Origin of the sequence: Chitinophaga silvatica (assembly GCF_003419895.1) — a bacterium.
In the GTDB taxonomy this organism is placed as follows: domain Bacteria; phylum Bacteroidota; class Bacteroidia; order Chitinophagales; family Chitinophagaceae; genus Chitinophaga; species Chitinophaga silvatica.
Window position 1 is genome coordinate 56,850 of the sequence record NZ_QPMM01000009.1, and the last position, 57,671, is coordinate 114,520.

Sequence of the window (57,671 nt, forward strand, 5' to 3'; positions counted from 1 at the left end):
ACAACAGGTGTTGGGTCCTTAATGCAACTGACGAAGAAGAGCAGTGACAGGAGAATAAAGGTTGGAGAAATGAATGATTTAGACATCGTATAGATGTTTAAGTTGTGAATAATTGGGGTTCAAAAAAATAATGAAAGATACAAGGACATTGTCCTTGCATCTTTCATGTGAGTTTATTGGTAAGATAATTTCATGTATTCAAAGGGTAACCTGAAGAGGCCTTCGCCCGATAATGTTGGAGCAGGGTAGGAGAAATTAATCTCTGTAGGCAATCCCAGATTATTATAATTGGTTGCAGTAAATGGATTGTTCTTGCTGTAATCCCAGTCGATCAGCTGCCAGACAGGATGTAACCGGTGAAAATTGACTTTGTTATCATAAACCGGAAATTCATCTTTTGAGGAATTGCCTTGCAGATTGGAAGTGATAGTAGTGCTTATCTTGTTTGCGTTACCAGCATTGTTATAACTAATCGTTTTAATCATGCTACCATCGTTAGTATAAAGATAAGGAGTTTGAACTATTTTGACAATTCTTTGCTGGTTGTCGAAAGTTAATCTGTTTTCCAGTTGGTCGCCACCGAGGGTTGACAGAATTTCAAGAGTGCTGGTATTAAAAGCACCGAAGTGAAATATGCTGTCAATGACTACATTGCTGTTTGGCTGATAGATATACTTGTTGGCTGTTTCGTAAAAGCCGTTATCATAAGCATGGAGTATTGCTTTAACTCTTCCCTGATTATCGTAGCTGATTAAAATTTGAGGATAACCGGTAGAGATGAATTTACCTCTTACCTTTATGGGATCTCCTTTAGAGTTGTAGGTAACATTGAATGAATCAGCATACATTGGTTTGCCATCATACCAATGCTCAGCATAAAATTTACTGAGCTTTACATTGTGAAGTCCGGGGCCGGCATCGGGATGTTTAATACAGCTACTTACGAATAAAAGGGAGAATAAAGCGCAGGTTAAGATGCATTGCGTAAATTTTGGGTGTTTTAACATTGAATACTTGTTTAAAAAGATAAATGAATAAGGGTTAATTGATTAGCAGGGGGTTCGGGTAATGGGCGGCTAAAGTTATGTTGGTATATATGAAGAATAACGGCAGTGAGGGATGAGCGGAGAAGTAGTATAACTGCAAAAAAAAAGCCCCGGATAAAAATCCGGGGCTAATCATACACCAAAACAATCTTACGGTTTTATCGCAAGAAAAGCAGCTCTCTGTATTTAGGCAATGCCCATTTTTTGTCATCCACGAGGAACTCTAATTTATCAGAGTGGTAGCGGATAACATCAAAGTACGGCTTGATCTTTTCACAGTAATCGATCGCTTTCTGACGGCTATCGCTAAGTTTATTAGCGATTTTGCGAGCTTCGATCATTGCCTGTACATTTTCACTTATTACATTAATATGTTCAGCTATTTTACTAGCAATTTGTTTTTGAGCTTTGATGGATTCTTCACCCAGTCCAATTTCTTTCAGGCCTTTGATGTTTTCTACCAGGTCGTTCAGGTAGCTGATAGCAGAAGGCAGGATGTTGTTGGTAGCGAGATCACCGATTACACGAGCTTCGATTTGCACTTTCTTTACATAGTCTTCCAGTAAAATTTCATGACGGGCGTGTAATTCTTTGGCATTGTAGATACCTGTTTCAGTAAACAGTTTAGTACTTTTTTCAGTTACATAGGCATCTAAAGCTTTTGGAGTGGTTTTGATGTTAGGTAAACCTCTTCTTTCTGCTTCTTTTTCCCACTCTTCACTGTATCCATCACCTTCGAACAATACTTTTTCCGAATCTACAATATATTTCCGAAGAGTTTGCATAATTGCAATCTCTTTTTTCTCACCTTTTTCGATCAGACCATCAACTTCGGTTTTAAAGTTAGTCAAAGTTTTTGCAACTATTGTATTTAATACAGTCATTGCAGAAGCGCAGTTAGCGGTAGAACCAACGGCACGGAACTCGAACTTGTTACCAGTGAAAGCAAAAGGAGAAGTACGGTTACGGTCAGTGTTATCCAGCATTAATTCTGGAATATGACGGTGAAGGTCGAGTTTCAGGATAGCTTCGTCCTGTTCGTCGAATTTATTGTTAACACGGGTTTTAACTTCCTGCAATACTTCGTAAAGGTATTTACCGGTGAAAACAGAAATGATAGCAGGAGGAGCTTCGTTAGCACCCAGACGGAAGTCATTGCTCGGAGAAGCAATAGAAGCTCTCATCAGGTCTGCATAATCATGAACTGCTTTAATAGTGTTCACGAAGAAAGTGAGGAACATCAGGTTGGTCTTAGGTGTTTTACCAGGAGCCAGGAGGTTAACACCAGTATCTGTAGCCATGCTCCAGTTATTGTGTTTACCAGAACCGTTGATGCCGGCGAATGGTTTCTCGTGTAATAACACTTTCAGTTTGTGACGTTTGGCCACTTTATTCATAACATCCATCAGCAGGGAGTTATGATCTACTGCGATGTTTACTTCTTCGAAGATAGGAGCGCACTCAAATTGAGAAGGAGCAACCTCGTTGTGACGGGTTCTTAAAGGAATACCCAGTTTATAGGATTCGATTTCGAAATCGCGCATGTAAGCATACACGCGGTCAGGAATAGCACCGAAGTAGTGATCTTCCAATTGCTGACCTTTAGAAGGAGAGTGACCAACAACAGTACGGCCGGTCATGATCAGATCCGGACGTGCATTAGCCAGTGCTTCGTCTACCAGGAAGTATTCCTGTTCCCAACCGAGGGTAGCAGTTACTTTGGTAACATTTTTATCAAAATAATTACAAACATCAACTGCGGCTTTATCAAGAGCAGCCAATGCTTTTAATAATGGAGCTTTATAATCCAGAGATTCGCCGGTATAAGCAACGAAAATTGTAGGGATGCAAAGGGTTTTACCAGTTGCATTTTCAAGAATAAATGCAGGAGAGGATGGATCCCAGGCAGTATAACCACGAGCTTCAAAAGTTGCTCTTAAACCTCCGTTAGGGAAGCTGGAAGCATCTGGCTCTTGTTGAACCAGTGCATCGCCATCAAAAGTTTCGAGGGCAGAACCATCACTTTTCAGCGTAAAGAATGAGTCGTGTTTTTCGGCAGTAGTGCCAGTCAATGGCTGGAACCAGTGGGTATAGTGGGTAACACCTTTCTTCATAGCCCATGCTTTCATCCCAGATGCGATTTGCTCGGACATCTTACGTTCCAGCTTAGTGCCATTTTTAATGGAGTTCATCAGGCTTTTGTAAGCCTCGTCGCTTAAATATTCGCGAACTACTTTACCTGTAAAAACATTGCTGCCAAATATATCGGTAATCTTACCGGTATATTCGTTTAGAGTATTGTCTACGCCAGCTAATCCTTCCAGCGCTTTGAAACGTAACGATTGCATGCTGTAATATTTTACACAAAAGAACGCATCAGTCGTTTAAAATGCAAATATTTTGTTCACTTTAACTGAAAAATTACATTTTGGGTTCTTAAAAGTCTGTTTTTTTGTTTTTTGGTCAATTATTTGACCTGAGCATGTCTGAAAACTGATAAATTAAAAAAATAATAATATGAATTAAAACGAAAGGATATGTCTTTCAGTTCGTAATCCTCTACCTCTTGGCATTTGCAGGAAAAACACCTAATTTTGCAACTTCTTTTAAATCACTCGATTTTTATACTTAAATACATGCAGACCACCGTAGAAATTGCAGAACAGTTAGGACTTACCGCTGACGAGTTTGAACGGATCAAAACCATTTTAGGCCGTGTGCCCAACTTTACAGAACTCAGTATGTATTCTGTAATGTGGAGCGAACACTGCTCTTATAAGAATTCAATCGTTTGGCTCAAGTCCCTGCCTCGGGAAGGCGACAGACTGCTTGTAAAAGCAGGAGAAGAAAACGCAGGCCTGGTAGACATCGGCGATGGCTACGCGGTGGTGTTCAAAATAGAATCACATAACCACCCTTCCGCAATCGAACCTTTCCAGGGTGCTGCTACCGGAGTGGGAGGTATACATCGCGATATCTTTACTATGGGAGCCCGCCCAATCGCTGCTTTAAACTCTCTTCGCTTTGGTAATATCAACGATCCTAAAACCCAGCATCTGGTAAAAGGTATTGTTCATGGTATCGGCCATTACGGTAACTGCTTCGGCGTTCCTACCGTTGGCGGTGAAGCATATTTTGAAGACTGCTATGGTACCAATCCGCTGGTAAATGCAATGAGCGTTGGTATCGTTAAGGTTGGTCAAACAGTTTCCGCTACTTCTTATGGTGAAGGAAACCCTGTTTTCATTGTAGGTTCTGCTACCGGCAAAGATGGTATTGGTGGTGCTTCCTTTGCTTCTGCCAATATCACTGAAGAAAGTGCTGAAGATTTACCTGCTGTTCAGGTAGGTGATCCATTCCAGGAAAAGAAATTGCTGGAAGCCTGCCTCGAAATCATTAAAACCGGTTCTATCATCGGTATGCAGGATATGGGTGCTGCCGGTATTACCTGCTCTACGGCTGAAATGAGTGCAAAAGGCGAGCATGGTATGAAAATCTGGCTCGATAAAGTACCTACCCGTCAGAAAGATATGAAAGGCTGGGAAATGTTGCTGAGCGAAAGCCAGGAACGTATGCTGATCGTAGTGAAAAAAGGTCAGGAACAACCAATCCTCGATATTTTTGAAAAATGGGATCTCCATTGTGTACAAATCGGAGAGGTAACTAAAGATACTAACCTGAAGTTCTACATGAACGATGAGCTGGAAGCAGATGTTCCTGCTGAAAGCCTCGTACTTGGCGGAGGTGCTCCTCAATATCACCGCGCTTACACAGAACCGGCTTATTTCTCTAAAATCAAAGCATTCGACATCCAGAATATCCCGGATGTTGATCACCCTCGCTTTGTAGCTGAAAGAATGGTTGCCTTGCCAAACATCGCTTCCAAACGCTGGATCTATAATCAATATGATAGCATGGTTGGTACTGCCAATGCAAGCACCAATGCTCCTAGTGATGCTTCTATCGTATTAGTTAAACCAACTAAAAAAGCATTAGCTGTAACTACCGATTGTAATGGTCGTTATGTTTTTGCTGATCCTCATAAAGGTGGACAGATCGCTGTTGCTGAAGCTGCACGTAACATTGTATGCTCTGGTGGCGAACCTGTTGCAATTACCAACTGTCTGAACTTTGGTAACCCTTACGATCCTGAAGTATATTATCAGTTCGTACACGCAGTTCAGGGTATGGGTGAAGCCTGCCGTAAATTTAATACCCCTGTAACCGGTGGTAACGTGAGCTTCTATAACCAATCTCCTGATGGTCCGGTTTATCCAACTCCAACTATCGGTATGGTGGGTATCCTGGATAGCCTGGATCAACGCATTACGCTCGATTTTAAGGCAGAAGGTGACCTTGTATACCTGATTGGTCGTAACCGTAACGATATCAACAGCTCCGAATACCTGCACAAAATCATCGGTGTTGAATTTAGCCCTGCGCCTCACTTCAACCTCGACGAAGAACTGCACGTACATCAGGCAATCGCTAAACTGAATAAAGCCGGATTACTCCAATCTGCACACGATATCAGTGAAGGCGGTCTGTTTGTTTCTATGCTGGAAAGTGCAATGACAAGAGAATTAGGCTTCGAACTGCAACTGAATAACAAATTCCGTAAGGATGCATTCCTCTTCGGTGAAAGCCAAAGCCGCGTAGTTGTAACTATCAACCCTGCTGATAAAGAGAAATTTGAAGCATTGTTACACGGACTGGTAGACGCTTCTGATAACTCTGTGAGATATGAGAAACTGGGAGTTGTTACCGGTGAAAACGTAAAAGTTAATGGTGAAGACTGGGGTAAAGTAAGCACCTGGAAGAAAACTTATGATACTTCTATAGAAGAACACCTGAAATAGTGCTTCCTCTAAGTAATAATTTCGAAGGCGTCTCAGTATCTGAGGCGCCTTTTTATTTGCCTGCTATCATGAAGGTTGTATATGATTATCACCTGTAGTAACGTCGCACTCTACACGCCTTCCTCGACAAATTAATTGTTTATCCCCACCAAACCCACTAAAACTGCAGGTTTTGGGTGTTATAGTGATTTATTATTGCAGTGTTAACCTTTAACAAGCTATTAACAAAATAGCACATTAGTGTTATAAAAATTGAAGAAATCTATGATATTTTTGATAAACAACGATGAATAAAAAAATAGTATTTAAAAGAAATACTTTTTATAAAATATTTGGAATCACTTGGTTATTCCAATTTCTATGAAAACCATTTGTTCTACACCATGTCCTGATGAAATCTAAATGAAAATTTACACCTAGTGAAAGAACGATTTGAGTAAGGGCTGAGAAATCAGCCCTTTTTGTTTACCTACCACGAAGATGAATACACGTTAATTAATCCTTATCAGAAATACATCTCTTTTAGAATACAGTATCTTAGACACATAATTTTCAGAAGAATGAATCGATTATTGTTACCAGCTTTAGCATGCCTTCTTTTTGCAGGAAAAGCAGATGCTCAACAAAAATTAGATGTTCAGGCTCATAGAGGTGGTATGGGGCTCATGCCTGAAAACACTATTCCGGCTATGATTAACGCAGTAAAGTTGGGTGCACGCACTCTGGAGCTGGATTGCATTATTTCTGCAGATAGCCTGGTGGTAGTGTCGCACGATGCCTATATGAATGGCGATTTTATGCGCAAACCCGACGGTAGCGATATTTCAAGAGAAGAGCAAAATCAACTTACGCTATTCTCCATGACCTATGATAGTATCAGAAAGTATGATGCAGGAACCCGTCAACATCCCAGATTTCCTGACCAACAGAAATTTAAGGTTTCAAGGCCTCTTTTATCAGCCTTGATAGATTCTGTTGAGGCTTATGTAAAGAAAAATAATCTGAAACCGGTTAACTATAATATTGAAACAAAGTCGGAAGCCTTTGGCGACGGCTCTTTAAATCCGGTTCCGGAAGTCTTTGTGCAATTATTGATGGGGGTTGTGAATAAAAAGAAGATAGCCGGCAGGGTTACTATTCAATCTTTTGATTTCCGCACTTTGAGAGAAGTTCATAAAAAGTATCCATTGCAAAAAACGGCATTACTGGCCTCTAACAAGTCATTTGAGGCAAATGTAGCAGACCTGGGATTCACTCCCACGATCTATAGTCCACATTTTCAGATGGTAACACCTGAATTGATAAAAGAAGCACACGCCAAAAAAGTAGAAGTATTGCCGTGGACAGTAGATCAGCCGGAAGATATGGAGAGGTTGATTGGTTATGGAGTAGATGGAATTATTACCAATTATCCCGACCGGCTAATTAAAATAGCTGGGAGCTATCAGAAATAATTAGAAGCAGAATCAAAAACAAACTAAAGGACTATCTGACATTATCAGGTACCCGAATAAAAAATAGGCTGTATCATATGATACAGCCTATTTTGTTTTGTATAGTGGTTAATCTTATACCATTGGAATTTCAGCCACCTCGTAAACTTTCTGATCCAGTTTAGCTTTGGTTTCGCTGAACGCTTTGAGTGTTAACTCAATATCCTCATCGCTGTGTGCAGCAGTAGGAATTAAGCGGTAAATGATCTGGCCTTTAGGAATAACCGGATAAACTACGATAGAACAGAAGATGTTGTAGTTTTCACGCAGATCCAGGCACATTGCCGTAGCCTCAGGAATATCACCTTGTAAATAGATTGGAGTTACAGGTGAGTTAGTTCTACCGATATTGAAACCACGATCTTTCAGTCCGTTTTGCAGCTTATTTACGTTATGCCACAATTTAGCCTTCATCTCAGGGTATTTGCGCATTAATTCTACTCTTTTCAAGTGACCAATCACGATTGGTAAAGGAATAGATTTAGCGAAGATCTGAGAGCGCATGTTATATCTCAGGTAATTGATGATTGGTCTGTCACCGCTGATGAAAGCTCCAATTGAAGCACCAGATTTTGCGAAAGTGTTGAAAAGCAAATCGATCTGGTCCTGAACGCCTTGTTCTTCACCAGTACCGGCACCGGTTTTACCCATAGTACCAAAGCCGTGAGCATCATCTACTAACAGGCGGAATTCATATTTACCTTTAAAGGAAACGATTTCTTTCAGTTTACCCTGATCACCGGCCATACCGAATACGCCTTCGGTAACAACCAGGATACCACCGCCCTGAGCCTTAGCCAGTTCGGTAGCGCGTTTCATTTGTTTGTCGAAATCTTCCATATCGTTATGTTTGAATACATAACGTTTTCCGGGGTGCAGGCGTAAACCATCCAGGATACTGGCGTGGCATTCTGCATCGTATACTATTACATCTCTACGGCCAACAATTGCATCAATTGCACTCATGATACCTTGGTAACCATAGTTCAGTAGGGTGGTAGCTTCTTTGCCCATGTAATCAGAGAGTTCGTTCTCTAATTTTTCATGGTAATTGGTATTACCGCTCATCATGCGCGCTCCCATCGGAGATGCCATACCAAAATCGGCAGCTGCTTTAGCATCAGTTGCACGTACCTCAGGGTGGTTTGCAAGCCCCAGGTAGTTGTTCAGACTCCAAACGATCTTATCATTGCCCCGGAATTTCATGCGGGGACCTATTTCTCCTTCCAGCTTTGGAAATGCGAAATAGCCATGGGCTCTGTCTGAATGTTCCCCAATAGGGCCCAGATGTTTCAGCAGTTTCTCGAAAATATCCATACGATATATTATGTAATGGTTAATTCAATCTTTAAAAACGGTCACAAAGGTATTAAAATATTCATTTTTGTAAACCTAGATAATCTGATAAAACTAACTTATTATAGTTTTTAAGTTATGAAAAAAGGCATTATACAAGTATATTACCGTGACATTTAAATACTTATGCAACAATGAAATTTACGCGATTTTTAACCGCTGCCCTTATATTTCCGGTAGCGCTGATGGCTCAGAAAGCCACTTCACCAGCACCATTCAATCAGTCGGTATCCAAAAGTAATAAAGCTATTCGTCCTAAATTGATTGTTGGTGTAGTTGTAGACCAAATGCGTTGGGATTACCTCTACAGGTATAATAACCGTTATACTGCCGGAGGGTTTAAAAGGCTTTTACAGGATGGTTTTTCCTGTGAAAATACCCTGATCAATTACACGCCAACCATAACAGCCCTGGGGCATAGCTGTGTATATACCGGCTCTGTACCCGCTATTCATGGTATCGCTGGTAATGACTGGTATAGCAGACAGCTAGATAGGTTGGTTTATTGTACCGAAGATTCAACTGTTACTACAGTTGGTGCCAGCGGCAAGAGTGGTAAAATGAGTCCACGTAACCTTAAAGTGACCACCATTGGGGATGAACTGCGTTTATCCAACAACTTCCAAAGCAAAGTAGTAGGGGTGGCAATCAAAGACAGAGGAGCTATTCTGCCAGCCGGACATAGTGCCAATGCGGCATTCTGGTATGATGGAGGAAGCGGTAATTTTGTTACCAGCACCTATTATATGAAAGAACTTCCGGGATGGGCACAATCTTTCAATAATGAAAAATTACCACAACAATATCTTTCAAAACCCTGGACAACTCTTTATCCTATAAATACTTACGTATTAAGTACCGGAGATGAGAAGCCATATGAGGGAAAATATAAAAATGCTACAAATACTTCTTTTCCACATGATCTGACGGCTAATCCGAATGGTTCTGTGGCAAATACACCTTTTGGCAATACGCTGACCTTAGAGTTTGCTAAAAAAGCAATTGAAGGTTATGGCTTGGGAAAAAGCGGCGTAACAGATTTGTTAGCGATCAGTATTTCATCTACAGATAAAGTTGGTCACCAGTTTGGGCCTAATGCAGTAGAGATAGAAGATACCTATTTAAGGCTGGATCAGGATTTAGCATCATTTTTCAAGTATCTGGATGCTAAAATCGGCAAGGGCCAATATTTGTTCTTTATTACAGCAGATCATGGCGTAGCGCATGTTCCGGGCTTTATGGAAGAAAACAACCTGCCTGGTGGAATTTGGGATGCAGCAGCAGGAATTAAGGAATTAAATCAACTTATTGCAAGTCGTTTTGGAGTAAATAAAGCAATCCTAGAATATGCGAATTATCAATTGTATTTAGATCATGATGCCATTGAAAAAGCAGGTAAGAATGAGGTGGAGATTAATAAGTTCATCACAAAATGGCTGATCAGGCAACCGGCAATCCTAAATGCCTTTCCACTAACTGATTTGGCTATTACAGCTTTGCCTGAGCCTATGAAGAGTATGATCACCAATGGCTATAATGCAAAAAACAGTGGAGATATCCAGATTGTATTGCAATCGGGATACCTGGATGAGGGGCCTACCGGTACCAGCCATGGTTTATGGAACCCATATGATTCACATATTCCGTTAGTTTGGATGGGATGGGGGATCAATCATGGTAAAACCAACCGTACAATCGGGATGACCGACATTGCGCCAACAATTGCTGCATTATTACAAATACAGATGCCTAGCGGAAATATTGGGCAGGTAATTCAGGAAATTACCCATTAATTTTTTTTGCTTAGATTGCCATGAGTTAGAAGAATGAACGAGCCTCCGGGAGGTTTAAAATTCACATAGCTCATGGCATTTTCTTTTATTACATATGAAGTAGCATCACGTATCGCTACTATTACGCTCAACAGGCCGGAGAAGCGGAATGCTTTAAATGGGGAGATGGTAGTGGAGTTGAGAGCAGCATTTCAGCAGGCCGGAAAAAGTGAAGATGTTAAAGTTATAGTGTTGAAGGGGAATGGAGAGGCATTTTGTGCAGGGGCAGATTTAGCGTATTTACAGCAGCTCCAGCAGAATAATTATGAGGAAAACCTGGCGGATTCGCGGGAACTGATGCAGTTATTCCTTGAAATTTACGAACTTGACAAGATTGTAATCGCCCAGGTAGAAGGTCATGCTATCGCGGGAGGATGTGGATTAGTGACAGTTTGTGATCTTAGTTATGTGGTACCGGAAGCATTATTAGGTTATACGGAAGTTAAAATTGGATTTGTTCCTGCGCTGGTGACGGTTTTCCTGGTAAGGAAAATAGGAGAGGGAAGATCCAGGGATTTATTATTGACCGGAAAATTAATAGCTGCAGAGAAAGCGGCAAAGGATGGATTGATAACAGAAGTAGTTCCGGCGGCATCTATATCTGAATACGTAAATAAAATAGCTATAAATTTATGCACCGAAGCAGCTGCAAACTCGCTTAAAGTTACCAAGCAGCTGATTGGCACGGTGTTAGACTTACCTATAAAAGAAGGGCTTGAGCATGCGGCAGCTTTAAATGCAGCGACTCGTAGCCACGAAGACTGTAAAAGAGGAATAGCAGCATTTTTGAATAAAGAGAAATTGAAATGGTAATTAGGGGATTTGGCTGTTCCGTTCATTATTAACACACCACCATACTATGTCATACCGAATAACATTTTTTTGTTGCCTGTTTTTCTTATCCACGTCGGTTTGGGCGCAGCGGGTAGTTTCAGACGCAAAAATTGTCTATAAGATGGATTTACCTCCGGAGCAGCTGCAAATGGATGCCATGCTGGAGGGAAGTACACTTACTCAATATATCAGGGGGCCGTTGAGCAGGATCGATATGAATTTCAACATAGTTCATTTCACCTATTTATTGAATAGTAAGGATGAAACTATAACAACTCTGATAGATCAGCATGGGAATAAGTACCTCATTAAGGCCGATAAGCAGCAGTATATCAAGGATATGCAGCAATATGAGGGAATAAAATTTACTGATCAGGCTGGAACAAAAGAGATTGCGGGATATAAGTGTCGCAGGGCTGTGGGAACGATGTCTGACGGGCAAACCTTTGAAGTTTATTATACAACTGATTTAGTGCCTGAAAATAAGCAGTATAACCGCCGGTTTATGAATCTGGATGGTATGCCTCTGGAATTTGAGATCCTGACGAAAAATGGGTCTAAAATGCGTGTAACGGCAACGAAGGTTGATCTTTATCCTATCCCGGCTTCTTATTTTGATGTGCCTAAATCGGGATATAAGATTGTGAGTCAACAGGAAATTCAGAATATGCAATAGGCATAAAAAAAACCGGTTAAAAAGCTTTGAGACTTTTTAACCGGATATAAAAATTGAAGAACGTTTAAGTTGATTACCCTTTCTTAAGAGGCAGAATAATCTGCAATTTTTGAAAGTTTCCATTTCCAGGTGGTTGATTTTGTACCTGAACATTATAAGGAACCACGTAAGTAACATTACCTTTAGTGTAAGTCATTACGGTTTTGAAGTTAATTACGTTATAGTTCGTATTTGGAATGGTGGTTAACTTAAAGTCAGAGCTGAAAGACCCGGAAAAACGGAAACCGCCGTCGAGGCTGAGCTTCGTTTTGGGAATAGCATTATTCAGCACGTAATGCGGGCCGTCTCCTGCTTTTTTCACTTTGTCTTTATTATTATCGGTAGGCAAAAAGTTACTATTTGCCAGCGCGTTGAGAGCTAAGAACGCCAAAGCGCCCGCTAACAAGCAAGACAATGAAAAAGTGCGTAATATGTTGGTTTTCGCTTTCATTGCATCACAAATGTACAAACTTTTTGATGTATTATATAACAAATTCTTAACGAAGATACGACAAAAACATAAGAAAATGTTAAAAAATATTTAAAAAGTTTGGTTTGGGATACGGTAGAGTGGATTTATAAATACACTATATTTACATTAATGAGTAAAGACTTTTCATTTTTAAACGAGGATTTTGATGATCTGAGAGACTTGTTGCAACAGTTTGAAAATCTCCGGACTGGTAAGTCTCATTCCTTCCTAGATGAGGACTCATTTGAGCAGATCATCGATTATTATGACGAGCGTGACGAAATGCCAATTGCATTGCAAGCCGCAGAGATAGCTATTGAACAGTTCCCTTATTCTTCGACATTATTGCTCAAAAAGGCCAACTTACTGATAGAAACCAAAAAATACAACGAAGCCTTGGATCTCCTTGAAAAGGCTGCCATTTTAGACAGAACCGACATCAATCTATATATTCTCCAAACCGACGTTTATCTCGCTCTTAATCAGCATCAGAAGGCTGCTTCAGTTCTGGAAGAGCAGATAGAACAGTTTGAGGGTGAGGACAGGATTGACCTTTTGCTTGAACTGGCTGATGTGTATGACGATTGGGAAGAGTTTGAGAAGGTCTTCGATTGCCTGAAAATGGCGTTGGAGTATGATCCGAATAATGAGGAAGCGCTTCATAAAATTTGTTTCTGGACGGAATTCACCGGCAGAAATGAAGAAAGTATCCGTTTACACACTGCAATTATAGATGAACATCCGTTTAATCATCTGGCCTGGTTTAACCTGGGTACCGCATTGCAGGGGCTTAAATTATATGAAAAGGCGATCGATGCTTATCAATATGCCGTAGCTATTGACGAAAAATTCGATTATGCCTACCGTAATATGGGAGATGCCTTTATCAGGCTCCGTAAATTTGCCGATGCAATAGAAGTATTGCAAAAACACCTGGAAATCGCTAAACCTGAAGATGTTATTTACGAGGCTATTGGCCATTGCTACGAAAAGCAGCGTAAATATACCCAGGCAAGGTATTATTACAGGAAAGCATCGCATCTTAGCCCGAATGACGACAAACTCTATTATAAAATAGCAGTTGCCTACATGATGGAGGCAAACTGGGATAATGCCATTAAGTCGCTTCATAATGCTTTGAAAATCAATAAGAATAGTGCAGAGTATAATATGAGTCTTGGGGAATGCTACCTGGAACTCGAGAAGCATAAGGATGCATTGATTTATTTCATGAATGCAGTAAGAGCAAGGCCTAAAAGCCCTGTTGTATGGCAGGAGCTGTTGAAAGGCTTGTATGTGGCTGGTTTCCTGGAGGAAGCATTGAGCCAGTTGGTAACAGCAGAAGAAAAGGCAGGCAGAAAGCCAATTTTTATGTATTATAGAGCTGCCATTCTGATTGCTATGGGGAAAACGAAGGAAGGCTTGTTGCATCTGGAAACCGCGTTACAGCAGGCACCGAAAATTGTTAAGAAGCTGGTAGAGTTAGATCCGGCTATTTTGCAACATGTTAGTGTAGTGGATTTGATAGCCCAATATCGTCGGAAAAGTTAACCAATGTTATTTACTTTATTAAAATAAAGTATACTTCTTATTTTTGCGCCGGCTTTTAATTGTCATGGACAGAAGTCGATAGTATTTTCCGGTTACTAAAATTGCATATCGCTATCCCTAAGCGCCTGGCGAATGAGTATGTGTTTTACTGACCAATAAGAAGATAAAAATATTTCAAATGAATTTTAATCTGACACAAATCCCGGAAAGGACAAAGAAGCCCCGCACACATGGTCTTACCATGGTAATGGACAAGGGGCTAAGTTTGGAAGAAGCACGAAATTTTTTATCGGTAGCAGGTCCGCATGTCGACATCCTCAAATTAGGCTTTGGTACGGCCTACGTTACACCCAACCTGCGCGCAAAAATTGAACTCTATCAGTCGGCAAACATCCCCGTATATTTTGGCGGAACCTTGTTTGAAGCTTTTATGATCCGCAATCAGTTCGATGAGTATGTGAAAATCGTGAAGGATTACGGAATCAGCTACATGGAAGTATCTGATGGTTCTGTTATTATTCCGCACGCAGAGAAATGCGGTTATATCGAAAAGCTCTCAAAGATAGGTCTGGTATTGAGTGAAGTAGGCTCTAAAGATGCTGAGCATATTATTCCTCCTTACAAATGGATCGAATTAATGAGCGCAGAACTCTCTGCCGGAGCATCTTATGTAATTGCAGAGGCTCGTGAAAGCGGTAATGTTGGTATTTATCGCGGTAGTGGTGAAGTACGTGAAGGACTGGTACAGGAAATCCTCACTAAAATTCCTGCTGAAAAGATCATCTGGGAAGCTCCTCAGAAAGCTCAACAATTGTATTTCCTCGAATTAGTTGGCTGTAATGCCAACTTAGGCAACCTCGCTCCAAATGAAGTAATTTCGTTAGAAGCAATGAGAGTGGGCCTCAGAGGCGATACTTTCAACTTATTCCTGGACAGAGAATAGCGTTGGCACTAATATTAGTTTACGGATTTGCGGAAAGATAGTAAGTTTGATCTCTCTGCAAATCCGTATTTTGTAATTTTATGTTTCAATCTTAGGTTATGAAATTGTACGGTCTTATAGGCTACCCTCTTGGCCATTCCTTTTCGAAAGGCTACTTCAAGGAGAAGTTCGAGAAAGAACATATTACAGACTGCCAGTACGAGAATTTTCCCATCCCCAATATTTCCGATTTCCCGGCTCTCTTACTACAGCATCCCGATTTATGCGGGCTAAATGTGACCATTCCCTACAAGGAAGTGATTATCCCGTATCTGGATAAACTAACTCCGGCTGCTGAAAAAATAGGTGCTGTTAATTGTATTGATATCCGGGATGGCGTAAAAACTGGCTACAACACCGATGTGATCGGATTTACCGAATCTCTTAAGCCACTGCTGAAGGCACACCATACTCATGCCCTGATCCTCGGAACAGGCGGAGCAGCCAAAGCCGTAATGTATGCGCTTGAGCAACTAGGTATCGATGCAACGATAGTTAGCCGTCAGTCGACCAATCGTGCTGTCGGTTACGAACAGCTTACTCCTGCATTGCTCGACAAACATACCGTGATTATCAATACTACTCCATTAGGAATGTTTCCGGACCTCGATAGTTGCCCGGCTATTCCTTTCGAGCATATTACAAACAGGCATCTCTTGTATGACCTTGTATATAATCCAATAACTACAACCTTCCTGCAACGAGGAGCCGCTAAAGGTGCAAGCACCAAAAATGGCTATGAGATGCTGGTGCTTCAGGCTGAAGCATCGTGGGAGATCTGGAATAAGAAAGTATAGGGTTTATAAAATCTATTAAGGGCTGACCTAAAAGTAGAAACTACTTTTAGGTCAGCCTTTTTTTTGAAGTCATTTTTTAATTGTCTTGATGACAGAGTTATTTATATACTTATCTATTAAATAATTTTTGTAATTTTTTGTTGAAACTTTTTTATCTTAATGAGACTGTAGCAATAATCATTATGTGCGTTTAGCCCTGAATGTTATAAGAAATAAATTATGCCACGTTGTAATCCCTGTAATATTTGTTGAATCCTGTTTTGGATGGGTTGCCTTGTAATTGCTAATAACCCGGATTTGTGTAGAAAATACAATCGTTTAACATAAGTTGTTGATACCTATACCTTAAACAATAAATAATGAAGAAAGTCATTATTATCTCTCATTGTTTTTTGCTTCTGCTTTTGGGAAGCATTACATATGCCCAAATACCTGAAATTCCAAAGAGTGTTCAAAGCCCTAATGTGGCGGGACTGGGATTGTACGGTGAAGTTCCTGTTTCCCATTTTACAGGGCTTCCGAATATTGAAATCCCACTCTACCTATTTGAGGATAAGCAAATTAAAGTACCAATCTCATTAAGTTATCATGCTTCTGGTTTCAGACCAGACCAGCACCCGGGCTGGGTAGGAATGGGTTGGAATTTGATTGCAGGAGGGGTTATTTCCCGAACGATCAAAGATGTGCCAGATGAGTATAATAACCCATATTTGATGTATACCACTAATGCAGGTTTTTATTTTAGGTATTCTGTTTTAAACCAATCAAATTGGGATCAGGTAACGGGTATGATGGACATAGTTAACAGTGAGGATGGAGAAGGTGTGTTTAAAGATACCGAACCAGATGAGTTTTCATTTAGTTTTCCAGGAGGTAATGGTAAGTTTTATTTAGACCATACAGGAGCATGGAAAGTAAAATCGGATCGTCCGGTTAAAGTAATATTCAATAATACATTTTTGAATGTACCAACCTCTATGATCCCACCAGATATAAGGATGTATAGTTATAATTCACCCTCTTTCTCAGGTTTTACATTGATCGACGAAAATGGTACTCAATATGTTTTCGGAGGAAATACAAATGCCATTGAATATAGTGTTGGGTTATTTGATCAGGAAACTGGGGAGTGGTTTGCACAATCCTGGTATCTTGTAAAGATCATTAATGTACAAGGTTATGAAATCAACTTTGTATATGAAAGAGATGACTATATAAACCAAATGTATATTGCTGCTTTTAATAATCTCGAAACGAAAGTGGTGAATTCTGGAGGAATATTATCACCAACCTGTAGCAGTTGGTATTATTATCCATTGGAATTCTCATATAATGGTACGCTCATATCTCCTGTGTATCTTAAAACTATTCAAGGGCCTAAAAATAAAATTAACTTTTCCCGTTCGACTACTACTGAATTAAGGTATCAGCAAAGCTTATATGAGCTTAGATTTATACAGTCTAATTTACAGGATAAATTCCTTCCTATATTAGTAGAGAGCTCATTGACATATCCAGAGTGTTTAAATAAACTCCAATGGAAAAAGCTTGATAAAATTGAAATTGAAGACGATGGAGCGGCTGTTATCCGCACATATAAATTAAATTATAACAATTTATCGACAGACCGACTTAAATTACTTTCTCTCAATGAATATGGGGAAGGATTGTCTGGTCCTAAAACGTATTCGTTTAATTATGATGAGACGTTGCCTTTGCCGGCATATCTCGCAAATAAAACTGATCACTGGGGATTTTACAATGGAACATTTGCAGATATCAGTAATCAATCTACCTATGTAAATACTTATTATAATTTCAAAGAACCCAATGCTACATATCTGTATACCGGCACTTTAAATAAAATTACTTATCCTACCGGAGGCGTAACAGAGTTTACGTATGAACCACACTATTACAGTCAGCGTCTGAAATTTAGCCGTACTGATGGAATCGATCCTGCTTTCAATGCCAATACGATGGCGGGTGGTTTAAGAATAAAAAAAATTACTTCTTATGATCCAGCTATTCCAGAAGCAAAATATTCTAAGGAATATTATTATGTAAGAGGGTATCAGAATGGAACAGATCCCGCTACTTTATTATCCAGCGGAGTATTGGGTGGGCAATCAAAATATTTTTTTGATGATTACAGACTTCGGTCTTTTAATAATCCAAATGTAACCTATTCCACTTCTATTTTTAGTTCTCAATCTGTTTTACCTGTAAGTGATAATAGTAAAGGATGTCATGTAGGTTATAGTGAGATAGTTGAAAAAAATACAGATGGTGGTTATTCTAAATACTATTACACCAATTTTGAAAACGGGCATATAGATGAACCATCGTCTGTTTTACAATACTCAAGAACTGCTTATGAGCCTTTCAACTCAATGGAAGAAGAAAGGGGGAAATTAATAAAAGAGGAACAATATAACAAAGGAAATGGCATACTCTTACAACGAACAATTGATTATATAGCACTTAATAAGTCGAATGAGTATGTTCGTTCTACGAAAGCAAGATACTTCAATGTTTGTCCGGGTGCTTCTGTTAAGGTCTGTGAGGCTACTGCTTATAAAATGTATACCTACTCCTATCTTCCATCAAAAGAGGTAACAACTACATATCAGCCTAACTCAACTAATCCTCTTTCTATTACAAAAACCTTTACTTATGATGCGGCTACTCGTTTATTACGTACCGAACAAGTAACCGATAGTAAAGGAAGAGTTTTTAAAACTAATTATCAATATCCTGGAGATTATAATGTGTCAGGAGCTGGAACTGATGCCTGGGGTAGCGGAATCAAAATGCTACAATCAAAAAATATTAGTTCCTGGGTTACTGAAAAATATACGGAGTTAACAGATCAATCTGTTTCTAAAGTGATTGATGCTTCTCTGACAAAGTTTAATACACTACGCCCTTTACCTGATGCAGAATATAAATTGGAAAGTATCGATGGGATAACAGGATTCACTCCTGCTGTTATTTCCATGTCTGCCTCTACTATAAATAGTAATTATAAGCTACAGCGCAACTTTGATAGCTTTGATGCATACGGAAATCCTCAACAGGTTCATAACATCAATAATCTGAATGAAGTATATGTGTGGGGGTATAAAGGAAGATACTTACTGGCTAAGATCATTAGTAATAGTAGCTATTCCACCCTTACACAAAATCTATCTACCTCTATACTCGATAATCCTGCCAATGAAACGGTATTGAATCAGCAATTGGATCTTTTAAGGCAGAATTCTTCCACATTAGTTACAACTTATTCTTATAATCCATTGAGGGGATTGAGTCAGGAGACAGATACCCGGGGAAGAAAAACTACTTATGAATACGATGAATTTCAGCGACTGAAATTGATCAGAGATCATGAAGGTAATATCCTGAAAACATTTACCTACAAATACAAATTGTAACAATCCCTTTACCACGTTTGATTAATTCTGTACAATATGCAACGGATTATATACTTCATCCTACTGCTCTTAATATTCACATCACAAGCCAAGGCACAATATATGGTTCAGGGCCATACCTGTGTGGTGCCTTCTTTGGTTTATACTTATACTGTTACAGGAGGGGCATTCGGACCAGGTGATAAATGGTGTGTAACAGGTGGTGTTATTGATGGAACTTCCAATACTTGCGTAACTACTACGGGTTCTCCAACCGTTGGGATTAACTGGAATCGTGGAGTAGTAGCAGGAACGATCTCGTATTATCGAAATGGAATCCCTAATCCAGTCGTAACCCTAAATGTAACTATAACAAAAAATGAAATACAGCTTACCTCGCAGAATATTTCACCTACTTATGGTTATCCCTATGTTGCTTCAGATAAATTAACAGTCCTTAAAATTACAGGAAATGACGCAAAAGCTTGTGGTGTTGATCCTATTTATGTTTGGTATAAAAGCATCAATGATGCTAATCATTGGGAAGCACTTAATCAGTATGGTAAGGATCTTGTTATTTCCGGAGTTTTTACATCCACTACTTATTTTTCAAGAAGTGTAGTAGTAAATGGCATTATGAGTTCCGACCCGGTATTGGTAATCCCTTATTCAAGCCCGGATGCCGGGGTAATATCTCCTACTTTGATTACTATTAAAAGCAATACTAATCCTGGAGTTACGTTTACAAGCACAGTAGGAACCCCAACGTGTAACCGATCTTCAGCCAATGGTTGGGAACAATCTATCGACAACGGACCCTGGACTGCCGCTGTAGGTAAGGTTTCAGCAGATTTTTCAAGCTTTACTCCAACTGGCAACATCACTAAACGCACTTATTATAGAAAGACCAGTACCTGTGCTCCTCTCATAGCTAAAAGTAATATTGCTGTTGTAGATATTTTCCCACTCTTGGATCCAGGTAGTTTATCTCCCGCTGCAATAACAATCAATACTGGTACTAGTCCGGGAAAAATTACAAGTACTGGAGCCAGTGGCGGAAACTCTTCGACTGGCTATATTTACCAATGGCAAAAGTCTACAGATAATGGAGTTACTTTTACAGATATTTCTGGAGCTACTAACGCATACTATGATCCGGGAGTATTATCTGCAAAAACAATGTATCGCAGAAAAGTCACTTGCGACGGCGAAGTAGCATTAACCAATCCTGTAACAATTAATATTGCTACAATAAATGCTTCAAATCAAAATTATGTCAGGGCACGAGCTGTAAAACGAGCAGGAGTTAACACTCTTACGGATGCAAACGCATTGACAACAACAAGAGAAGTAGCAGAAGTTACAAATTATATAGACGGATTAGGAAAAGAAGTGCAACAGGTAGTTCGCCAGGGTTCTTTGATAACTGGTAGTTCTGCAAAAGACCTTGTATCTCTAGTGGGTTACGATAATATGGGAAGACCTACACTGAAATATCTACCTTATGTAAGTACTGCAGCAGATGGTGCATTTAAACCAGCAGCATTACAAGAACATCAAACATTTAATCAACAACAGTTTGCTTCTCAGGGTGATAATTTTTATCACGGTGCTGCAATTTATGAACCCTCACCCTTAAACCGGATAATTAAAAATCTGGCAGCCGGAGATAATTGGATAGGAAAAGGAAGAGGCACTACTGTAGGAGTATATAATAATACCTTATTGGATGAAGTTAAATTATGGAACGTTTCAAATCCTTCAACTCCCGGACAATGGGGTAGTTATCAAATAGGATTCCCATATGCTGCCGGGGAGTTGCAAAAAGAAATTATAACCGATGAAGGTGGTAATCAAACAATTACCTTCAAAGACAAAATAGGAAATATCATTCTAACAAAGAAACAGTTAACTGCTGCTCCAGATGATGGTACGGGTAGTGGAAATATAGGGTGGTTATGCACTTATTATATTTACGATGCTAAGAATATGCTCCGTTGTGTTGTACAGCCAGTAGGAGTAACTGGTACCATGGATATGTCTAATACCAATTTTCTGGCAGAACAATGTTTCAGATATGAATACGATGGTCGTGGACGTATGATAATGAAGCAAACACCAGGTAGTGCCCCGATCTGGATGGTTTATGATGGGAGAGACAGATTGGTAATGTCACAAGATGGAGAGATGAGGTCTGCTGCTCAAAAGAAATGGTTGTATACAAAATATGATGTACTTAACCGGCCGGTTTCTACTGGTTTGCTAACCGATAACAGTAACTATAATAACCTGACTTATCATTTACAGGAAGCGGCAAATGCAGGTGTGAATGATTATCCGAATCTCTCATCGTATACATATGAGGAACTAACAAAGAATGGTTATGATAATTATACCAGTATTCCTGCAGCAAGTGGCCTGAATAGCACAATAGACGCTAGCTTCAACGGTTATCTACTAAGTGCCGGGGCGAGTCCTGATTATGCCGAAACACCGGTAGCTGCCACAAGTAATATGGGAAATACTACCTGGACTCAAACAAAAGTTTTAGGGAGTTCCTCATTCATTTACACTGTAAATATCTATGATACCAAAGGGCGATTAATACAGCTGAAAACAAAGAATGCAACAGGAGGTACTGATCTTACAGCATTTCAATATAGTTGGACTAGCCAAAAATTGTTGGAAATGACTAAAAAACAGATAGGTACTTCCGCTGCAAATCTTGTAATTAAGAAAATGAGTTATGACGAGCTAGGTAGGCTACAGAAAACGGAAATGAGACTAAGTAATCCTGCAGTTAACAGCGGAACAATGTCGGCCTATAAAACATTATCTGAGATTGAGTATGATGCACTGGGCAAGGTTAAGACTATTAAAACCGGGGCTAAGCCAGGAGCAACAGGAATGCCATTATTAAAGCGAGTAATGGATTATAATATTCGTGATTGGTTGACAGGAATTAATAAAGATTATATAGCTGCCAATACAAATGATGACCAATACTTTGGTCAAAGTCTGGGATATGATAAGAATGGAGTTTTGGGAACCTTTACCCCATTATACAATGGAAACATTGCAGGCATGATCTGGAAAAGTGAAGGAAGTAAAGACAAAAGAAAGTACGATTTTGTTTATGATGCAGCCAATCGTTTACAATCTGCAGATTATAATCAATATATCAGCGGATCCGGAACAAGTGCGGTATTTAACAAAACAGGAGGTACTGATTTTAGTGTTGGGGGAAGTGCAGCTTCGGCCAATAAAATGAGTTACGATGCAAATGGAAACATTCTTGAGATGTGGCAGAAAGGGTTGAAATTAGGAGGAAGTGCCTGGATAGATCAGCTTATATACACTTACCAGGATAATAGCAATAAACTTAAAAATGTAATAGATCTGCAGAACGACCCGGAAACAAAACTGGGTGACTTCAGAGCATCTGCTTCTTATTTGAGTGCATTAGGAGGTACCAAAACGGCCAGTGCAATAGATTATACCTATGATGCTAATGGCAATCTGAAGAAGGACAGGAATAAAAATATTGGAGATGCTACCAATGACGGTATTACATATAATCATCTGAATCTGCCTGCTGTAATAAATGTGAAAACAGCCACTGGCACGGATAGGGGAAATATCAATTACACATATGATGCTATTGGAAGAAAATTGAAGAAAGTAACCGTTGAAAATAATGCCTCGGTACCCTTTAATGGAGCCAATTATAATTCAGTTGTTACGACCACTACTACCTATTTAGATAATGAAATATATGAAAGCAAAAGCTATGGAAATGCGGCATTAACTTCTCTTAATTATTCAGACCGGTTATTGTCCATAATGTCGGAAGATGCAAGGATACGATTTAAACCTGTCGAGAATAGTGTACCGGCTTCCTTTCAATATGATTATTATGTAAAGGACCACCTGGGCAATATAAGAATGGTGTTGACAGAAGAGGCCCAACAGGATACTTATCCTCCACTAACTTTTGAAGATGCAACGATTGGAACAGAGAGTCTGTATTATGAAAATGCAGATCAGGAGAGGGTTGCCAGGCCAGCAAGTTTCTTTACAGCAACTACAAATGGTAGTAAAGTGCAATTGCTCAGAAAAAGTGTGAAGTCAATTGGTGCGGGGAAGCTCCTGAAAGTTATGGGTAAAGACAAACTACACATTAAAACAGATTATTACATACCTTCTGATGCAACCAGTAATAACGCACCAAATGGATTAAATTCAATCATAAATAATTTATTACAATTATTTAGCAGTGGAGTTGCTCCGGATATGTTGAAAGGAAATGGTACCGTTATAACAAATACTTTAAACAGCAATGTTCCTTTCACTGATTTTATGTCGGGGCAAGGTAATGGAACCACAAGTGCAATGCCTAAAGCATATCTTAATATCCTTTTCTTTGATGATCAGTTTCGTTTTGTGGCACAAAATAGTGAATTCATTCAGGTTAGTGTAAAAGGGAGCGGGCAACAACTGGTTCGTGCTTTAGAAAGCGCAAAAGAAGTGCCTGTTAACGGATATGCCTATGTGTATGTAAGCAATGAAAGTGAGAACATGGTTTATTTTGATAACTTCCAGGTTGTGCATGAAAGAGGACCGATATTGGAGGAGACACATTATTATCCGTTTGGGTTGACGATGGTAGGGATAAGTTCTAGTGCGTTGAAGGGGCTGAATTATAGGGAAAATAACTTGAAGTATAATGGGAAGGAGTTACAAAGTAAGGAGTTTGCTGATGGGAGTGGATTGGAGTTATATGATTATGGGGCAAGGATGTATGATGCTCAACTGAGTAGATGGCATGTGTTAGATCCAATTGCAGATAAAATGATCAGTTATTCCCCTTATAATTATACTTTAAATAACCCTGTACGGTTAATTGATCCTGATGGAAGAGGACCCCAGGATATAGTTTACTTTGACATTAAAGGAAATGAAATATATAGAATTCAATCAAATACAGAATTTAGAACATTGGTGCAAACAGGTAATTGGATGTCTTTCAACACATTTACAGAGGCTAAAATGCCAAACATAATACAGACTAGTTATGGAGTAGCGACAACGGAAGGGAAATTTCAGAAAAACGATTATTTAATTGCTGCCGAGACTTTTATCTTTAATTATAATAAAAATTCTGGCTCTGTTCCAACGTATACTAATGGCACAATAATAAAAGATCCGTCGTCGGTTCCGGATTTGGACCCAACCACAGTAAAGGCTATTGCGATGCAGGAATCATATGCTGGGAATGCGCAAGCGGGCAAAAAAAATGATGCTACCAAGGATATTATGCAGGCAAATGTATTTTACAGTGAGAAAAGCAATGATTGGAACGATTCCAAAAAGCAGTTTGGACTTGAGAGAGATAAGGGGGTTAAAAATCCTCAACAGAGCATAAAGGCAGGGATAGGTATTCTGTATCAAAAAGGCCTAAAAGGATCGTCTGGTGAGAAGTGGACAGGAGGTATTAATTGGGAAGAAGCTATAAAGCGTTATAATGGAGGTGGTGTAAACGGATACCAAGAGGCGGTACTCAAAATGGTAAGGGAATCTAAAACACCCGACCTATCAAATTATTAAATACGAAATAGAATGAAAATTATTGTGTTTTTTATTTGTATCTATATTGCATTGTTTATATTCTCTTCTTGTAATAATAGATCTATTACGGATACAAAAAGTGTTCAGTCAGATACTGTTAAGATAGCCCAGTCATCAAACCTAGATGAATTTAGAATCGATAATATTCAGTTCTACATTCAGCATAAAACTTTGGATGCTGGAAATATTAATGCTGAGAGCCATTGTGAGGAAGGGTATCATAAACTGAATGGGTATGAATTACGAGACTTTTTATCAATGCTAAACTTCCAGTCTTCTTACCTAAACTATCAGGGTGATATAACTGAAAAATTAAATGATTCAATCTTTGCTACAGGATTGTTGAAAAGGATTTTACGGGATTCAGATTCAAGTTTCTTTCAAGTAGAAAATCTAAATTTCATAGGTCTAAAGAAAGCGGAGATAACTAATTATGGGATTTGTAAAATTTTATTATTTAAATACTTAACTCCTGCTTCAGCAACACAAAGTACTCCTGTACTAATAATTAACCAACAGAGGAAAGAAATAGTTTATTTAGAATTTGATGACTTTACAATCAGGAACAAAACAATAATTTTAGATTTAAAAGTAAGGAATGATAATCATACTCTGTTTACAATAGAGTATGATAGCAAGATTGAGTGTTTTGTTCCGAAATGTTATAAAAATATCAAATCATGATTAACAAAATTTAACAATAGCAACTCTGATAATCCCAGATCTTTGAGGTATCAGGAGTTTTATATCTCTGATTTTGCGAGTCTTAAAACAATATTTGCTCCTGAAAATCAAATGGAATTTACTGAATTATTAAAGAAAATATCAGGCTATAATTTCTAATCGTTTTTATAGATCAGATCATCTTTAGTACCAAATTTTCCATCCTTACCGGCGGATATCAGGGTATAGGAACTGTCCATAGAGTTGATTGCATAGGAGTAATTATGCTCCCAACGGTCTTTGCTCCAGTTTTGTCTCATTGGATTGTTGCTAATAAGGGAAGATAAATTGGAAGGATATGTGTTTTTTTGTTTCTTATAATTATCAATTGCCATTTTGATTTCTTTACAATCCTCTTTGGTGTACATTTCCTTAAGGAAGTTTTGGTAGAACACTAAAATTAATATACCCAAAAGGAAATTATTCCGTACATAATCTTTGTTCCTCAATGTTTTTTGAAAACAAATTGTCCTTTTTTAATGGGGTTAATGCAATCCTACCTAAAAGTACATGGTAATATGAAAAAACTAATTTTTGTTTTACTTTTTATCTTTATTCATGTATTTGTAACAGCGCAGATAACAGTTAAACATATTGGCAAGGTGTATTACTACACTATTTCATCCAATAAAGTTATTTCTCAGCGTAATGATACAATTGCTATGTCGGTCAATAGCTATATACAGCGATATGCAAAGAAAGATTTTCCTGATGTGCTCCTATATATTAATGATCAAGATCCCAAAAATAAACTTTCAAACTTTGAGCAGGTCTTAGTTTATTATCAAAAATACAAAGGAGAATTCTTTAACAAGTTTGATGATATTTATAGCTACCCCAATGCGCATATAGGTATAGAACTATCACTTTTTCGAAACCATTATCAAAAAGGGATGGAAGCTATAAAATATGTCGTAAGTAATTTGAAGAAACTTAAGAAAGAAGAAAAACGGTTATCCAGAAAAAATAAACGAGGTGTATTGGAAGAAGAAGATTTGAAGTGTTTTGAATTATAATTGGCATAGGTTATTATGTATGGTCACAACAACTTTTAGATAATGAAATATTTAATGTTATTGTTTTTTGTTTTTACTTTTTCATGCTCATCATCTAAAATAGATGTTATAAATAGGATTAATAACGATAGTGATGCTATAGTAAATTTATTCTTGCATAAGAGTATAATTCGAAGCAGAGGACAGAATATGGTTCTTTTTTGTACACATAGAAATGATAAATCAAACAGATACTATTTTGAAATTAATGATAATAATTTTCATTTTACCAATGATAGTATTGAGTATATGCCTGATATTTTAGGCATAAGAAAGGTAAGGGGGACAGAATTGTATAAACAAGAATTAGTATCTCATGTTAAAGCGCTTTTGTCTAAAATGGACCAATTAGATATCAGAGATGTTCTTGGGGATTTGTCTTCGCAGGGAATAGATCTAAAGATTTACATGAAGCAATTTCCAATGGTTTTATTATATGTTTCTGATATTCAGAAAGTAAACATGGCCTATTGGCAGAAATATATAAATTCAATGCAAAAACTTAATGCTAAATGGTATTATTCTGCCAGAAATCAAGAATAGCATATACCGGAGGAAGCGTATTAGGATTTTTCATAAATTTTGATGCGTCGATTTAAAGAAAATTAAGAATAAGGCTATTTGGAAGATTAAATATTTCAGAGAAAGGGGGGGAGTCCATCTTCTCTTATTAGAGAGATAAATGGACTTCCATGCTAAGCTTCTTTATTCACAGGCTTAATCATATAATACACACAGGTAGTTACAAAATTCCTGAAGAAAGGAATCGCTGCAATCGGCTTCCATTGTTCTCTTGCAGATACCCCAAACTTGTATTTGTATATAGGATTAATTAAATAGAATTTACGTTGTGTGATTTTATACTCCTGCCTTTTAACGATTTTTTCGAATCGTTCTATTGAAATGCCTGTAGACTTCACTTCCAACAGATCTATAACCGTAGAATCATTTTCACCAAAAAGACGCAATACTCCCTTGTAAGCAGAAGTTGGCAACAAGTGAATGTACGGGAACATACTCAGCAACTTATTGGAGCAAATCTGCTGGTGACCTCCATGAGGCATATACCAGGGTGGAAATCCAAAATAAACCTGTCCTCTCGGTGTAAGTAATTGTTTCAGATGTCCGATGATTTTTTCCTGGTCTGGAATATGTTCGATAGCATCTTTCAAAATAATTACGTCAAAAGAATGTTTGAATTCTCCCAGGAAATCGACATCATAGATGTTTTTAGCAATGAGCCTTACCTGGCCTTTATCTAAATAGGATTGAAGGAAACCTTTTGCCAGTTCAATTCTTGCTGGAGAAAGATCTACCCCGACACAATTACAGCCCTTTTCCAGCAAAGGAGTTAATACGCCGCCTTCCCCACATCCTACCTCCATTACCCGAAGCCCCTCTAGCTGAGGAAACTCCTGCTGTATAAATGGTAGTACGTAGTCACGCGAATTATCAACCTGCTGTTGATAGCGTAATGCATCGTTTTTATGGTGTTCTAATGACATGAAAATTCAGAAAAATTGCGTGAATTTAGTAAAAAGTGGCCAGCTTTCAGTGCTTACATAACTTAAATAAATGCTATAATTGAAATACAGATGTAATCAGCTGCCAGCTAATATGCTATCTTTGCGCCATGCAAATGAATGATAAAGCCAATTACCTTGAAGGAGCAGTGATTTTGATCAATAAACCATTAACCTGGACTTCCTTCGATGTTGTACGTAAGATCCGTAATATTACCAAAGCGAAAATAGGACATGCCGGCACTTTAGACCCTCTGGCTACCGGGTTGCTGATCTGCTGCACCGGTAAAATGACCAAAAAAATCAACGAATACCAGGCTCAGGAAAAAGAATATACCGGAACCTTCACTCTTGGCGCCACCACCCCAACTTTTGATAAAGAATCTGAACCAGAAAACTTTAAAGATATTAATCATATAACTCCTGAAGCTATTGTTGGGGCAACTCAACCCTTCATTGGAGAAATTATGCAGTTACCTCCCATTCACTCAGCCATCAAGCAAAATGGTAAACCTATTTACCTCCTGGCCAGAAAAGGTGTAGATGTGAAAGTGGAACCCAGAAAATTGACAATCAAAGAATTCGAAATCACTAAAATAGCGCTTCCGGAAGTGGAATTTCGCGTGGTTTGCAGCACAGGAACCTATATTCGTTCACTGGCCAATGATTTTGGAGCCGAATTGGGCTGCGGAGCTTACCTAAGTAGCTTATGCCGTACCAGAATCGGGGAGTTTAAACTAACAGAAGCTATTGATATGGAAGAATTTATCAGCACTCATACCGTTGTTAAAACGGATAACCAATAGCAATATTCCAGATTATATTTTCTCTGCGCCAGGCACTGTTTGAGAAATCCCATTGACTAAGGTACCATCCGTTTTTATTACCGGTGTAGTAGGGAACTTTCAATGGAATGCCCCAGTCCAGGCGCACCAGGAAGAAAGAGAAATCGAGCCGTAAACCAGCACCTGTACCAATTGCCAGGTCGTGATATAAAGAGCCAAACTGGAATTCAGAGCCAGGGCGGGAGGTATCTCTTTTAATCATCCAGATATTACCCATATCCACAAATGTGGCACCTTTCAGATTTACGGAACCGCCAAACATCCTCAACAAATCGAAGCGGTATTCGATATTTCCCTCCAATTTCATATCACCGGTCTGATCCGGAAATGCCTGAGCTGTAGCAGATGAATCTTTATAGGAACCTGGCCCCAGTGTTCTGAGTCGCCATGCTCTGATACTATTAGGACCACCAGATGTAAACTGTCTGATATAAGGCAATACCTGCGAGTGGCTGTAAGGAATACCTACTCCGGCATATGCCCGGGTGGCCAGCATACTATGAATACCCAGTTTCCAGTAATGCCTGTAATCCAGCTCCAGCTTCACAAAGTTGCTGATATTTACTTTGGTGATAGTTTCAAGATTGGTTTTATGGCCACTGATATTATTCATAATACTATTAATACCGCTAAGCCAGAGCCCCGATTCTTCAAGATTGGCTCTGAAATAGGTATAGTGTTTCTGATGTAAAATATCCTGGTTGCTGTAGATAAATGAAATATTCTCACCACCAATGAGAGCAGGCTCGAAACTGCGTTTCAGATAAGGATTGGTATTTACAATACTATCCCTGAACGTAGGATTTAATGATACACCAACATAGTTTAAGGTAAATGGTTTTACAATCCAGCGTTTGTAGGCGGTTTCATTCCAGTCGTACCCATAGGAAACATTGATACTGTTAATATCAAACTTGTTGATACGCGACAGGTAATTGGCACCTAAGGTCAGACGCGTTTTTACATTGCTCCTGTTGGAGTGTTGTATATTAAATGGCAATGCAAATCTCGGCCAGGTAAGACTGGCTTCTCCACCAAACTGCTTCGATTGTAACTCCCATCCCGTTTCCTGCTTCAGTAATTCGATACCGGTATTGAGCACCAACCCAAACTGAGTGGCTGTTCTTCGCAGGTTGAGATGCCGGTAGTTGAAGGTCAACCCCGAACCCAGGGTATAATCGGAACTATTACTTACCTCGAAGGTTACCCCAAATTCCTGCTTACGCCTTGGTGTTAGTAATAAGTAGGCATCGAGGGTTTTGGTAGTGTCTTTGGGCTCTTTATAATTTAAGGTAACAAATTGCCAGACCCCAATATCGTATAGCCTGTTAATGGTATTGTTGTATTGCTGCAGGGAATAAGGTTCTCCGGGCCTCAATAAAATAGAGCGGGAAAGGATTCTGGGCCTTAGAATTTCCTGATGATAACGAATTATAATATGTTTCCTGGGGTCTTCCTTCAATGTACTATCGTTGATATTTGCATTTAGGGAGAAGTCGGGATACGCATATACTTTGCCTATATGATATAGCTGCCAGGTGGTAGTTGTGTCTTCAGGGTTTTTGATATGCACGAGGATATCCATCGTGAGTTTTTCCCTTTTTTTGTTTTCGTTAAAGATGTTCACAAACCCTTCGAATGGGTTTAAGCTGTTTTTGAAGAGTGCTTTATTTAGGGTGTCGAGGGTAAATTCAATAGCGTCTCTGTTGAATTTATAGTAACCGGCATCCCTGATCAACCGGGTAAGTCGCTCCCTTTCATTGCCCAGGGTTGCCGATTTATAGGTCATCCCTTTCTGGATCAGTGATAACTTCTCGTTCTTATTTACGATAGTTTGCAGGGCAGTATCAGGAATATCGTAGGTAATTTTATCGATAACGAAGTTTCTGCCGGTATTTACATGATAAGTTACACTGGTTTTACGGCGTTTAGTCCTTTCGGTATAATCGACGGTTGCGTAGAAAAAGCCCTGATTGTGAAGATAGGTGGTCATACGGCTTACCGATTCAACGGATTTGGTAGAGTCGTAGATAACAGGTTCTTCCAGGTTTCTTTTGGCCAGTACCAGGTTCCAGAACCAGTTCGATTTCTTCTCGTTATATTTTTGATTATACAACCAAACCTTAATGCGGGTATTCAGCAGTTTAGTATTGGGTTGTTGGGTCATTAACGATTTAGAGGAAAGTGCGCTTCGTATGTCCTGTTTTTCAGAAGTCAGGATTTCTCCACTCACATCCACTTTGCTACTGGTATACAAAGTTTGCCCTTGTTGCAGGTACCTGGTATTGGAACATCCCGCCAATGTAAACATTACCGCTATCAGCAGCCATCTTTTAAGCAGTAAATATTTGGGAACGGAACACTTTAGCATCTCGGGCGAAAAACGTTATAATAATTAAAAACACCGGGCGACGAAATGGGTGACCAAGCCTCTTCTTGGCTGATTAAAAGAAATCGTGTAGGTTTGGCCCATGTTGTCAAAGGCGCAAATTAAATATATTCAATCATTACAGCACAAAAAAAACAGGCAAAAATTCAGCCAGTATGTTGCGGAAGGAGATAAAATTGTTCAGGAGCTAATACAGGCAGGCATGCCGGTGCAAAAAGTTTTTGCAACTAACGCCTGGCTACAGCAGCACGAAGTACTCCTTAAACGCTTACCTGCCGAAAATGTGATGGCTGTAGATGAAGGAACTTTAAAGCAACTCTCTGCCCTTACCACTCCTAATAATGCTATGGCGCTACTGGATATGGAACCAATGGGCAACCCACTTCCGGCTGCAGGTACCGTGGTTTTAGCATTGGAAGCAATCCAGGACCCCGGAAATATGGGTACCCTGATCCGTATAGCCGATTGGTTTGGTATCACCCAGATTATTTGTTCCCCGGATTGTGTGGATGTATATAACCCCAAAACTATTCAGGCTACCATGGGCAGTATAGCCCGGGTACGTATAACCGAATATGATATTAAAGAACTGTTGAGTAAGTCGGCCTTACCTTCCTATGCTGCCACACTACATGGTAAAAATATCACCGAGTTTACTACCCTTAAAGAAGGAATTATTTTAATCGGGAATGAAGGGAGAGGACTGAATACAGATACCCAGGAATTAGCTACCCACAAAATTACTATCCCCCGATTGGGTGGAGCCGAGTCTTTAAATGCTGCAGTAGCTGCAGGAATCATATGTGGTAGATTGCTGATATGAGACTATTTACCTGGCTGGTCATACTCATATTTCTGGGAATGGGGTGCAAACAAGCGCCCCGAAATGTTATTACCCCTGCCTTCTACTATTGGAAACAAACCTGGGATACCAATAACTCCCAGCAAACAGTTTTGGAACAATTACCGGCAAAGAGGTTATATGTAAAACTTTTTGATGTAACCACCACCGGAGATAATAATATTCTGCCGGTTGCGGTTCTCAGGACCAAGGCTCCTTTACCGAAAGACTTGGAAATAGTTCCGGTTGTATTTCTTATGAATGAAATATGGGCCCATGCAGATTCTACCCTGGTTACCAAAGTAGCCGAGCTGGTAAGTCAGCAATGTGCAAACATTTCTAATATCTCAGAAATCCAATTAGATTGCGACTGGACTCAGACTACCCGCAAGGCTTATTTCAACTTTATAGAGCAGATCAGGAAACATCCTTTTTTTCGGCATAAAACCATTTCTGCCACAATCAGGTTATATCAATTGAAATATGCTGCGAAGGCAGGTGTGCCACCGGTAGACAAAGGTTTACTGATGTGCTATAATATGGGAGATATGCGTAAAGCAGGAGAACATAACTCGATCCTGGATCTGAACACCCTACAATCATATATCGGGAATAATACAATTTCCCGGTATTCTTTGCCTTTAGATATAGCCTTACCCCTGTTTGAATGGGAGATTCTATTTCGACAAGGCTTGAACTATGAAGGAATCGTAAGGAATGTAGATGTTCTGGACCCCTCTGTTTTTTCTAAAACTTCAACGCAATTATATACTGTTAAGAAAGATACAGTATTGAATGGCTATAAGCTAAGGCAAAATGATGTTATCAGGCACGAGTTTATTGATGCCACAACATTAAAGCAGGCAAGTAAGCTGATAGCAAAACAATTGCCCCATGGAAACCGGGCTGTAATATTTTATCATTTAGATTCTTTAATACTTAGAAATTATCCATTGAATGAACTTCAGGAAACTATTCAGATTTTTAATTAGCTGTATTGTTCTGTTACTAGGGAATGTTGTGTATACCCTGTGTTGTGGGCCTACCCCCGACCCTTACGATTATTACATTTCATTTTTTAGTCCGCTTACCAAAGGAGCAGGATACGAGCCATTTTATTATACAGCCCTGGACAATTTTTACGCGAATCCAACACCTTCAGAAGAAGTCGCCAATACAAATGATTGGCAGAAGTATACAGGCAGCAAAGTAAAAACGAAGGATATACGTGAATGTATTTATACCTACCCATTAAGCAACCTGCAGGCTATCAATACGGGTGCCGGGCTTCCCGATAGCTTAAAGCAGAATTCATTTGTTGGTTATTTGTTGAAAGACAAGGAAGCATCCCGATATCTGTTATTTGCTAAAAGCTGCGAGCCGGAAGTTTCCGTAGAAAATGCCTGGACAGCTCCAGAAAGAAATGCAGTGCAACTTACTAAATTATATGAGGAGGGCATCAACCTATATCATCAAACTAAAAATGAAAATATCAGAGAGAGATATGCATTTCAGTTAGTGAGATTGTTGCACTACAATAATCAATATCATAAAGCAGAAATATCTTTTGATCAGCTTTTTAAAAATAATACCGGGTCACTTATTTATTATAAATCCCTGGCATTAAAAGCGGGGGCATTATATCATCAGAAAGATACAGTTCAGAGTGCCTTCCTGTTTTCAAAAGTTTTTGAACAGGCACCCTCACTACGTATCAGCTGTTTTACCAGTTATAAGTGGTGTAATGTAACGCCAAAAATGATTTACCCTTTGTGTAATAATCCCCGGGAAAAGGCTGTAGTAGCTGCGTTGGATGGATTTGGAAATCCTGAACTCTCTACTGTTCCTATCCAGAATGTGTATACACTGGATCCTGAATCTCCAATATTGAATGTATTACTTGCCCGGGAAATAAATAAACTGGAAGAAACCTACCTGGCGCCGTCATTAGCCAAACAAGGCCAGGATTTACAAATTAATACACTCGATACAAGAGATATCTCAGAACAGAAAGAATTGCGAAATAGTTTGGTAGCATTGCAAAGTTTGGCAGATAGCCTCATTGCTCAGAAGAAGCTGTTAAATCTCAATTACTGGAGAATGGCTTCCGCGTATCTTTCGTATATGCAGCAAGACTATGCTGGTGCAAAATTGAGACTCACAGCAGCCAAATCAAAAGATAGTGCAGAGAAAGATCAGTGGGAAATGATTAACCTATTGGTGAATATCAATCAACAAACTGACATCAATAAAGATTTTGAAGCGCAACTTTTAACATCCTTTAAATGGCTGGATAAAAAAACAGGAAATATTGAATTGCCGTATGATAGCTATAATACCGATCAGTCGTGGTTTTACAAGAAGATGTACAGGAATTTATTGTTTGCTGTGCTGGCACCAAAGTATCATAAGCAGGGCGATTATGTGAAGGAGTCGTTAATCCGCGGACGTTGTGATGAATTAATGATCAGTGATTATTTTGTTTCCGGGAAAACAGCAGTGGAGCAAATACAGGATGATATGGGGCCAAAGGAGCTCATCAAACTAAATGATTTTTTATTACAACAAAACAAAACTCCTTATGAAACCTATCTGGCAAAATATTTTCCAAAAGAGTTAAATATTAATGCAACCATAGGTATCAGTTATGTAAGATTGCATGATTTTAAATCAGCGGCCGAATGGTTTAAAAAGGCGCCGGCAGAGCGACTTTCAATTTCTTATCAGATATTTAATGATCAGTTGATGGATTATGGAGAAGATGTTGAAACCGGCAAGTTCAATAAGCCGATATCACAACTCGATTTCTGTAATCAGATGGTTGATCTGGAGGAAACAATGAAAAAGCCACAGGCTCCGGCTACTGCATTTTACAAATATGCAAATGCGTTGTTTAGCATTTCCTATTATGGTCATACCTGGGATTTCGTAAAAAAATACAGACCTACTTATTTGTGGTATACACCTGAAGTGGAAAAGGATCCATTTCTCAGGCAATATTTCGGTTGTTATAAAGCCGAAGAATATTATCTGAAAGCCTTAAAAATCAGCTCCCCGACCAATAAGGAATTCAGAGCCCGTTGTGCTTTCCTTGCCGCTCGTTGCGCGCAGAAGCATATTGCAATTGATAACAACGACAAATACCTGAAGACTTGGATTCGAAATAAGTATTTTCCTCAGTTGGTGACAGACTATTCACAAACTAAGTTTTACCAGCAAGTCTATAACCAATGTGGTTATTTACGAGATTACGTTAAAAGCAATAAGAAATAATTATTTAAACTGAATTGCTTTAACTGGTGTAATTGATCTGATTATACGTGAAGGAATTGCGAGGATAATTGTACAGATAAGGAAGGTACCAACGTTTATCAGCACAATATCTATCCAATTAATAGATATAGCGGCAGCAGACATATAATAGGTATCTTCCGGCAGTTTAAAAAGGCCAGTTTGCTGCTGAAGAAAAGCAAGGCCTAATCCAAAGAAATCGCCAATCAAAACACCTAAAAAAACAATATAGGCAGCCTGGTAGATGAAGATATTCTGAATGCTCCAGTTACGCATACCCAGTGATTTCAAAATACCGATCATATTGGTACGCTCCAGGATTAGAATCAGGATAGCAGTTGTCATGTTGATGATTGCTACTATCGTCATAATGATAATGGTGATCAGTTCATTTCTGTCCTGCAACCCTAGCCAATCGAAAATATTTGGATAGATATCGCGGATGGTACGTGGGAAAAGTTCTTCCGGGATAAGGTTATCATTAATATACCAGGCAACAGTATCCATCTGCTTATAATCTTTAAGCATGATTTCATAGCCTCCGATGTCGTTAGGCTCCCAGTTATTCATTTTTCTAATCAGATCCAGATCTCCGATTACATAAGTTTTATCGTATTCTTCAATACTGGTTTTATAAATACCGGCAACGGTAAGTCGTCTGGCCCGCGGAGTGAGTCCGCCTCCCTGTACGAAATAGATAATTGGCCTGTCATTTACCTTAAGCTGTAGTTCATTGGCCATGCTTTCAGAGATCAGTATTTGAGGGGAGTAGGCGGTATCATTAAACTGTACAAAGTGGCCAGATTTCAGAAAAGGCTTTAACTGATCCCAGTCGTAGTCTTTCGTTACTCCTTTAAAAATGATCCCTTCAGTTTCCTTATCAGATTTTAATAAAGCCGATTTGGTAGCATAGGGGCTAATGGATTTTAAATCCGGAGCCTTGCTTAGGCTATCAAATAAGCTTTTTCTATTGGAAAAGGGTATTTCTTCAGTCAGTGGGCCAGCATTGGGCTGATATCGGGTAATATGAATATTTCCCCAGAAGTTGAATACTTTACCTTGAACTGTTTGTTTAAAACCGTTTACCAATGAAGTGGCCAGGATCATTACGGATACGCTGATTGCAGTTGCAGCAACTGCAATGTTGATAATAAATTTAGAAAAGGATGATCCTTTATTAAAAGCTATCCTTTTGGCCAGGAAGAAAGATAAACGCATGCAACAAATATAGGGATTTATGAATTTTGCGTTTTCAGGATTTTACTGAATATTAGACGTTTAAAAAAAATAGTCATTTCGGCTTTTAATCGTAACTTCAATAATATCAACTACTTTGTATGCGAAGTACAGTATTAATTTCTATGATTGCCTGTGTGTTAATGTGTTGTAGCAGCAAGATTTTTGCGCAGGCCAATGCCATTACTCCGGATCATGTATACCACGATAACATTAAATCCGTAAAATTTAACCTGGTTGGCGATCCTTTGAGCATGCCTATGTATACAATAGGTACTGGCGATAAGTTGGAACTCTCATTTGACGATATGGATAATGATGTGAAAAATTATTATTACACCTTCGTGCTTTGTAATGCAGATTGGACACCGGCGCAGGTCAATCAGTTCGATTATATGAGAGGTTTTTCAGAAACAAGAATTCTTGATTATCGTTTATCCAGTGTATCCCTACAACGTTATACTCATTATACGGCACAATTACCTGGTACAAATAGCTACCCTGTTAAATCCGGAAATTATCTGTTGAAGGTATATCTGGATAGTGATACGTCTCAACTGGCATTTACCCGCCGGATGTATGTGGTAGAAAATAAAGCGGGAATAGCAGGATTCATTCAGCAACCAATTGCTCCTAAAATCTTCCGTACATATCAGAAGATCAATTTTGAGATTAATACAGGTTCATTAAATATTCCTAATCCATTTAATCAGATAAAGGTTGTAATACTCCAGAATTACCGTTGGGATAATGCAATTACCAACATAAAGCCTACCTATATTAATGGTAATATTCTGAAGTATAATGCAGAACAGGATTGTGTGATGCCAGCAGGAAAGGAATACAGATGGATAGATTTACGAAGTTTCAGGTTACAGACGGAAAGAGTGGCACACTCTGAGTATCATAAGAACAGTACAGATATTTTTGCGGTACCGGATGTAGAGCAGGCCGATAAAATTTATCAGTTTATTAAAGATATTAATGGCCGTTATTATCTGGCAACCATAGATGATTATAATCCGAATTATGAAGGCGATTATGCTTCTGTACATTTTTCATTTGCATCGCCAGAACCTTATGCCGGTTATGATATGTACATTTTTGGAGAATTTACTAATTATGAAGTAAATAATAATAATAAACTAACCTATAATGGTGCTACAAGAGCATATGAAGGAACTTTGCAATTAAAGCAGGGGTATTATAATTATTTATACGGACTGGTAGATAGAACGGTGCCCAATGCTAAGTTTAGTACAGAGCTTACAGAAGGTAATTATTGGGAAACGGAGAACAACTATACCATATTACTGTATTACAGGGCACTGGGGTCGAGAGCTGATGAGTTGGTGGCTAGTGTAACACTGAATTCTATTCTGAATCGTAAGTAGCTCGCGTTGCTCGCTTGTTTCTCGCAAAGGGGTAAAGATTAATATTAAGAGGCATAAGGATTGAAGCGAATATTTTTAAGGAATTCTGATAAGTTTCGGTATTAATTGAAACCTGTTAGCAGTCCTTAAAAATATTCGCTTCAATTCTTATGCCTCTTTGCTTCTTATGCCTCTTTGCGAGAAACAAGCGAGCAACGCGAGCTACTGAACAACGCTTTGTTTCAGCTTCACGATATTGGCAGCCCCGCGTTTAATAATAATTCTTGTACCGCGATCGAAAGTAAAGTAGCGGTAAAACCAGTTGATAAATACTACTAATTTATTTCTAAAGCCCATTAGGCTCATCAGGTGAACAATCATCCATACTATCCAGGCGAAATATCCGCTTAGTTTCATTCCTGCAAATTCGGCAACTGCTCTGTTTCTACCGATGGTGGCCATGCTACCGAGATCTTTATAGGTAAAGCCTTTCTGAGGTTTTTGTTTGAGTTGCAGATTGAAGTTGCTGGCCAGATTTACACCTTGTTGAATGGCAACCTGAGCTACCATTGGATAGCCTTTAGGGAAGCGTGGGTCGTTGGTCATCTGGGCGATATCACCAATTGCATAGATGTTGCTAAATCCTTTTAGCTGATTAAGCTCATTAACGAGAATTCTGCCGTTTGGAAGAATAATATCCTCAGGAATACCTTTTACCGGAATGCCTTTTACCCCGGCGGCCCAAAGGAGGGATTGGGTATGTATTTGTTCACCTGTACTTAGTGTAATGGTTTTACCATCGTATTCCTTAACACCGGTATTGGTCATCACACGTACACCCAGTTCCTGTAAGGCGGCCAGTGTTTTTCTGGAAGTTTCTTCATTAAAGGAATTCAGGACTCTTGGGCTTGCCTCTATCAGATACACATTCATTAAATCCTGAGGAATGCCAGGATAATCTTTAGGCAATATATATTTACGTAATTCGGCAAAGGCTCCGGCCAGTTCCACACCAGTAGGGCCGCCACCAACCATTACGAAATTGAGCTTGGCTTTAATATCCTCTTCGTTTTGCATCAGCAAACTTTCTTCAAACTGTTTTACCACATAGTTACGGATTTGAACAGCTTCAATAAGAGATTTCATACCAATTGCATTGGCTTCAATTCCTCTATTTCCAAAGAAGTTAGTATTACTACCCGTTGCGAAAACCAAATGATCGTAGTGAATTTCTCCAATACCTGTTTCCAGAATGTTTTCTCCTGGTCTTATACCTGTTACTTCTGCCATACGAAATACCAGGTTCTTTTGTTTCCTGAAAATTGCTCTCAGAGGAAATGCAATACTATCAGGTTCCAAACCAGCAGTAGATACCTGATAAAGGAGAGGCTGAAATAAGTGATAATTGTTCCTGTCGAGTAATACAACTTGTACAGGCAGGTCTTTCAGGTGTTTGGCTAGATTAACGCCACCAAATCCTCCGCCTACTATCACAATACGCGGTTTTGTTGTTTCAGGGATGTTGGGCTGAATCATATAATTGTAGTTGTTGCAGCTAAAAAAATCTTAGCTGCCCGTTGGCAAATGCTATACCATTAATTTAATTCTCAAAATTACTAAACTTTCAGAAAATAATGAAAATTAAGTTTTAGGTTGATGATTTTGACTATGGGTTAATTGATTTGAATTTGATTGTAATATGTCCTGATTAACAAACTTCTTTTACCGTATGTTGGGAATGTTATTAAGTAAAGAAGAAGGGAGGTGATTGAATATTGATTTCAATTTAAAAGATTGGTTTCCTTTACCATAGACTGGGCAGGGGTAAACCCTGCCCCTACAGGATTTCATCGAAATTATATTTTCATCAGGTAGATATATTTCATGTTAAAAGTTAATCTACTAATTTCAATTCTGTAAAGAAGCAATTCTGCAATATAGAAACTGTAATTCGCGGAGGCCCTGTAGGGGCAGGGTTTACCCCTGCCCAGTCTACGGTAAAGGAAATTTATCAATCAGATAAAGACATAAAATCAGAGCCCATTCCTCTTAACCTAATAGCATTGGGCTTGCCCCCGCTTGGAAAATGGCCACAGAAAATAAATTCAACTATTTGAGATCAATAATGAATAGCATTGGACTTGCTCAGTCCTGTTTGCCACTAAGAATCTCTTATTGAATAAAATTAAACAACAACGCCGCAACAGCTGCTCCGGCCAAAGGACCTAATACCGGTACCCAGGCATAGCTCCAATCACTATCCCGTTTTCCTGCTATTGGTAAGATGGTATGCATTATTCTTGGCCCCAGGTCTCTTGCCGGGTTAATAGCATATCCTGTTGGGCCGCCTAACGATAATCCGATTGCTAATACTACCAGGGCAACAGGTAAGGCATCCAGTGATCCGAGGCTACTGCTCGATTTAGTAATGTATAATATAGCTAAGATAAATACCAGTGTTGCAATAAACTCTGTCAGGAAATTATATTTCAGATCTCTGATAGCGGGAACAGTACAGAAAACCACAAGTTTGGTATTAGGATCAGTAGTTTCATCGAAGTGCCGTTTGTAGGTTAGCCAAACGAATATCGAACCAATCATTGCTCCCAGCATTTGCGAGCCAATATATCCTGGCACCTGGTACCAGTCAAATTTTCCGAGGATAGCCTGGGCGAGAGTAACAGCAGGATTGAGGTGTGCACCGCTGGCCGCGGCACTGGCATATACTCCAATAAATACAGCCATTGCCCAACCCATAGTAATTACAATCCATCCTCCCTGGGCGCCTTTTGATTTGTTTAGTACAACACTGGCAACCACACCATCGCCTAATATAATAATGAAGGCGGTGCCAATAATTTCTGCTAAATAAGGAGACATAAAAAAATATAAATGATAAAATAGGTGGAATTACTTTACTCCTGGGTCCAGGCTTGAGCTGCTCTGATAGCTCTTGCCCATTCTTTGCATAGTCTCTGGCTCTCAGCTGGTTCCATGTTGGCTTCAAAGGTAGCATCTATCTGCCATTGTTTGGCGATGGATTCAATGCTATCCCAGAATCCAATTGCTAATCCGGCCAGGTATGCAGCTCCCAATGCCGTGGTTTCTGTTATAACAGGTCTGACTACTCTGGCATTTAAAATATCGGCCTGAAACTGCATCAATATATTATTTTTAGTTGCTCCGCCATCTACCCGTAATTCAGTGATTGGCATACCTGCATCGGCTTCCATAGCTTTTAATACGTCCATGGTTTGGTATGCAATGCTATCTAATGATGCTCTGGCAATATGTGCGGCGGTGGAACCCCTTGTTAATCCAACCATGGTTCCTCTGGCGTGCTGATTCCAGTAAGGAGCCCCTAATCCGGCAAATGCAGGTACAAAATATACACCATCGCTATGCGGAACAGTAGCAGCTAACTTTTCCACATCGGCTGAATGCCTGATAATTCCCAGTCCGTCTCTTAACCATTGTACTACGGCTCCTCCAATAAAGATGCTTCCTTCGAGTGCATAATTGGTTTTACCATTGATTTGCCAGGCAACAGTTGTAAGCAGGTTGTTTTTAGACTCAATTGGCTTCTCGCCTGTATTTAAGACCATGAAACATCCGGTACCATAGGTGTTTTTTATCATACCGGGTTGAGTACATAGCTGTCCGAATAACGCTGCCTGCTGGTCGCCGGCAATACCGGCAATAGGAATACGATAGGGGGAGATATTGCCTTCTGCATAGCCATATACTTCGCTGGAAGATTTTACTGCTGGCAGGAGGCTTTCCGGAATATCAAAGAGTTGCAATAACTCTTTATCCCATTGCATTTCATGAATGTTATAGAGTAAAGTTCGGGAGGCGTTGGTAACGTCGGTGATATGAAGTTTCCTGTTTGTAAAGTTCCAGATGAGCCAGGAATCGACAGTTCCAAAAGCTAATTCTCCATTTTCAGCTCTTTTTCTGGCATCGGGGATATTGTCGAGTATCCATTTTACTTTGGTACCGGAGAAGTAGGCATCTAAGCGAAGTCCTGTTTTGTCTTTAACCATTTGTTCCTTACCGGCTTTTATGAGACTATCGCAGTAAGCGGCAGTTCTTCTGTCTTGCCACACTATAGCATTATGAATGGGTTTGCCGGTGGTTCTATCCCAAATGATGGTTGTTTCGCGTTGGTTGGTTATACCGATGGCTGCAATATTTTCCGCGCTGATTCTTGCTTTAAGGATAACTTCGGCAGCAACGCTGGCCTGGGATGTCCAGATTTCCATGGCATCGTGTTCTACCCATCCTGGCTGCGGGAAAATCTGTTTGAATTCTTTTTGAGCGATGGCTTTTATTTCACCGTCGTGGTTGAAAATGATAGCTCGTGAACTGGTGGTACCCTGATCCAAGGCTAGGATATATTTAGACATTTTCAGGAGTTTTATATGATATATGAATATAAAATAAATATCCAACAAACTAACTCCAACATAGTTCGATAAAAAAATCCCCGATGCAATTACTGCACCGGGGATACACCATCTAAAAAATATTGCAAGATTACATTTTCTTGGCGTCCTCAAGGAACTTTGCCAAACCGATGTCTGTTAATGGATGCTTGAGCAATCCAAGAATAGAATCTAACGGACAAGTACATACGTCAGCACCTACTTCTGCACATTTCACAATGTGGAGAGCGCTACGGATAGAAGCTGCGAGAATTTCAGTTTTGAAACCCTGCAGAGAATATATCTGAGCTATTTGAGCGATCAGTTCAACACCATCCCAGTTAGTATCATCGATACGTCCGATGAAAGGAGAAACATATGCAGCACCAGCCTTAGCAGCTAAGATAGCCTGACCGGCAGAGAATACTAACGTACAGTTAGTTCTGATACCGTTGTCAGTAAACCATTTAATTGCTTTAACACCATCCTTGATCATTGGAACTTTTACTACGATGTTTGGGTGAATCGCAGCTAATTTTTTCCCTTCTTCGATGATAGCATGATAATCAGTAGAAAATACTTCAGCGCTCACATCCCCATCCACTATTTCGCAAATATCTTCATAGTGTTTAATAATGGCAGCTTCGCCTTTAATACCTTCTTTCGCCATCAGGGAAGGATTGGTGGTAACTCCATCCAGAACACCCAGATCGTGCGCTTCTTTAATTTGCGCCAGATTAGCTGTATCAATAAAGAATTTCATACTATGATAATTAATTTGTAAGGAAAAAGTATCATTCGGGAGGTTGCAGTCATTAGTGAAAGAGGTGAAGAAAATAGCAACCAGAGACTATTGACATGCAAACTAATGACAATAAAAAAAGAAAAAAAGGCAAGTTACTTACATCGCACCGCTACAACCACCTACCCTTGCTACATTCCTGTCCTGGGGGAGTTCAGTAGGAGCTGGTCGTATAAGACTTGCCGGGGCAAAGGTAATATAATGCACTGAAAATCCAAATATTAGAAGAGAAAATGTTAAAATTTTTTTTGTGACACTATATTGAAATCCTTTCTCCTGCAAGGTTTTAGCCCCTAAATTATTGTGTAGTATAGTAGTTATAATCGTTTAAAATTGTTTCTAGGAAGTAATGATCAGGTAATTCTGTGTCAATTTTTAACACCTCCTTAAGCCTTGTTGCTACCCGGTTTGCCAATAAATCATCTTTTGTATTTAACGATTGTGTCAGCAAATCTTTCACTTTATTAATATCCTTATCCGATAATTCTATAACAGCAGGAAACTGAGGCTTATAGTCACCCATCAGGGAAACATCTCTAAATACCGTATCTTGAATACTTCCGTTGGCTTTGGTATTTATAACAATAGTTCCGGCAATAAGATCTCCCAGACGTTGGCTATATTTCGATTTCAGTACTGAAATCAGTGGAATGGCTACCGGAATTATTGAAAAGAACAAAAGCGGAGATTCCACTAATCTAAAGATCCAGCGAATTAAATGCTGACTTATGCTTGGCGGATTTCCAATCATATTGATCACCTTCAGGCTCATCGCTTTTTTTCCCGGAGTTAGGCCTCCCATCAGGATTTCGAAAATCGGGAAATAAAACAGGACCGGTAAAAATGCCAGGATTAATAATACCATATCCCGGGTAACGTGATCTATATTTGATGCAATAAGGAAAAATAGAATAATAAAGTAATATGCGATTCTGATCAATAAATCTATCAACCAGGCCAGAAAACGTTTAAAGAGATCGGCCGATTCAAATTCAAGGTCAATATTAAAAGATGTAGGGATTTTTATTTCTGCCATACTCAAATTTACATATTTGTTTATATATTGTCATATAATAGTAGGTTTGCAATCTGTATACTGTTAGCTGATATTAAAAAGGGCATAACCCAATGAGAGAATCTCTATTTATCAAGAAGAATTTATCCCGCTGGAAAAAATACCAGGAGGAGCCAACAGACGACCCTGATGAAATGGCAGAAAGGTTTGTTTCATTGTTGGATGACCTCTCCTACGCCAAAACTTTCTATAGCTTTAGCAAGGTAACCAGATATATCAACGGCCTGGCGGCCGACATCTATAACCGCATTTATAAAAATAAAAAAGAAGAAGTAGGACGTTTTCAACTCTTTTTTAAATATGAGTTGCCCCTGCTTTTCAGAGCACACCATAAACTACTTCTGTTTACGCTCGTATTTTTTCTTATTTGTTGCCTGATGGGTGCTTTTTCTGCCGTTCATGATGAAACCTTTGTAAGAGGTGTACTTGGCGATGAATATGTAAATATGACGGAGCAGAACATTGCCACCGGTGATCCTTTCGGAGTTTATAAAGATGGTAACGAACTCTTGATGTTTCTCAGAATTGCTTTTAACAATATTGTGGTATCATTTTATTGTTTTGTCTATGGCATCTTTATGGGAATAGGTACGCTATATATGCTGTTTAAAAACGGTATAATGCTGGGAGTATTTCAGCAATTATTTTTTGAACATCACCTCGGAGGCCAATCAATTCTTGTAATCTGGATTCACGGAACTCTTGAAATCTCCAGTATTATTATCTCCGGCTGCGCTGGACTTCTACTGGCTAAAAGTTTCTTATTCCCCGGTCCGGAGAAAAGACTGGATGCCCTGATTAATGGGGCTAAAGACGGCATCAAAATAATGGTAACTCTAATTCCTATTTTCCTGATAGCAGCATTTCTCGAAGGCTTTATCACCAGACATACAGATATGCCAATATGGTTAAGCATTCTTATTTTGTTGGTCTCATTAGTATTTATAGTGGGTTACTTTATAGTCTATCCAAACTATTTACATAAAAAAGGAGTGAGACTAACAGATGAAAGAAAAGTGATATTGCCATCCTCTAAATCAAAACTGGCATGAACCGATATCTCTTTCTTTTATTTTTAATGCTCTGCTCTTTCTCTGTCAATGCCCAGGTAGAAGTAGTTAAAGATACTATTGTAGAATCATCTGAGTTGCTTAAGAATGCAGCCAGTTCCTTCAACTCCCAGCAACAGGCTATTCAAGAATCCCTCTATGACCAGGATTCAACATTGTTTACTGATAGTACCTATGCAGATGCTGATGATGAATATCAGCAGTATGAGTTAAGATCAGCTTCAGATTCAATATATCAGCTTTTGAAAGCTGATCCTTCTTTGAAATATAAAAAGACGGTCAAAGATGCTGCAGTAAACAATAAACCACAGATAGAGGCTGAAACAAACTGGTTTTTTAAGTTTCTTGATTTCCTTTACGATGCGAGAAATGTTTTGGTTATTATCGCAACAATTGGACTTGTTGCCATTCTAATATGGTTTCTGGATAAAAATAAAATGCTCATTTTACGTGGAGCAAAAAAACAGGAACAAGTCAGTATACCAGAAAGTATTGAATCCTGGGGCCCTGCTGAATATAGAATTCAAATCAGTTCATCCACCCAGCAAGGTGATCTGAAAATGGCAGTAAGATGGTGGTATCTATATACTTTATACAACCTTAATCTGAAGGAATTTATTATAATGGGTGATGGGAAAACAAATAACGAATACCTCCGTAATATGAGGCCAACTCCCTATTACAAGAAATTTGCCTCTCTGACCCTCGATTATGAATATATCTGGTATGGTGGCTTTACTCCTGATGATACACGTTTTCAACATATTCGCCAATCATTTAGCGATTTTAATCAAACTATTGAAGGAGAGTCGTGAATAAAAAGTATCTATATATAGCATTAGCAATTCTATTCCCAATAATTATTGGGCTTGTTGTTATGAAGGTAAAGGAACATAAACCGGAACCTCAGCCAGCAGATTTAAGCGAAGCTACTTTTGGGCAGCGCGATAAAAGAGCCGGAGGCTCCTATGCTGCTTTTAAGCTCCTTCCTTCATTATTTAAAACAAATCCACAGGTTGTTACCAAACCATTTCCTCAAACGATCGACAAAAACAGAATTGCCTCCTATGGTTATGGTGCATATATAATTGTAGCAGATCAGCTTTTTCTAAATCCTACTGAAGTAAGTGCTATGATTAAATATGTCAGAAATGGAAATGATATATTTATTGCAGTAAATGATCCGGGTAATTTGTTGGAAACGGAACTTGGTTTTAGTCTGGTTGGTAGTATTAATAGCAATCCCGATAAAACCTCCTTCACGCAACGGTTTTTAGATCGGAAAAACGGAATAGATACAAGTTTCACCTACGATGGATTGCTTACCGATAATTATTTTCATGATATTGATACAACAACCACTACCATTCTGGGATATAGTGGAAAATCTCATGCTAATTTTATAAAGGTTTCGAAAGAGAATGGCAACGTATATTTATTGCTGAACCCATATCTGTTTACCAACTATGTTTTACTTCAGAAAAAAAATATAGCTGCATTAGAAATTCCTTTATCCTATTTAGGAGCTTATAGTAACGTATTTTGGGACGATTATTATCATAATTTAAAAGCAACAAAATATGATAACAATTTCAGTGAATGGAAGGTGCTACTTCGCTACCCTACTATGAGGTGGGCATTATGGCTCCTTTTGGCACTGGCGCTGATTTATCTTTTGGTAGAAAGTAAACGCCGCCAAAGAATTATTCCCAAAATACCTCAGCTTACCAACAACTCTGTGGAATTTGTGGATGCAATGGGCCAGCTCTATTTTCAGCAACACAATAACTATAATCTTGCCCAGAAAATGATAGTGCACCTGCTCGAACATATCAGGCTACACTTCTACATAAATACAAACGCACTAAACGACGATTTTATAAACGCTCTAACCCGTAAAACAGCGCTGCCTGCTCCTACAGTTAAGGGATTGTTTGATTTAATTTTCACAATCCAGATCAACCAACAGGCAAGTGATGAAGAGCTAATGGAATTATATCAACAAATTCAATCATTCTATTTAAATGCCAAATAAATAAATGGAAACAACAACTTTTGAATCACGAACCGATTTTACTGCACTTCAGGAAAGTGTTACAGCTATAAAAGAACAATTACAACAAGTAATTGCCGGCCAATACGATATGATCGATTTACTGATCACTGGCCTGCTTACTCAGGGGCATGTACTTATTGAAGGGGTGCCCGGAGTTGCTAAAACATTAACTGCTAAATTGCTCTCCAGCTGTCTGGATACCGATTTCAGCCGCATTCAGTTTACTCCTGATCTTATGCCGGCCGATGTTTTGGGAACTTCAGTATTTAATCCTCAATCCAGAGAATTTGAATATAAAAAAGGCCCTATTTTCAGCAACCTGGTGCTGATAGATGAAATTAATCGTGCTCCTGCCAAAACACAATCGGCCCTGTTTGAAGTGATGGAAGAAAGGCAGGTTACAAATGATGGCAAAACCTGGACGCTCGAAAGACCATTCATGGTTATTGCTACTCAAAATCCTATAGAGCAGGAAGGTACCTATCGGTTACCGGAAGCACAACTGGACCGTTTTCTGTTTAAGATTGAAGTTAAGTTTCCGGATCTGGAAGAAGAACTGACTATCCTTCGAAATATGCATCAATTTAAGGAGGTAACAGATCTGACCCAAAAAGTTAATAAGGTTTTATCTATAACAAAACTGATAGAATATCAGCAGCTGGTTCGACAAGTTCACATAGAAGATCATTTGTTGAAATATATAGCTACGATTATCTACGAAACAAGGATGAATTCATCAGTTTATTTGGGAGCTTCTCCACGTGCTTCCCTGGCAGTCATGAATTGTGCAAAAGCCGCAGCAGCAATAAAAGGGCGCGATTTTATTGTGCCTGATGATATAGTTGAAATGGTGCCTCATGTTTTGCGTCATCGTATTATTCTTACTCCTGAAAAAGAAATGGAAGGTGTAAGAACAGATGACGTAATAGCACAAATTTTAAAGAAGGTAGAAGTACCACGATAAAGTAATTCAGAGATGTCTGCTTCCATCAAAAATAAAATATACCAGCAACTATTCTTTTCCACCAGACTATATCTTCTGTTGGGAGGAAACGCATTGTTGTTTGTCACAGCATTTTTTATTCCGGCACTTTATACTGTTGCTATTTTTTGCTTTTTCGCTCTGGTATTGGTGCTGCTTACAGATTTTATACTGCTCTTCTCGCGCTCTAATGTAATGGAAGCCAACCGGAAGATGAGCCAGCGATTTAGTAACGGAGATGAAAATATAGTACATACAACTTTTACTAACGGGTACAGATTTGTGCTGACTTATAAGTTAATTGAAGAATTACCTTTTCAATGGCAGCGCGATCTTACATACAACGGAAAAATTGCAGGCGGAGAGAGTAAGGAAATCGAATATATCGTCAGACCTGTTACCCGTGGAGTTTATAGCTTTGGCAACACAAATATTTTCGTCCAAACAGCGTTGGGATTGGTTACCAGACGGTTCATTTTTGATACTTCCCAGGATGTAAAAGTATATCCAAGCTTTTTGCAGCTACGTCATTTTGAATTAGCCGGCTATCAGCAGAACTTAAATGAAGCAGGTTCACATCTGCGGAGGGTAACAGGGCATAGTATGGAGTTTGATCACATTAAGCCTTATACGAAAGGAGATGATGTGAGAACACTTAATTGGAAAGCTACTGCCCGTACCGGTAATTTGATGGTTAATAACTACCTCGAAGAAAAATCGCAACAGGTTTACTCGGTGATTGATAAGGGTAGAAATATGAAGATGCCCTTTAATGGAATGTCGTTGCTCGATTACGCAATCAATGCATCTCTTGTCTTTAGTAATATTGCTATTAACAAGGGAGATAAAGCGGGTATTGTAACTTTTACAGAATCTACTACTTCATTGTTACCAGCCAGTAATAAGAAAGTGCAAATGAGCAAAGTACTTGAAATGTTGTATGCTCAGGAAACAGCATGGCAGGAGAGCGATTACGAGAGTTTGAGTGTTCAGCTGAGAAGTAATTTATCTACCCGTTCTTTGTTAATGCTTTATACAAATTTCGAGTCAATGACCAGCTTACATCGTCAGCTACCTTACTTACGAAAGCTGGCGCATTATCATCTGGTACTGGTGGTATTCTTTGAGAATACGGAATTACGCCAATTAACGACAGAAAAAGCTACGACGGTTGAGGAGATTTATAAGCAAACTATTGCTCAGAAATTCGTGTATGATAAAAAATTAATTGTGAAGGAATTATCTAAGTATGGAATCCTGTCTTTATTGTCTACTCCGGAGCAATTAACAGTGAATGTTGTTAATAAGTATCTGGAATTGAAATCAAGAATGCTTATTTAATTGCGTTTTTTCTTTTTAAATAACTGGTCGGGATCGGTAAGAAGTGAATCGTTATCCGGGGCCTGTTTCACAGGAACAACAGTTCTTAAATAATAATTGGAATTTGGTTTGTACCAGGCCTCAATGATTATGCTTTTTGAAGTATCCTGTTTGGGTAATAACAGATCCTGCCCGATGAGTTGCCCATCAGAAGTAGCAAATCGAAGTACAGAGGTATCCAGCGGAAAAACTTTGTGGCTGCTGAATTGTCCTTCTACGTTCAAATAGTAATGCACTCCTCTTTTAATACTATCAGAGTATAGATTGAATCTTATACCTACAACCCTGGGAAGTGTTAGTACTGTTTGTACAGTTTCATTATCTTTTAAGGTAACGGTAAGGGTTATACGATAATTATCGTTGATCAGTCTTTGTCTGTTGAATTGCAACACACCGTTTTGTACGCTACCATTGCTGCTGGTTACAGTTAATTTATTCCAACGTAGATTTCCTTTAAGAAAGCCGGTAGTTTGACTGGATGCACTATCGCTATAAATCAGATGTAGTCCAATTGGTGTAGTATTAAACAGTTCTGTAACTGCAGTAGTATCATAACTTGCTATGGCTCGCACTAAATGAGGCTGTTGCGCAGACAAGCCCACCGTAAAAAAGATTCCACAGAGCAACAATATTGACCTCAACATAATAATAGAGTTTAGGTACTAGCTTCTTACAGCTAATTGACGGGCAACATATTTGCCTAGAATATCAAATTCCAGGTTCACCAGGCTGCCAGGCATAATTTGAGGCACATTAGTATGTGAATAAGTATATGGAATTATGGCAACTGAAAACTCATTTTTGGTAACATCAAAAACTGTCAGGCTGATACCATTCATACAAATGCTTCCTTTTTCAACAATCAGGGCAGCAAATTCTTCAGGGAATCTGAATCTATATAACCAGCTACCGTCTTGTTCCTTTACTGAGATGCATTCGCCAACGCTATCCACATGCCCTTGAACCAGGTGGCCATCTATTCGGCCATTGAATACCATGGCTCTTTCAAGATTAACATGCTGAGTAGGGATGAGTTGACCCAGATTCGTTTTTTGAAGGGTTTCGGCAACAGCGATGGTTTGGTAGGTATTATCCTGTATGTTGGTAACAGTCAGACATACACCGTTATGGGCAACGCTTTGGTCAATTTTTAATTCATTGGCCAAAGGAGTTTTCATGGTAATAATTAAATTACCGCCATCTCTTTTAGTAGTAACTACTTCTGCTAGTGTTTCTATGATTCCTGTAAACATGTGGCTAATTTATGAAATTTCTATACGCGAGGCTTCCATGGAATTTCATCAACTCCGAGTTTGTGGCCTGTCCAGCGGGCTAATACAAATAAGTAGTCGCTCAGGCGATTGATATATTTCAAAATAAGTGGTTCTATAAACATTTCGTGTTCCTGCATGGCAACGCAAAGTCTTTCTGTGCGTCTGCAAACGCATCTGGCTATGTGGCAGGTAGAAACGGCAACATGACCGCCCGGCAGGATAAATGACTTCATTACAGGTAGTTCTTCATTCATCGCGTCGATACTTTTTTCCAGCAGGGTAATATCTGCTTCATGAAGGTCGGGGATAAGAAGTTTAGTTTCCTTATCGGGGTCGGTGGCCAGAGCAGCACCGATGGTAAATAGGCGGTCCTGTATTTCTCTCAGGAGGTTTTTGGTATCCGGATCAGCCATATAATCGTTGACCAGGCCTATATATGAATTCAATTCATCTACTGTGCCATAGGCTTCGATACGAGTATCACTTTTAGGCACTTTAGTACCTCCGATAAGAGAGGTTTTACCTTTGTCGCCGGTTTTAGTATATATTTTGAAAGCCATAATCCGTTTATTTCATGCAAATTACGAATTATGTATGGAGCGGAAGCTTAAACTGTAGGTTTTTGATTGATGCGGTCAGATTCAATAACACCATCGCGTAGTCGGATAACGCGGTGGGCATGGGCGGCAATATCCTCTTCGTGGGTTACCAGCACTACGGTATTGCCAGAGGAATGGATAGTACCAAAAATATCCATGATTTCTATAGAGGTTTTAGTATCGAGGTTTCCGGTAGGTTCATCGGCGAGAATGAGGGCAGGGTCATTTACAAGAGCCCTGGCAATGGCAACACGCTGGCACTGGCCCCCGGAAAGTTCATTAGGTTTATGCTTGTATCTGTCGCCCAGTTTCACTTTTTCGAGCATCATTCTGGCTCTTTCCTCTCTTTCTTTTTTACCGACGCCGGCATAAATGAGGGGAATGGCTACATTTTCCAGGGCGGTTAAACGGGGCATTAGGTTGAACTGCTGGAAAACAAAGCCAATTTCTTTACCCCTCACCATTGCAAGGTCGTTATCTCCCATCTGGCTTACGTCATGTCCGCTCAATATGTACTTACCGCTGGTAGGAGTATCGAGGCATCCGAGAATATTCATCAGGGTAGATTTTCCCGAACCAGAAGGGCCCATGAGGGCAACATATTCGTTCTTAAAGATGTCTAGAGACACACCTTTCAGGACGGGTAATTCATTAGTACCGAGATAATAGCTTTTCCTGATATTTTCGAGATGGATGACGGATTGCATGGGTTTTATTTCTTTATAATTTTTGGCACTTTAAAGTATTCGGTAGTTGCTTCAGGTGCATTTTTCAGGGCATCTTCGCGGGTCACGGAAGAGTGAACAGCATCCTCTCTGAAAACGTTATAATCGGCACTTACGTGCAATAAGGGAGCAACATTACTGGTGTCTACCTCTTTCAGCTTTTCTACAAAAGTGATCATTCTTTGGAGATCACTACGAATTTCTTTGCTTTCCTGCTCGCTGAACTCCAATCTGGCTAAGTTGGCCAATTGCTGTACCAGTGCGTCGTTCACTTCCATAATCAAATTAAATCAAAAGATAATGAAATATAGTTGGTAAAAATGATAGTAATTTCAAAAATAGGGATAAACGGCCAGAATGTTATGTCCTGTTACCTGATTTCTTTTTAGGGATAGTGATTTGACAGTATTTATACTAAAATCCCTTATCGGCTTTCTCCTTTTTCATTAAATTGCGCCCTGTTATGGCTACTGAAAAAGAAATTGTGGTAAGTGGCATTCGCCCTACCGGTTATTTGCATTTAGGCAATTATTTTGGTGCGATCCGTAATTATATCCGGATGCAAGAGGAGTTTAACTGCTACTTCTTTGTAGCGGATTGGCATTCCCTTACCACCCATCCCGACCCTAAAGATCTTCCAGGAAATGTAATGAGGGTATTGGCTGAGAACATTGCTTCCGGCCTTGATCCTGAAAAAGTTTCCCTTTATGTGCAAAGTGATATTCCTGAAATTGCAGAATTGTATCTGCTGATGAATACCCTGGCATATATTGGTGAATTGGAAAAGGTGCCTACGTTTAAAGATAAAGTAAGAACTCAGCCTCAGAACGTGAATGCAGGGTTATTAACCTACCCGGTTTTGATGAGTGTGGATATTCTGATTCAACGTGCCGTAAAAGTGCCTGTGGGTAAAGATCAGGGGCAGCATCTTGAAATGGCCCGTGATTTTGCACAGCGTTTTAATAAACGTTATGGCAATTTATTCCCGGAACCTGAAGCATTTAATTATGGTGATAATCTTATTCGCATCCCTAGTTTAACAGGTGAAGGCAAAATGAGTAAAAGCGAAAATGAAATGGCTACCTTGTACCTGGCAGATGAAGATGATCAGATTCTAAAAAAGGTTAAAAAGGCAAAAACAGATAGTGGAACAGGAGAACCTGGAGCACCAATGCCGGAATCAGTATCTAATTTGATTGATCTGATGAAATTGGTATCTACAGAAGATGTTGTGAAATTTTACCAGGAAGCATGGAATAATCAAACCATTCGCTTTGGTGATATGAAAAATCAACTGGGAGAGGATATGGTGAAATTTATTGCACCAATTCGTGAGAAAGCGAAAGACCTGCAGCAAAATACCGACTATCTGAGGAAGGTAATCAAGGCTGGTGCTGAAAAAGCAAGGGCAAACGCGGCACAAACTTTGCAAGAGGCGAGAAAACTTATTGGAATAAATTACTATTAAGATAGTCGCCAACTGTAGCTACTTTCATTTTTAATTACCTTTAATCGGATGGCAAAACAGAACAAAATCAAACATATAGCGATTGCCGGTAACATTGGTGCCGGTAAAACTACACTTACAGAAATGCTTTGCAGGCATTATAAGTGGCATCCACAGTTTGAAGATGTAGAACATAATCCCTATCTGAATGATTTCTATGAAGATATGCCTCGTTGGGCGTTCAACCTGCAGATATACTTCCTGAACGGCCGTTTGAAGCAATTGCTGGAGATTCAGAACGGAAAAGAAACAGTTATTCAGGATCGTACCATCTATGAAGATGCTCATATCTTCGCTCCCAATCTTTATGAAATGGGATTGATGACCAAACGCGATTTTGATAACTATTTCAACTTTTTTGAAACACTGAAAACTATGGTCAAACCTCCTGATTTATTAATTTATCTTCAGGCTTCGGTTCCTACCCTGGTAGCTCAAATTCAAAAAAGAGGAAGAGAGTATGAAGAAAATATTCGACTCGATTACCTAAAACGATTAAATGAATATTATAATAACTGGATCGAAAAATATAAAGAAGGCCCGTTATTAATTATTGATATCGATAAAAACAAATTCCCTGAATCGGATGAAGACCTGGGGGAAATTATCTCAAAGATCGATTCTCAACTCTACGGATTATTCTAAACGTAATTCAGATATTTTAAAGAAGGTGTGCTAAATCTTGCACACCTTTTTTTGTTTGTTAGAGTTTCATTAACAAACAACCAATAAGAAGTTTATAGCTTTGTAATTGTTAACCTGTTTATTTTAGATTGAAGTTTGTTAAACCCGTTTCTATTATGAGATTATTGCTCCTGGCAGCGATAACTTTTCTTCACGGATCGTTAAGAGCCCAAACATTATGGTCGCCAACCGGCAGGCATACCGGCCTTGGTAGCTATAGCAACAATTTTCAGAATGTTTTTTCTACAGCGTATCAACCAGCCGGACTAGCCAATATTCCATTGTCATCTGCAGGAGTTTATACAGAAAGAAGGTTTATGCTGAAAGAACTCGCACTATATATATTGGACGCCGCATTTCATACCGCTAAAGGAGGAATAGGCACAAGCCTGATTCAAACAGGCAATAAATACTGGCACCAGCAACTATTGGCTTTGGCTTATGGTAAACAATTAAGTAAGAACCTCGGAATAGGTCTTCACTTTAATTATACTATTACCAGCACTCAGGGTATGGGTAGTGAAGGAAGTGTTGGATTCAGGCTAGGAGGGATCTGGCATACGAACAAGCAGCTGCATATAGGATGCCTGCTTGCCAAAGAGCAAAACAAGTCAATAATAGGAGCCGGACTGGGATTCGAAGCATCAAAAGATTGCCTGGTTACTGCCGAAATAATTAACTGGGCCAATTACTTCCAGGCGAAACTGGGATTTATTTACCGTGTAGCCAGTGCCCTGGCTATATTGGCCGGTGGTGGGGCCGGTACTCAGCAAAATTTTGCCGGCTTTAATATTTATTGGAATGCGTGGACCATTGGATTCACCTCCGGCTTCCACACAACCCTGGGCATCACTCCTTCAATTGCTTTATCATGGCAACAAGCCGCAAAATAATAGTAGTCGTAATGTTGCTACTAAGTAATCAGGTATTTGCACAATTGCCAGATGAACAATCAACTGCTATTTCCAATAATCTTGAATTCTCTAATGCGGCAAATCTTCAATTGGAAGATGATGCCACCTGGCAAACGCTAAATAGTTATAGAAGGCATGCTTTGGCACTCAATACTGCTGAAGAAGCGGAGTTGCAGGCATTGGGATTGCTGACGGTGCTGCAAATAGATAATCTGTTACAGTATAGGTCTGCTTTAGGTCCTTTAATTAGTTTATATGAATTACAAGCCATACCAGGTTTTGATATGGCTACTATTCAAAAACTGTTGCCTTATGTTTCATTAAATGATCAATTAGGGCCACAATATTCTTTACACGATTACCTACAGAATGGAGATCATAATTTATTGCTTAGATATGGCAGAAAACCGGAAAAAGCAAAAGGCTATGAAACGCATAAGTATAAAGGCTCTCCGGATAAATTATTTTTAAGATACCGCTATTCTTTTCCTAAATATATAAGTGCAGGTGTGCTGATGGAAAAAGACCCCGGAGAACCCTGGTTGGTGAAATCCAAAATCCCAATGTTTGATTTTTATAGTGTTCATGTTTTCCTCAAAAATTTCCATCGTTTAAAAGCATTGGCAGTTGGAGATTTTACTGTCAATTTAGGACAAGGACTTCTCGTCTGGCAGTCACACGCCTATCAAAAGGGGGCCAGTGCAATGCTTACCAAAAGAGAGGGTGAAATATTAAGACCATACACTTCAGCTGGTGAATTCAATTTTTTTAGAGGATTGGGTGCTACCTGTCAACTGAAAAACTGGTCGGTAACGGCTTTTGCTTCATTACGTTTCCTGGATGCTGCTATAGACAGTACGGATATTGAATCCATTATTGCCGGCAATATCTCAACAAGTGGATATCACCGCACCGCAACAGAATTGGCAAACCGTCAGAATGTTCGACTACTAAGCATTGGAGGAAATATTAAATACACGGCTCCAAGATGGCATGTAGGATTGAATCTCGTAAATCAGACATTCAGCCCCGCATTGCTTAAAGTACAGCGACCTTACAATAAGTTCGATTTTACCGGAAGTAGGCTGATTGGTGGCAGTATCGATTTTGCTGGATATTATAAGAATGTTCATTTCTTTGGCGAGGCTGCCACAAATGATAACCTTAAATCAGCTTTTATGATTGGTGCCATTACCACTATAGCACCAACTGTAGATTTAAGTCTGGTTTACCGCTCCTTCGATAAAGAATATCATAGCCTGTTTACCAATAGTTTCGGGAACGGATACCAGACAGCTAATGAAAGAGGGTGTTATACTGCTATGGCTATACGGCTTAGCAAACGTTTCACTATAGAAAGCTATTCAGATATTTATTACTCCCCCTGGTTAAAATACCAAAAAAGTGCTCCTTCAAGAGGAACAGATTATAGTATCTCTGGAATTTATACCCCTGATAAACTAACGGTATATCGACTCAGGTACATTTATCAAACCAGCCAGCAAAATCAAGCCCAGGAAGGAAATAACATACCCGCATTAGGCACCCTGACTAAAATGAATTTGCGATTTGATATACAAAAACAACTAAGCAAATCTTTTAAAATTAAAGGCAGGATAGAGTATTGCCAGTTTTATTCAATGAGTGTTCAACATGGTGGAATGTGTTTTCTGGAAGCAGGAAAGGGCATCAATAAAGTTCCATTTTACATCACGGCCCGCATTGCTTATTTTAAAACAGAGAACTACGATACAAGGATCTATGCAACCGAGAGCAGTGTGCTGTATGATAATTCCGTTACTCAATTTTATGGAACCGGATGGCAATTTTATATGAATCTTAAGTGGAAGGTGAACAGGCGCATTACCTGTTGGGCAAGATTTCATCAAACGAGATATCCTGAATTACAGAAAGTAGGA

General features: G+C 39.2%; 46 protein-coding genes and 1 other RNA gene (2 of these 47 cut by a window edge). 27 read left to right on the forward strand and 20 right to left on the reverse strand.

Annotation, left to right across the window (positions count from 1 at the left end; genetic code table 11):
- From DVR12_RS16560 to DVR12_RS16570, 3 genes are all read right to left on the reverse strand, one after another.
- Nucleotides 1–86: the 5' end (the start) of a hypothetical protein gene (locus DVR12_RS16560; RefSeq protein WP_116976913.1), read on the reverse strand. Its footprint begins 730 nt before the window's first position; only the first 86 of its 816 coding nucleotides appear in the window; its start codon is at nt 84–86; the stop codon falls past the left edge of the window.
- 87 nt (nt 87–173) lie between these two features.
- On the reverse strand, nt 174–1,007 hold the full coding sequence (locus DVR12_RS16565) for a hypothetical protein (protein ID WP_116976914.1): 834 nt from the start codon (nt 1,005–1,007) through the stop codon (nt 174–176).
- Between the two features lie 197 nt (nt 1,008–1,204).
- A complete protein-coding gene (locus DVR12_RS16570; protein WP_116976915.1) occupies nt 1,205–3,394 on the reverse strand; it encodes a glutamine synthetase III family protein in 2,190 nt (729 codons plus the stop codon).
- Between the two features lie 288 nt (nt 3,395–3,682).
- On the opposite strand from DVR12_RS16570, the gene purL reads away from it, so the two are divergent.
- Together purL and DVR12_RS16580 are read left to right on the forward strand one after the other, a co-directional pair.
- A complete protein-coding gene (gene purL / locus DVR12_RS16575; RefSeq protein WP_116976916.1) occupies nt 3,683–5,905 on the forward strand; it encodes a phosphoribosylformylglycinamidine synthase subunit PurL in 2,223 nt (740 codons plus the stop codon).
- A gap of 560 nt (nt 5,906–6,465) precedes the next feature.
- Nucleotides 6,466–7,359, forward strand: coding sequence for a glycerophosphodiester phosphodiesterase family protein (locus DVR12_RS16580; protein ID WP_116976917.1), 894 nt, complete (start codon nt 6,466–6,468; stop codon nt 7,357–7,359).
- A gap of 114 nt (nt 7,360–7,473) precedes the next feature.
- Here the strand turns inward: DVR12_RS16580 and DVR12_RS16585 are convergent, their stop codons facing one another.
- Nucleotides 7,474–8,715 carry an aminotransferase class I/II-fold pyridoxal phosphate-dependent enzyme gene (locus tag DVR12_RS16585; RefSeq protein ID WP_116976918.1) on the reverse strand — a complete coding sequence of 414 codons (1,242 nt, stop codon included), beginning with the start codon at nt 8,713–8,715 and terminating at the stop codon, nt 7,474–7,476.
- Between the two features lie 173 nt (nt 8,716–8,888).
- Here DVR12_RS16585 and pafA point away from each other — a divergent pair, with 173 nt between their 5' ends.
- From pafA to DVR12_RS16600, 3 genes are all read left to right on the forward strand, one after another.
- A complete protein-coding gene (gene pafA / locus DVR12_RS16590) occupies nt 8,889–10,547 on the forward strand; it encodes an alkaline phosphatase PafA (RefSeq protein ID WP_116976919.1) in 1,659 nt (552 codons plus the stop codon).
- Between the two features lie 72 nt (nt 10,548–10,619).
- The gene (locus tag DVR12_RS16595; RefSeq protein ID WP_116976920.1) at nt 10,620–11,399 is read left to right on the forward strand and encodes an enoyl-CoA hydratase/isomerase family protein; all 780 of its coding nucleotides are present in this window, start codon (nt 10,620–10,622) and stop codon (nt 11,397–11,399) included.
- A 142-nt stretch (nt 11,400–11,541) separates the two neighbouring features.
- Nucleotides 11,542–12,096, forward strand: coding sequence for a hypothetical protein (locus tag DVR12_RS16600; RefSeq protein WP_116976921.1), 555 nt, complete (start codon nt 11,542–11,544; stop codon nt 12,094–12,096).
- A 73-nt stretch (nt 12,097–12,169) separates the two neighbouring features.
- Here the strand turns inward: DVR12_RS16600 and DVR12_RS16605 are convergent, their stop codons facing one another.
- Complete coding sequence (locus tag DVR12_RS16605; protein WP_147323471.1) at nt 12,170–12,586, reverse strand: hypothetical protein; 417 nt, start codon at nt 12,584–12,586, stop codon at nt 12,170–12,172.
- 150 nt (nt 12,587–12,736) lie between these two features.
- On the opposite strand from DVR12_RS16605, the gene DVR12_RS16610 reads away from it, so the two are divergent.
- The 6 genes from DVR12_RS16610 (at nt 12,737) to DVR12_RS16635 (ending at nt 25,665) form a co-directional block, all read left to right on the forward strand.
- A complete protein-coding gene (locus tag DVR12_RS16610) occupies nt 12,737–14,158 on the forward strand; it encodes a tetratricopeptide repeat protein (RefSeq protein ID WP_116976923.1) in 1,422 nt (473 codons plus the stop codon).
- Nucleotides 14,159–14,336: 178 nt separating this feature from the next.
- Nucleotides 14,337–15,101, forward strand: coding sequence for a phosphosulfolactate synthase (locus DVR12_RS16615; RefSeq protein WP_116976924.1), 765 nt, complete (start codon nt 14,337–14,339; stop codon nt 15,099–15,101).
- Nucleotides 15,102–15,199: 98 nt separating this feature from the next.
- Nucleotides 15,200–15,937, forward strand: coding sequence for a shikimate dehydrogenase family protein (locus DVR12_RS16620; protein ID WP_116976925.1), 738 nt, complete (start codon nt 15,200–15,202; stop codon nt 15,935–15,937).
- A 359-nt stretch (nt 15,938–16,296) separates the two neighbouring features.
- Nucleotides 16,297–19,374 (forward strand): RHS repeat domain-containing protein, encoded by a 3,078-nt coding sequence (locus tag DVR12_RS16625; RefSeq protein WP_116976926.1) that lies wholly within the window; start codon nt 16,297–16,299, stop codon nt 19,372–19,374.
- A gap of 36 nt (nt 19,375–19,410) precedes the next feature.
- Nucleotides 19,411–24,960 carry a DUF6443 domain-containing protein gene (locus DVR12_RS27600; protein ID WP_158563290.1) on the forward strand — a complete coding sequence of 1,850 codons (5,550 nt, stop codon included), beginning with the start codon at nt 19,411–19,413 and terminating at the stop codon, nt 24,958–24,960.
- Between the two features lie 12 nt (nt 24,961–24,972).
- Entirely contained in the window at nt 24,973–25,665 is a 693-nt protein-coding gene (locus DVR12_RS16635) for a hypothetical protein (RefSeq protein WP_116976927.1), read from the forward strand.
- A gap of 155 nt (nt 25,666–25,820) precedes the next feature.
- On the opposite strand, the gene DVR12_RS16640 is transcribed toward DVR12_RS16635, so the two are convergent.
- A complete protein-coding gene (locus DVR12_RS16640; protein WP_116976928.1) occupies nt 25,821–26,072 on the reverse strand; it encodes a type II secretion system protein GspG in 252 nt (83 codons plus the stop codon).
- 150 nt (nt 26,073–26,222) lie between these two features.
- Between DVR12_RS16640 and DVR12_RS16645 the strand changes: the two genes are divergently transcribed.
- Complete coding sequence (locus tag DVR12_RS16645) at nt 26,223–26,720, forward strand: hypothetical protein (protein ID WP_147323472.1); 498 nt, start codon at nt 26,223–26,225, stop codon at nt 26,718–26,720.
- Between the two features lie 42 nt (nt 26,721–26,762).
- Entirely contained in the window at nt 26,763–27,302 is a 540-nt protein-coding gene (locus DVR12_RS16650) for a hypothetical protein (RefSeq protein WP_116976930.1), read from the forward strand.
- A 152-nt stretch (nt 27,303–27,454) separates the two neighbouring features.
- On the opposite strand, the gene DVR12_RS16655 is transcribed toward DVR12_RS16650, so the two are convergent.
- Nucleotides 27,455–28,264 (reverse strand): class I SAM-dependent methyltransferase, encoded by an 810-nt coding sequence (locus DVR12_RS16655; protein ID WP_116976931.1) that lies wholly within the window; start codon nt 28,262–28,264, stop codon nt 27,455–27,457.
- Between the two features lie 128 nt (nt 28,265–28,392).
- On the opposite strand from DVR12_RS16655, the gene truB reads away from it, so the two are divergent.
- Nucleotides 28,393–29,088: a tRNA pseudouridine(55) synthase TruB gene (gene truB / locus DVR12_RS16660; RefSeq protein WP_233522414.1), complete on the forward strand. Its 696-nt coding sequence runs from the start codon at nt 28,393–28,395 to the stop codon at nt 29,086–29,088.
- Here the strand turns inward: truB and tamL are convergent.
- Entirely contained in the window at nt 29,069–31,498 is a 2,430-nt protein-coding gene (gene tamL / locus DVR12_RS16665; RefSeq protein WP_116976932.1) for a translocation and assembly module lipoprotein TamL, read from the reverse strand. The genes truB and tamL overlap by 20 nt on opposite strands.
- A gap of 100 nt (nt 31,499–31,598) precedes the next feature.
- On the opposite strand from tamL, the gene DVR12_RS16670 reads away from it, so the two are divergent.
- Genes DVR12_RS16670 through DVR12_RS16680 form a run of 3 tightly spaced genes read left to right on the forward strand, consistent with a single transcriptional unit; the run spans nt 31,599 to nt 35,630 of the window.
- On the forward strand, nt 31,599–32,339 hold the full coding sequence (locus DVR12_RS16670) for a TrmH family RNA methyltransferase (protein WP_116976933.1): 741 nt from the start codon (nt 31,599–31,601) through the stop codon (nt 32,337–32,339).
- Nucleotides 32,336–33,349 (forward strand): hypothetical protein, encoded by a 1,014-nt coding sequence (locus DVR12_RS16675; RefSeq protein WP_116976934.1) that lies wholly within the window; start codon nt 32,336–32,338, stop codon nt 33,347–33,349. Before DVR12_RS16670 ends, DVR12_RS16675 begins: the two co-directional genes overlap by 4 nt.
- Complete coding sequence (locus tag DVR12_RS16680; RefSeq protein ID WP_116976935.1) at nt 33,315–35,630, forward strand: hypothetical protein; 2,316 nt, start codon at nt 33,315–33,317, stop codon at nt 35,628–35,630. Before DVR12_RS16675 ends, DVR12_RS16680 begins: the two co-directional genes overlap by 35 nt.
- On the opposite strand, the gene DVR12_RS16685 is transcribed toward DVR12_RS16680, so the two are convergent.
- Entirely contained in the window at nt 35,631–36,866 is a 1,236-nt protein-coding gene (locus tag DVR12_RS16685) for an FtsX-like permease family protein (protein WP_116976936.1), read from the reverse strand. It lies immediately after the preceding gene.
- A 119-nt stretch (nt 36,867–36,985) separates the two neighbouring features.
- Between DVR12_RS16685 and DVR12_RS16690 the strand changes: the two genes are divergently transcribed.
- Nucleotides 36,986–38,278 (forward strand): type IX secretion system plug protein, encoded by a 1,293-nt coding sequence (locus DVR12_RS16690; RefSeq protein ID WP_116976937.1) that lies wholly within the window; start codon nt 36,986–36,988, stop codon nt 38,276–38,278.
- A 201-nt stretch (nt 38,279–38,479) separates the two neighbouring features.
- Here DVR12_RS16690 and DVR12_RS16695 read toward each other — a convergent pair whose 3' ends face one another.
- The 6 genes from DVR12_RS16695 to DVR12_RS16720 form a co-directional block, all read right to left on the reverse strand.
- A complete protein-coding gene (locus DVR12_RS16695) occupies nt 38,480–39,793 on the reverse strand; it encodes an NAD(P)/FAD-dependent oxidoreductase (protein WP_116976938.1) in 1,314 nt (437 codons plus the stop codon).
- Between the two features lie 636 nt (nt 39,794–40,429).
- Nucleotides 40,430–41,137, reverse strand: a complete 708-nt coding sequence (locus tag DVR12_RS16700; protein ID WP_116976939.1) for an MIP/aquaporin family protein — start codon at nt 41,135–41,137, stop codon at nt 40,430–40,432.
- A 35-nt stretch (nt 41,138–41,172) separates the two neighbouring features.
- The gene (gene glpK, locus DVR12_RS16705; RefSeq protein WP_116976940.1) at nt 41,173–42,666 is read right to left on the reverse strand and encodes a glycerol kinase GlpK; all 1,494 of its coding nucleotides are present in this window, start codon (nt 42,664–42,666) and stop codon (nt 41,173–41,175) included.
- A gap of 130 nt (nt 42,667–42,796) precedes the next feature.
- Nucleotides 42,797–43,447, reverse strand: a complete 651-nt coding sequence (fsa, locus tag DVR12_RS16710) for a fructose-6-phosphate aldolase (RefSeq protein ID WP_116976941.1) — start codon at nt 43,445–43,447, stop codon at nt 42,797–42,799.
- A gap of 124 nt (nt 43,448–43,571) precedes the next feature.
- Nucleotides 43,572–43,671, reverse strand: an RNA gene (gene ffs / locus DVR12_RS16715) — signal recognition particle sRNA small type.
- Between the two features lie 113 nt (nt 43,672–43,784).
- Nucleotides 43,785–44,522 (reverse strand): RDD family protein, encoded by a 738-nt coding sequence (locus DVR12_RS16720; RefSeq protein ID WP_116976942.1) that lies wholly within the window; start codon nt 44,520–44,522, stop codon nt 43,785–43,787.
- A gap of 92 nt (nt 44,523–44,614) precedes the next feature.
- On the opposite strand from DVR12_RS16720, the gene DVR12_RS16725 reads away from it, so the two are divergent.
- The 5 genes from DVR12_RS16725 to DVR12_RS16745 all read left to right on the forward strand — a co-directional run bounded on the left by DVR12_RS16725 (nt 44,615) and on the right by DVR12_RS16745 (nt 50,010).
- Entirely contained in the window at nt 44,615–45,613 is a 999-nt protein-coding gene (locus DVR12_RS16725; protein WP_116976943.1) for a stage II sporulation protein M, read from the forward strand.
- A complete protein-coding gene (locus DVR12_RS16730; protein WP_116976944.1) occupies nt 45,610–46,446 on the forward strand; it encodes a hypothetical protein in 837 nt (278 codons plus the stop codon). Before DVR12_RS16725 ends, DVR12_RS16730 begins: the two co-directional genes overlap by 4 nt.
- A gap of 62 nt (nt 46,447–46,508) precedes the next feature.
- Complete coding sequence (locus DVR12_RS16735) at nt 46,509–47,666, forward strand: DUF4350 domain-containing protein (RefSeq protein ID WP_116976945.1); 1,158 nt, start codon at nt 46,509–46,511, stop codon at nt 47,664–47,666.
- Nucleotides 47,667–47,670: 4 nt separating this feature from the next.
- Nucleotides 47,671–48,651, forward strand: a complete 981-nt coding sequence (locus tag DVR12_RS16740; RefSeq protein WP_116976946.1) for an AAA family ATPase — start codon at nt 47,671–47,673, stop codon at nt 48,649–48,651.
- A 12-nt stretch (nt 48,652–48,663) separates the two neighbouring features.
- Entirely contained in the window at nt 48,664–50,010 is a 1,347-nt protein-coding gene (locus DVR12_RS16745) for a DUF58 domain-containing protein (protein WP_116976947.1), read from the forward strand.
- Here DVR12_RS16745 and DVR12_RS16750 read toward each other — a convergent pair.
- From DVR12_RS16750 to gatC, 5 genes are read right to left on the reverse strand one after another with little or no spacing between them, the layout of a single operon-like run.
- Complete coding sequence (locus tag DVR12_RS16750) at nt 50,007–50,693, reverse strand: hypothetical protein (protein WP_116976948.1); 687 nt, start codon at nt 50,691–50,693, stop codon at nt 50,007–50,009. The two genes, DVR12_RS16745 and DVR12_RS16750, sit on opposite strands and share 4 nt — an antisense overlap.
- An 18-nt stretch (nt 50,694–50,711) precedes the next feature.
- Complete coding sequence (locus DVR12_RS16755) at nt 50,712–51,302, reverse strand: riboflavin synthase (RefSeq protein ID WP_116976949.1); 591 nt, start codon at nt 51,300–51,302, stop codon at nt 50,712–50,714.
- A 20-nt stretch (nt 51,303–51,322) separates the two neighbouring features.
- Complete coding sequence (locus DVR12_RS16760) at nt 51,323–51,883, reverse strand: cob(I)yrinic acid a,c-diamide adenosyltransferase (protein WP_116976950.1); 561 nt, start codon at nt 51,881–51,883, stop codon at nt 51,323–51,325.
- 47 nt (nt 51,884–51,930) lie between these two features.
- Nucleotides 51,931–52,629 carry an ABC transporter ATP-binding protein gene (locus DVR12_RS16765; protein WP_116976951.1) on the reverse strand — a complete coding sequence of 233 codons (699 nt, stop codon included), beginning with the start codon at nt 52,627–52,629 and terminating at the stop codon, nt 51,931–51,933.
- 5 nt (nt 52,630–52,634) lie between these two features.
- Nucleotides 52,635–52,925: an Asp-tRNA(Asn)/Glu-tRNA(Gln) amidotransferase subunit GatC gene (gene gatC, locus DVR12_RS16770; protein WP_116976952.1), complete on the reverse strand. Its 291-nt coding sequence runs from the start codon at nt 52,923–52,925 to the stop codon at nt 52,635–52,637.
- A gap of 185 nt (nt 52,926–53,110) precedes the next feature.
- Between gatC and trpS the strand changes: the two genes are divergently transcribed.
- From trpS to DVR12_RS16790, 4 genes are all read left to right on the forward strand, one after another.
- Nucleotides 53,111–54,115 (forward strand): tryptophan--tRNA ligase, encoded by a 1,005-nt coding sequence (trpS, locus tag DVR12_RS16775; RefSeq protein WP_116976953.1) that lies wholly within the window; start codon nt 53,111–53,113, stop codon nt 54,113–54,115.
- A gap of 48 nt (nt 54,116–54,163) precedes the next feature.
- On the forward strand, nt 54,164–54,799 hold the full coding sequence (locus DVR12_RS16780) for a deoxynucleoside kinase (RefSeq protein ID WP_116976954.1): 636 nt from the start codon (nt 54,164–54,166) through the stop codon (nt 54,797–54,799).
- A 155-nt stretch (nt 54,800–54,954) separates the two neighbouring features.
- Nucleotides 54,955–55,731, forward strand: a complete 777-nt coding sequence (locus tag DVR12_RS16785) for a hypothetical protein (protein ID WP_116976955.1) — start codon at nt 54,955–54,957, stop codon at nt 55,729–55,731.
- Nucleotides 55,710–57,671 carry the 5' portion of a ComEA family DNA-binding protein gene (locus DVR12_RS16790; RefSeq protein WP_116976956.1) on the forward strand. 81 nt of this gene lie beyond the right edge of the window, so 1,962 of the gene's 2,043 nt are visible here — the first part of the coding sequence; it begins with the start codon at nt 55,710–55,712; the stop codon falls past the right edge of the window. The genes DVR12_RS16785 and DVR12_RS16790 overlap by 22 nt, the downstream gene beginning before the upstream one ends.

What these genes read in the sequence shown, in the direction of transcription:
- DVR12_RS16565 (WP_116976914.1), bottom strand. Translation starts at nt 1,007, where the DNA reads ATGTTAAAACACCCAAAATTTACGCAATGCATCTTAACCTGCGCTTTA.
- DVR12_RS16570 (WP_116976915.1), bottom strand. Translation starts at nt 3,394, where the DNA reads ATGCAATCGTTACGTTTCAAAGCGCTGGAAGGATTAGCTGGCGTAGAC.
- purL (WP_116976916.1), top strand. Translation starts at nt 3,683, where the DNA reads ATGCAGACCACCGTAGAAATTGCAGAACAGTTAGGACTTACCGCTGAC.
- DVR12_RS16580 (WP_116976917.1), top strand. Translation starts at nt 6,466, where the DNA reads ATGAATCGATTATTGTTACCAGCTTTAGCATGCCTTCTTTTTGCAGGA.
- DVR12_RS16585 (WP_116976918.1), bottom strand. Translation starts at nt 8,715, where the DNA reads ATGGATATTTTCGAGAAACTGCTGAAACATCTGGGCCCTATTGGGGAA.
- pafA (WP_116976919.1), top strand. Translation starts at nt 8,889, where the DNA reads ATGAAATTTACGCGATTTTTAACCGCTGCCCTTATATTTCCGGTAGCG.
- DVR12_RS16595 (WP_116976920.1), top strand. Translation starts at nt 10,620, where the DNA reads ATGGCATTTTCTTTTATTACATATGAAGTAGCATCACGTATCGCTACT.
- DVR12_RS16600 (WP_116976921.1), top strand. Translation starts at nt 11,542, where the DNA reads ATGGATTTACCTCCGGAGCAGCTGCAAATGGATGCCATGCTGGAGGGA.
- DVR12_RS16605 (WP_147323471.1), bottom strand. Translation starts at nt 12,586, where the DNA reads ATGAAAGCGAAAACCAACATATTACGCACTTTTTCATTGTCTTGCTTG.
- DVR12_RS16610 (WP_116976923.1), top strand. Translation starts at nt 12,737, where the DNA reads ATGAGTAAAGACTTTTCATTTTTAAACGAGGATTTTGATGATCTGAGA.
- DVR12_RS16615 (WP_116976924.1), top strand. Translation starts at nt 14,337, where the DNA reads ATGAATTTTAATCTGACACAAATCCCGGAAAGGACAAAGAAGCCCCGC.
- DVR12_RS16620 (WP_116976925.1), top strand. Translation starts at nt 15,200, where the DNA reads ATGAAATTGTACGGTCTTATAGGCTACCCTCTTGGCCATTCCTTTTCG.
- DVR12_RS16625 (WP_116976926.1), top strand. Translation starts at nt 16,297, where the DNA reads ATGAAGAAAGTCATTATTATCTCTCATTGTTTTTTGCTTCTGCTTTTG.
- DVR12_RS27600 (WP_158563290.1), top strand. Translation starts at nt 19,411, where the DNA reads ATGCAACGGATTATATACTTCATCCTACTGCTCTTAATATTCACATCA.
- DVR12_RS16635 (WP_116976927.1), top strand. Translation starts at nt 24,973, where the DNA reads ATGAAAATTATTGTGTTTTTTATTTGTATCTATATTGCATTGTTTATA.
- DVR12_RS16640 (WP_116976928.1), bottom strand. Translation starts at nt 26,072, where the DNA reads ATGTACACCAAAGAGGATTGTAAAGAAATCAAAATGGCAATTGATAAT.
- DVR12_RS16645 (WP_147323472.1), top strand. Translation starts at nt 26,223, where the DNA reads ATGAAAAAACTAATTTTTGTTTTACTTTTTATCTTTATTCATGTATTT.
- DVR12_RS16650 (WP_116976930.1), top strand. Translation starts at nt 26,763, where the DNA reads ATGAAATATTTAATGTTATTGTTTTTTGTTTTTACTTTTTCATGCTCA.
- DVR12_RS16655 (WP_116976931.1), bottom strand. Translation starts at nt 28,264, where the DNA reads ATGTCATTAGAACACCATAAAAACGATGCATTACGCTATCAACAGCAG.
- truB (WP_233522414.1), top strand. Translation starts at nt 28,393, where the DNA reads ATGCAAATGAATGATAAAGCCAATTACCTTGAAGGAGCAGTGATTTTG.
- tamL (WP_116976932.1), bottom strand. Translation starts at nt 31,498, where the DNA reads ATGCTAAAGTGTTCCGTTCCCAAATATTTACTGCTTAAAAGATGGCTG.
- DVR12_RS16670 (WP_116976933.1), top strand. Translation starts at nt 31,599, where the DNA reads ATGTTGTCAAAGGCGCAAATTAAATATATTCAATCATTACAGCACAAA.
- DVR12_RS16675 (WP_116976934.1), top strand. Translation starts at nt 32,336, where the DNA reads ATGAGACTATTTACCTGGCTGGTCATACTCATATTTCTGGGAATGGGG.
- DVR12_RS16680 (WP_116976935.1), top strand. Translation starts at nt 33,315, where the DNA reads ATGAACTTCAGGAAACTATTCAGATTTTTAATTAGCTGTATTGTTCTG.
- DVR12_RS16685 (WP_116976936.1), bottom strand. Translation starts at nt 36,866, where the DNA reads ATGCGTTTATCTTTCTTCCTGGCCAAAAGGATAGCTTTTAATAAAGGA.
- DVR12_RS16690 (WP_116976937.1), top strand. Translation starts at nt 36,986, where the DNA reads ATGCGAAGTACAGTATTAATTTCTATGATTGCCTGTGTGTTAATGTGT.
- DVR12_RS16695 (WP_116976938.1), bottom strand. Translation starts at nt 39,793, where the DNA reads ATGATTCAGCCCAACATCCCTGAAACAACAAAACCGCGTATTGTGATA.
- DVR12_RS16700 (WP_116976939.1), bottom strand. Translation starts at nt 41,137, where the DNA reads ATGTCTCCTTATTTAGCAGAAATTATTGGCACCGCCTTCATTATTATA.
- glpK (WP_116976940.1), bottom strand. Translation starts at nt 42,666, where the DNA reads ATGTCTAAATATATCCTAGCCTTGGATCAGGGTACCACCAGTTCACGA.
- fsa (WP_116976941.1), bottom strand. Translation starts at nt 43,447, where the DNA reads ATGAAATTCTTTATTGATACAGCTAATCTGGCGCAAATTAAAGAAGCG.
- DVR12_RS16720 (WP_116976942.1), bottom strand. Translation starts at nt 44,522, where the DNA reads ATGGCAGAAATAAAAATCCCTACATCTTTTAATATTGACCTTGAATTT.
- DVR12_RS16725 (WP_116976943.1), top strand. Translation starts at nt 44,615, where the DNA reads ATGAGAGAATCTCTATTTATCAAGAAGAATTTATCCCGCTGGAAAAAA.
- DVR12_RS16730 (WP_116976944.1), top strand. Translation starts at nt 45,610, where the DNA reads ATGAACCGATATCTCTTTCTTTTATTTTTAATGCTCTGCTCTTTCTCT.
- DVR12_RS16735 (WP_116976945.1), top strand. Translation starts at nt 46,509, where the DNA reads ATGAAGGTAAAGGAACATAAACCGGAACCTCAGCCAGCAGATTTAAGC.
- DVR12_RS16740 (WP_116976946.1), top strand. Translation starts at nt 47,671, where the DNA reads ATGGAAACAACAACTTTTGAATCACGAACCGATTTTACTGCACTTCAG.
- DVR12_RS16745 (WP_116976947.1), top strand. Translation starts at nt 48,664, where the DNA reads ATGTCTGCTTCCATCAAAAATAAAATATACCAGCAACTATTCTTTTCC.
- DVR12_RS16750 (WP_116976948.1), bottom strand. Translation starts at nt 50,693, where the DNA reads ATGTTGAGGTCAATATTGTTGCTCTGTGGAATCTTTTTTACGGTGGGC.
- DVR12_RS16755 (WP_116976949.1), bottom strand. Translation starts at nt 51,302, where the DNA reads ATGTTTACAGGAATCATAGAAACACTAGCAGAAGTAGTTACTACTAAA.
- DVR12_RS16760 (WP_116976950.1), bottom strand. Translation starts at nt 51,883, where the DNA reads ATGGCTTTCAAAATATATACTAAAACCGGCGACAAAGGTAAAACCTCT.
- DVR12_RS16765 (WP_116976951.1), bottom strand. Translation starts at nt 52,629, where the DNA reads ATGCAATCCGTCATCCATCTCGAAAATATCAGGAAAAGCTATTATCTC.
- gatC (WP_116976952.1), bottom strand. Translation starts at nt 52,925, where the DNA reads ATGGAAGTGAACGACGCACTGGTACAGCAATTGGCCAACTTAGCCAGA.
- trpS (WP_116976953.1), top strand. Translation starts at nt 53,111, where the DNA reads ATGGCTACTGAAAAAGAAATTGTGGTAAGTGGCATTCGCCCTACCGGT.
- DVR12_RS16780 (WP_116976954.1), top strand. Translation starts at nt 54,164, where the DNA reads ATGGCAAAACAGAACAAAATCAAACATATAGCGATTGCCGGTAACATT.
- DVR12_RS16785 (WP_116976955.1), top strand. Translation starts at nt 54,955, where the DNA reads ATGAGATTATTGCTCCTGGCAGCGATAACTTTTCTTCACGGATCGTTA.